The organism is Clostridium minihomine (assembly GCF_900240385.1).
In the GTDB taxonomy this organism is placed as follows: Bacteria; Bacillota; Clostridia; order Oscillospirales; family Acutalibacteraceae; genus Faecalispora; species Faecalispora minihomine.
Genome location: NZ_OEQH01000003.1, coordinates 403,700 through 461,370, shown reverse-complemented (window position 1 = coordinate 461,370; position 57,671 = coordinate 403,700). Strand labels below are relative to the sequence as shown.

General features: G+C 46.3%; 61 protein-coding genes (2 of these 61 running past the window's edge). 58 read left to right on the top strand and 3 right to left on the bottom strand.

What is annotated here, in order from left to right; genetic code table 11:
- The 3 genes from uvrB to C1A02_RS09200 form a co-directional block, all read left to right on the top strand.
- A protein-coding gene (gene uvrB, locus C1A02_RS09210; protein WP_101697908.1) for an excinuclease ABC subunit UvrB crosses the window boundary here: on the top strand, positions 1-1,462 show its 3' portion. The gene continues 500 nt to the left of window position 1, outside the view; 1,462 of the gene's 1,962 nt are visible here — the last part of the coding sequence; the start codon falls outside the window, past its left edge; the stop codon is at positions 1,460-1,462.
- Positions 1,463-1,535: 73 nt separating this feature from the next.
- A complete protein-coding gene (uvrA, locus tag C1A02_RS09205; protein ID WP_101697907.1) occupies positions 1,536-4,379 on the top strand; it encodes an excinuclease ABC subunit UvrA in 2,844 nt (947 codons plus the stop codon).
- 88 nt (positions 4,380-4,467) lie between these two features.
- Complete coding sequence (locus C1A02_RS09200) at positions 4,468-5,748, top strand: glycoside hydrolase family 18 protein (RefSeq protein ID WP_101697906.1); 1,281 nt, start codon at positions 4,468-4,470, stop codon at positions 5,746-5,748.
- 129 nt (positions 5,749-5,877) lie between these two features.
- On the opposite strand, the gene C1A02_RS09195 is transcribed toward C1A02_RS09200, so the two are convergent.
- On the bottom strand, positions 5,878-6,162 hold the full coding sequence (locus C1A02_RS09195; RefSeq protein WP_101697905.1) for a zinc-ribbon domain containing protein: 285 nt from the start codon (positions 6,160-6,162) through the stop codon (positions 5,878-5,880).
- 260 nt (positions 6,163-6,422) lie between these two features.
- Here C1A02_RS09195 and C1A02_RS09190 point away from each other — a divergent pair, with 260 nt between their 5' ends.
- From C1A02_RS09190 to C1A02_RS09040, 31 genes are all read left to right on the top strand, one after another.
- On the top strand, positions 6,423-7,313 hold the full coding sequence (locus C1A02_RS09190; protein WP_101697904.1) for a DUF5685 family protein: 891 nt from the start codon (positions 6,423-6,425) through the stop codon (positions 7,311-7,313).
- The gene (locus C1A02_RS09185; protein ID WP_101697903.1) at positions 7,306-7,968 is read left to right on the top strand and encodes a J domain-containing protein; all 663 of its coding nucleotides are present in this window, start codon (positions 7,306-7,308) and stop codon (positions 7,966-7,968) included. The genes C1A02_RS09190 and C1A02_RS09185 overlap by 8 nt, the downstream gene beginning before the upstream one ends.
- Positions 7,959-8,504, top strand: a complete 546-nt coding sequence (locus tag C1A02_RS09180) for a hypothetical protein (RefSeq protein ID WP_101697902.1) — start codon at positions 7,959-7,961, stop codon at positions 8,502-8,504. The genes C1A02_RS09185 and C1A02_RS09180 overlap by 10 nt, the downstream gene beginning before the upstream one ends.
- A gap of 210 nt (positions 8,505-8,714) precedes the next feature.
- Positions 8,715-9,599: a MurR/RpiR family transcriptional regulator gene (locus tag C1A02_RS09175; protein ID WP_101697901.1), complete on the top strand. Its 885-nt coding sequence runs from the start codon at positions 8,715-8,717 to the stop codon at positions 9,597-9,599.
- On the top strand, positions 9,583-10,836 hold the full coding sequence (locus C1A02_RS09170; RefSeq protein WP_101698024.1) for a BaiN/RdsA family NAD(P)/FAD-dependent oxidoreductase: 1,254 nt from the start codon (positions 9,583-9,585) through the stop codon (positions 10,834-10,836). The genes C1A02_RS09175 and C1A02_RS09170 overlap by 17 nt, the downstream gene beginning before the upstream one ends.
- Positions 10,833-11,501, top strand: coding sequence for a (d)CMP kinase (gene cmk, locus C1A02_RS09165; protein WP_101697900.1), 669 nt, complete (start codon positions 10,833-10,835; stop codon positions 11,499-11,501). The genes C1A02_RS09170 and cmk overlap by 4 nt, the downstream gene beginning before the upstream one ends.
- A gap of 52 nt (positions 11,502-11,553) precedes the next feature.
- Positions 11,554-12,201, top strand: coding sequence for a lysophospholipid acyltransferase family protein (locus C1A02_RS09160; protein WP_101697899.1), 648 nt, complete (start codon positions 11,554-11,556; stop codon positions 12,199-12,201).
- A complete protein-coding gene (locus C1A02_RS09155; protein WP_101697898.1) occupies positions 12,198-14,183 on the top strand; it encodes a bifunctional 4-hydroxy-3-methylbut-2-enyl diphosphate reductase/30S ribosomal protein S1 in 1,986 nt (661 codons plus the stop codon). Before C1A02_RS09160 ends, C1A02_RS09155 begins: the two co-directional genes overlap by 4 nt.
- Positions 14,184-14,313: 130 nt before the next feature.
- Entirely contained in the window at positions 14,314-14,970 is a 657-nt protein-coding gene (gene yunB, locus C1A02_RS09150) for a sporulation protein YunB (RefSeq protein WP_101697897.1), read from the top strand.
- 6 nt (positions 14,971-14,976) lie between these two features.
- A complete protein-coding gene (ligA, locus tag C1A02_RS09145) occupies positions 14,977-16,974 on the top strand; it encodes an NAD-dependent DNA ligase LigA (protein WP_101697896.1) in 1,998 nt (665 codons plus the stop codon).
- Between the two features lie 300 nt (positions 16,975-17,274).
- Complete coding sequence (locus tag C1A02_RS09140) at positions 17,275-18,051, top strand: hypothetical protein (RefSeq protein WP_101697895.1); 777 nt, start codon at positions 17,275-17,277, stop codon at positions 18,049-18,051.
- A gap of 106 nt (positions 18,052-18,157) precedes the next feature.
- Entirely contained in the window at positions 18,158-18,865 is a 708-nt protein-coding gene (locus C1A02_RS09135) for a hypothetical protein (RefSeq protein ID WP_101697894.1), read from the top strand.
- Positions 18,866-19,157: 292 nt separating this feature from the next.
- Positions 19,158-20,171 carry a stage III sporulation protein AA gene (spoIIIAA, locus tag C1A02_RS09130; RefSeq protein ID WP_101697893.1) on the top strand — a complete coding sequence of 338 codons (1,014 nt, stop codon included), beginning with the start codon at positions 19,158-19,160 and terminating at the stop codon, positions 20,169-20,171.
- The gene (locus C1A02_RS09125; protein WP_243577975.1) at positions 20,158-20,598 is read left to right on the top strand and encodes a stage III sporulation protein AB; all 441 of its coding nucleotides are present in this window, start codon (positions 20,158-20,160) and stop codon (positions 20,596-20,598) included. The genes spoIIIAA and C1A02_RS09125 overlap by 14 nt, the downstream gene beginning before the upstream one ends.
- 16 nt (positions 20,599-20,614) lie before the next feature.
- On the top strand, positions 20,615-20,809 hold the full coding sequence (gene spoIIIAC / locus C1A02_RS09120) for a stage III sporulation protein AC (RefSeq protein ID WP_101697892.1): 195 nt from the start codon (positions 20,615-20,617) through the stop codon (positions 20,807-20,809).
- Between the two features lie 5 nt (positions 20,810-20,814).
- Entirely contained in the window at positions 20,815-21,204 is a 390-nt protein-coding gene (locus tag C1A02_RS09115) for a SpoIIIAC/SpoIIIAD family protein (protein ID WP_101697891.1), read from the top strand.
- Between the two features lie 3 nt (positions 21,205-21,207).
- The gene (locus C1A02_RS09110) at positions 21,208-22,344 is read left to right on the top strand and encodes a stage III sporulation protein AE (RefSeq protein ID WP_101697890.1); all 1,137 of its coding nucleotides are present in this window, start codon (positions 21,208-21,210) and stop codon (positions 22,342-22,344) included.
- Positions 22,341-22,823, top strand: coding sequence for a stage III sporulation protein AF (locus C1A02_RS09105; protein WP_101697889.1), 483 nt, complete (start codon positions 22,341-22,343; stop codon positions 22,821-22,823). The genes C1A02_RS09110 and C1A02_RS09105 overlap by 4 nt, the downstream gene beginning before the upstream one ends.
- Complete coding sequence (locus tag C1A02_RS09100) at positions 22,810-23,406, top strand: SpoIIIAG-related protein (protein WP_101697888.1); 597 nt, start codon at positions 22,810-22,812, stop codon at positions 23,404-23,406. The genes C1A02_RS09105 and C1A02_RS09100 overlap by 14 nt, the downstream gene beginning before the upstream one ends.
- A 23-nt stretch (positions 23,407-23,429) precedes the next feature.
- Positions 23,430-24,020 (top strand): SpoIIIAH-like family protein, encoded by a 591-nt coding sequence (locus C1A02_RS09095; RefSeq protein ID WP_101697887.1) that lies wholly within the window; start codon positions 23,430-23,432, stop codon positions 24,018-24,020.
- A 428-nt stretch (positions 24,021-24,448) separates the two neighbouring features.
- Positions 24,449-24,871, top strand: a complete 423-nt coding sequence (gene nusB / locus C1A02_RS09090) for a transcription antitermination factor NusB (RefSeq protein ID WP_101697886.1) — start codon at positions 24,449-24,451, stop codon at positions 24,869-24,871.
- Positions 24,864-25,790, top strand: a complete 927-nt coding sequence (locus C1A02_RS09085) for a tRNA (adenosine(37)-N6)-threonylcarbamoyltransferase complex transferase subunit TsaD (protein WP_101697885.1) — start codon at positions 24,864-24,866, stop codon at positions 25,788-25,790. Before nusB ends, C1A02_RS09085 begins: the two co-directional genes overlap by 8 nt.
- The gene (gene xseA / locus C1A02_RS09080; protein ID WP_101697884.1) at positions 25,787-26,941 is read left to right on the top strand and encodes an exodeoxyribonuclease VII large subunit; all 1,155 of its coding nucleotides are present in this window, start codon (positions 25,787-25,789) and stop codon (positions 26,939-26,941) included. Before C1A02_RS09085 ends, xseA begins: the two co-directional genes overlap by 4 nt.
- Before the next feature lie 3 nt (positions 26,942-26,944).
- Positions 26,945-27,151 carry an exodeoxyribonuclease VII small subunit gene (gene xseB, locus C1A02_RS09075; protein WP_101697883.1) on the top strand — a complete coding sequence of 69 codons (207 nt, stop codon included), beginning with the start codon at positions 26,945-26,947 and terminating at the stop codon, positions 27,149-27,151.
- The gene (locus C1A02_RS09070; RefSeq protein ID WP_101697882.1) at positions 27,148-28,035 is read left to right on the top strand and encodes a polyprenyl synthetase family protein; all 888 of its coding nucleotides are present in this window, start codon (positions 27,148-27,150) and stop codon (positions 28,033-28,035) included. The genes xseB and C1A02_RS09070 overlap by 4 nt, the downstream gene beginning before the upstream one ends.
- Before the next feature lie 134 nt (positions 28,036-28,169).
- Positions 28,170-28,478, top strand: a complete 309-nt coding sequence (gene rplU, locus C1A02_RS09065) for a 50S ribosomal protein L21 (RefSeq protein WP_101697881.1) — start codon at positions 28,170-28,172, stop codon at positions 28,476-28,478.
- A gap of 2 nt (positions 28,479-28,480) precedes the next feature.
- Positions 28,481-28,801 (top strand): ribosomal-processing cysteine protease Prp, encoded by a 321-nt coding sequence (locus C1A02_RS09060; RefSeq protein ID WP_101697880.1) that lies wholly within the window; start codon positions 28,481-28,483, stop codon positions 28,799-28,801.
- A 4-nt stretch (positions 28,802-28,805) separates the two neighbouring features.
- Positions 28,806-29,090: a 50S ribosomal protein L27 gene (gene rpmA, locus C1A02_RS09055; protein WP_101697879.1), complete on the top strand. Its 285-nt coding sequence runs from the start codon at positions 28,806-28,808 to the stop codon at positions 29,088-29,090.
- Between the two features lie 101 nt (positions 29,091-29,191).
- Complete coding sequence (obgE, locus tag C1A02_RS09050; RefSeq protein ID WP_101697878.1) at positions 29,192-30,463, top strand: GTPase ObgE; 1,272 nt, start codon at positions 29,192-29,194, stop codon at positions 30,461-30,463.
- A gap of 15 nt (positions 30,464-30,478) precedes the next feature.
- On the top strand, positions 30,479-30,871 hold the full coding sequence (locus tag C1A02_RS09045) for a Mini-ribonuclease 3 (RefSeq protein ID WP_101697877.1): 393 nt from the start codon (positions 30,479-30,481) through the stop codon (positions 30,869-30,871).
- Positions 30,872-30,883: 12 nt separating this feature from the next.
- Positions 30,884-31,804 (top strand): YitT family protein, encoded by a 921-nt coding sequence (locus C1A02_RS09040; protein WP_101697876.1) that lies wholly within the window; start codon positions 30,884-30,886, stop codon positions 31,802-31,804.
- A gap of 95 nt (positions 31,805-31,899) precedes the next feature.
- Here C1A02_RS09040 and C1A02_RS09035 read toward each other — a convergent pair whose 3' ends face one another.
- Positions 31,900-32,109 carry a hypothetical protein gene (locus tag C1A02_RS09035; RefSeq protein WP_101697875.1) on the bottom strand — a complete coding sequence of 70 codons (210 nt, stop codon included), beginning with the start codon at positions 32,107-32,109 and terminating at the stop codon, positions 31,900-31,902.
- A gap of 76 nt (positions 32,110-32,185) precedes the next feature.
- On the opposite strand from C1A02_RS09035, the gene C1A02_RS09030 reads away from it, so the two are divergent.
- From C1A02_RS09030 to C1A02_RS09005, 6 genes are all read left to right on the top strand, one after another.
- A complete protein-coding gene (locus tag C1A02_RS09030) occupies positions 32,186-33,523 on the top strand; it encodes an RsmB/NOP family class I SAM-dependent RNA methyltransferase (RefSeq protein WP_101697874.1) in 1,338 nt (445 codons plus the stop codon).
- A gap of 103 nt (positions 33,524-33,626) precedes the next feature.
- Entirely contained in the window at positions 33,627-34,700 is a 1,074-nt protein-coding gene (locus C1A02_RS09025) for a branched-chain amino acid aminotransferase (protein ID WP_101697873.1), read from the top strand.
- 71 nt (positions 34,701-34,771) lie between these two features.
- A complete protein-coding gene (locus C1A02_RS09020) occupies positions 34,772-35,644 on the top strand; it encodes an RluA family pseudouridine synthase (protein WP_101697872.1) in 873 nt (290 codons plus the stop codon).
- Positions 35,645-35,807: 163 nt separating this feature from the next.
- Positions 35,808-36,623 carry a transporter substrate-binding domain-containing protein gene (locus C1A02_RS09015; protein ID WP_101697871.1) on the top strand — a complete coding sequence of 272 codons (816 nt, stop codon included), beginning with the start codon at positions 35,808-35,810 and terminating at the stop codon, positions 36,621-36,623.
- Positions 36,624-36,708: 85 nt separating this feature from the next.
- Positions 36,709-37,449, top strand: a complete 741-nt coding sequence (locus tag C1A02_RS09010; protein WP_101697870.1) for an amino acid ABC transporter permease — start codon at positions 36,709-36,711, stop codon at positions 37,447-37,449.
- The gene (locus C1A02_RS09005; RefSeq protein WP_101697869.1) at positions 37,436-38,170 is read left to right on the top strand and encodes an amino acid ABC transporter ATP-binding protein; all 735 of its coding nucleotides are present in this window, start codon (positions 37,436-37,438) and stop codon (positions 38,168-38,170) included. The genes C1A02_RS09010 and C1A02_RS09005 overlap by 14 nt, the downstream gene beginning before the upstream one ends.
- 134 nt (positions 38,171-38,304) lie before the next feature.
- Here C1A02_RS09005 and C1A02_RS13515 read toward each other — a convergent pair whose 3' ends face one another.
- Positions 38,305-38,472 (bottom strand): hypothetical protein, encoded by a 168-nt coding sequence (locus C1A02_RS13515; protein ID WP_164997181.1) that lies wholly within the window; start codon positions 38,470-38,472, stop codon positions 38,305-38,307.
- Between the two features lie 148 nt (positions 38,473-38,620).
- Between C1A02_RS13515 and C1A02_RS09000 the strand changes: the two genes are divergently transcribed.
- The 18 genes from C1A02_RS09000 to lon all read left to right on the top strand — a co-directional run.
- A complete protein-coding gene (locus C1A02_RS09000) occupies positions 38,621-39,037 on the top strand; it encodes a putative ABC transporter permease (RefSeq protein ID WP_101697868.1) in 417 nt (138 codons plus the stop codon).
- Between the two features lie 134 nt (positions 39,038-39,171).
- A complete protein-coding gene (locus tag C1A02_RS08995; protein WP_101697867.1) occupies positions 39,172-39,630 on the top strand; it encodes an S-ribosylhomocysteine lyase in 459 nt (152 codons plus the stop codon).
- A 151-nt stretch (positions 39,631-39,781) separates the two neighbouring features.
- Complete coding sequence (locus C1A02_RS08990) at positions 39,782-41,476, top strand: peptidoglycan DD-metalloendopeptidase family protein (protein ID WP_101697866.1); 1,695 nt, start codon at positions 39,782-39,784, stop codon at positions 41,474-41,476.
- Between the two features lie 313 nt (positions 41,477-41,789).
- Positions 41,790-43,073: a UDP-N-acetylglucosamine 1-carboxyvinyltransferase gene (gene murA, locus C1A02_RS08985; RefSeq protein ID WP_101697865.1), complete on the top strand. Its 1,284-nt coding sequence runs from the start codon at positions 41,790-41,792 to the stop codon at positions 43,071-43,073.
- Positions 43,074-43,158: 85 nt separating this feature from the next.
- Positions 43,159-43,953, top strand: coding sequence for an MBL fold metallo-hydrolase (locus C1A02_RS08980; RefSeq protein ID WP_101697864.1), 795 nt, complete (start codon positions 43,159-43,161; stop codon positions 43,951-43,953).
- Between the two features lie 57 nt (positions 43,954-44,010).
- Positions 44,011-44,487: a 23S rRNA (pseudouridine(1915)-N(3))-methyltransferase RlmH gene (gene rlmH / locus C1A02_RS08975; RefSeq protein WP_101697863.1), complete on the top strand. Its 477-nt coding sequence runs from the start codon at positions 44,011-44,013 to the stop codon at positions 44,485-44,487.
- Between the two features lie 1,092 nt (positions 44,488-45,579).
- Complete coding sequence (locus tag C1A02_RS08965; RefSeq protein WP_164997180.1) at positions 45,580-46,236, top strand: TIGR03936 family radical SAM-associated protein; 657 nt, start codon at positions 45,580-45,582, stop codon at positions 46,234-46,236.
- Positions 46,237-46,427: 191 nt separating this feature from the next.
- Positions 46,428-46,772, top strand: coding sequence for a 50S ribosomal protein L19 (gene rplS, locus C1A02_RS08960; protein ID WP_101697860.1), 345 nt, complete (start codon positions 46,428-46,430; stop codon positions 46,770-46,772).
- 141 nt (positions 46,773-46,913) lie between these two features.
- Positions 46,914-47,552, top strand: a complete 639-nt coding sequence (gene lepB / locus C1A02_RS08955; protein ID WP_243577973.1) for a signal peptidase I — start codon at positions 46,914-46,916, stop codon at positions 47,550-47,552.
- A complete protein-coding gene (ylqF, locus tag C1A02_RS08950; RefSeq protein ID WP_101697859.1) occupies positions 47,549-48,418 on the top strand; it encodes a ribosome biogenesis GTPase YlqF in 870 nt (289 codons plus the stop codon). The genes lepB and ylqF overlap by 4 nt, the downstream gene beginning before the upstream one ends.
- On the top strand, positions 48,415-49,032 hold the full coding sequence (gene rnhB / locus C1A02_RS08945) for a ribonuclease HII (RefSeq protein ID WP_101697858.1): 618 nt from the start codon (positions 48,415-48,417) through the stop codon (positions 49,030-49,032). Before ylqF ends, rnhB begins: the two co-directional genes overlap by 4 nt.
- On the top strand, positions 49,025-49,399 hold the full coding sequence (locus C1A02_RS08940) for a YraN family protein (protein WP_101697857.1): 375 nt from the start codon (positions 49,025-49,027) through the stop codon (positions 49,397-49,399). The genes rnhB and C1A02_RS08940 overlap by 8 nt, the downstream gene beginning before the upstream one ends.
- 185 nt (positions 49,400-49,584) lie before the next feature.
- A complete protein-coding gene (gene thrC / locus C1A02_RS08935) occupies positions 49,585-51,084 on the top strand; it encodes a threonine synthase (RefSeq protein WP_101697856.1) in 1,500 nt (499 codons plus the stop codon).
- Positions 51,085-51,118: 34 nt separating this feature from the next.
- A complete protein-coding gene (locus C1A02_RS08930) occupies positions 51,119-51,808 on the top strand; it encodes a metallophosphoesterase (protein WP_101697855.1) in 690 nt (229 codons plus the stop codon).
- 94 nt (positions 51,809-51,902) lie between these two features.
- Entirely contained in the window at positions 51,903-53,255 is a 1,353-nt protein-coding gene (tig, locus tag C1A02_RS08925; RefSeq protein WP_101697854.1) for a trigger factor, read from the top strand.
- Positions 53,256-53,392: 137 nt separating this feature from the next.
- A complete protein-coding gene (gene clpP / locus C1A02_RS08920; protein WP_101697853.1) occupies positions 53,393-53,974 on the top strand; it encodes an ATP-dependent Clp endopeptidase proteolytic subunit ClpP in 582 nt (193 codons plus the stop codon).
- Positions 53,975-54,001: 27 nt separating this feature from the next.
- Complete coding sequence (clpX, locus tag C1A02_RS08915; protein ID WP_101697852.1) at positions 54,002-55,315, top strand: ATP-dependent Clp protease ATP-binding subunit ClpX; 1,314 nt, start codon at positions 54,002-54,004, stop codon at positions 55,313-55,315.
- A gap of 91 nt (positions 55,316-55,406) precedes the next feature.
- Positions 55,407-57,671, top strand: partial view of an endopeptidase La gene (gene lon / locus C1A02_RS08910; protein ID WP_101697851.1) — the 5' portion only. The gene runs 180 nt beyond the window's last position; only the first 2,265 of its 2,445 coding nucleotides appear in the window; the start codon lies at positions 55,407-55,409; the stop codon falls past the right edge of the window.

Genomic DNA, 57,671 nt, shown 5'->3' with positions numbered 1-57,671 from the left:
GGACGACCTGCTGAAAAAGCTGGTGGAGTTACAATATGAGCGAAACGACATCAATTTTATCCGTAATAAGTTTCGGGTTCATGGCGATGTGGTCGAAATTTTCCCGGTACAGTCCAATGAAAATGCCATTCGGGTGGAGTTCTTCGGGGATGAAATCGAACGGATTTCTGAAATTAACGCCCTGACCGGGGAACTGAGGGCTTTCCTAAAGCATGTGGCTATTTACCCGGCCTCGCACTATATTGTTCCCCGGGAAAAGATGCAAGTGGCTGTTCAGCATTTGGAACAGGAGATGCAGGAGCGCGTCAAATTCTTCGAATCCAATGGGCAATTAATCGAAGCCCAGCGAATTCGGGAGCGCACTATGTACGACATTGAAATGCTGCAAGAGATCGGCTTCTGTAAAGGGATCGAAAACTATTCCCGAGTACTGGCCGGCCGGGAACCGGGCAGTGCGCCCTTTACACTGTTTGACTATTTTCCGGAGGATTATTTGCTGATTGTGGACGAGTCCCACGTTTCTTTGCCTCAGGTTCGCTCGATGTATGCGGGCGACCGGGCCAGAAAAGAAACACTGGTGAATTTCGGCTTCCGTCTGCCTTCGGCTTTTGATAACCGTCCTTTGAATTTTGACGAGTTTTATGAACGGGTAAATCAGGCGATTTTTGTCAGTGCTACCCCGGGCGATCTGGAACTGCAAAAGTCGGCTCAGATAGTGGAGCAGGTGATTCGCCCCACGGGTCTGGTGGATCCGGAAATCATCGTAAAGCCGGTGGAAGGGCAGATTGATGACTTAATTTCAGAAATTAATCTGCGTACCGCGAAAAATCAGCGTGTTCTGGTAACCACTTTGACCAAAAAGATGGCGGAAGATTTGACCGCTTATTTGGAAAACATGGGGATTCAGGTGCGGTATATGCACCATGATATCGATACGGTAGAACGCATGGAAATCATCCGCGACCTGCGCCTGGGTGAGTTTGATGTGCTGGTTGGAATTAACCTGTTGCGTGAAGGGATCGATTTGCCGGAGGTTTCTTTGGTTGCGATTCTGGATGCAGACAAAGAGGGCTTTCTGCGTTCTGAGCGATCTTTGATTCAGACCATCGGGCGTGCGGCTCGAAATTCAGAAGGCCAGGTTATCATGTATGCGGATTCCGTAACGCCGTCTATGGAACGGGCCTTGCGAGAAACCCAGCGCCGCCGGGAAATTCAGCAAAAGCATAATGAGGAACACAATATTACTCCCCAGACGATTATCAAGCGCGTGTCGGATGTACTGGAAATCTCGACCCATAAGGACGAGGAAAAAGGCAAGAAGGGCAAGCGCCTGAGCGCAGCAGAGCGCAAGCAGATGATTGAAAAGTTAACCCGGGAAATGAAGGCGGCGGCAAAACTGCTGGAATTTGAGCATGCCGCCTATCTGCGGGATAAGATTAAGCAATTAAGCGGCGGGAAATAGGTGGAAAAATTCGATCTTTTTTCGCTCCATTCTAAATGGATGAAATTCAAACTGGCTTCGGAGGCTTTATCCTATGACAGCAAAAAACATTCTGGTCAAAGGCGCCAGAGAGCACAATCTAAAGAATATTGACATTGAAATCCCCCGTGACGAACTGGTGGTTCTGACCGGCCTTTCGGGATCCGGAAAATCCTCCTTGGCTTTCGACACCATCTATGCGGAAGGGCAGCGCCGTTATGTGGAATCTCTGTCGTCCTATGCACGGCAGTTTTTGGGGCAGCTGGACAAACCGGATGTGGATTACATTGAGGGATTGTCCCCGGCAATTTCGATTGATCAAAAAACCACTTCTAAAAATCCGCGCTCCACAGTGGGCACGGTAACAGAAATTTATGACTATCTGCGGTTGCTGTATGCCCGAATCGGGATTCCGCATTGTCCGGTTTGCGGCAAAGAGATTCGACAGCAGACCATCGATCAAATAGTTGACAAGGTACTTGCCTTGCCAGAGGGTTCTAAGATTCAAGTTTTGGCCCCGGTGGTTCGAGCCCGCAAAGGCGAACATGTAAAAGAACTGGAAGCTGCACGCAAAGGCGGCTTTGTGCGCGTGCGTGTGGATGGCATTTTATATGATTTGTCTGAAACCATTCAGCTGGAAAAGAACAAAAAACATACCATTGATATTGTAGTGGATCGTTTGGTGATTCATTCGGACATCCGTTCCCGATTGTCCGATTCGGCAGAAACGGCGGCATCTTTAGCCGATGGGCTGATTGTGATCAGTGTGGTGGACGGCGAAGATATTTTGTTTTCTCAAAATTATGCCTGCCCGGAACACGGAGCAAGCATTGAGGAACTGACCCCCCGGATGTTCTCGTTTAATAACCCGGCTGGCGCCTGCACCAAATGTACGGGTTTGGGCGTGTTTATGAAAATTGATCCGGCACTGATTATTCCGGATAAGAAACTTTCTATCAGCAAAGGTGGTCTGAAGGCCAGCGGTTGGGCGATGGAAGGCAGCAGCATCGCCATGATGTACATGAATGGTCTTGCAAAGCATTACAAATTTTCTCTGGATACCCCGTTGGGAGAATTGCCGGAAAAGATCATTGACATTTTACTGTATGGTACCAAGGGGGAAAAAATCAAACTGGAACGTACCAGCGAGTACGGTCAGGGGCACTATAAAACCGATTTTGAAGGTGTCATCAATAATCTGGAGCGCCGTTTTCGGGATACGCAGAGCAATTGGATCAAAGAAGAAATTGAGTCTTATATGAGCGCCATTCCCTGTGATGAGTGCCACGGAAAACGCCTTTCCGCCACCAGTCTGGCGGTAACGGTGGGCGGGGTCAATATCAGCGATTTCTGTGAAAAATCGGTTTCTGAGGCGCTCCGCTTTTTGGATCAGTTGGAGCTGACTCCTCGGGAAAGCATGATTGCCAAAGCGATTTTGAAAGAAATCAAAAGCCGGCTGGGCTTTTTGCAAAGTGTAGGGCTTGAATACTTGACTTTGTCCCGCTCGGCAGGAACTCTGTCCGGTGGCGAAAGCCAGCGAATTCGGCTGGCCACGCAAATTGGTTCTTCTTTGATGGGCGTTCTGTATATTTTGGATGAACCCAGCATCGGGCTGCATCAAAGGGACAATGATAAACTGCTCAACACCCTCAAGCACCTGCGGGATTTGGGCAATACGGTGTTGGTGGTGGAGCATGACGAAGACACCATGCTGGCCGCCGATCACATTGTGGATATTGGCCCTGGTGCGGGTGTGCACGGCGGCCATGTAATTTATAACGGGCCGGCCAAGGATATTATTCAGTGCAAGGATTCCATTACCGGCCAGTATCTCAGCGGCAAAAAACGGATTGAAATTCCAGAGGTACGCCGAAAAGGAAACGGTAAGAAGTTAAAGATTGTAAAAGCCACCCAGAACAATCTAAAAAACCTGACGGTGGAAATTCCATTGGGAGAATTTGTCTGTGTAACCGGGGTGTCCGGTTCGGGAAAATCCTCTTTGATCAATGAAATTTTATATAAATCATTGGCCGGTCAGCTCAATGGCGCGAAAACCCGCCCCGGTGCCCACAAAGAAATTTTGGGAGTGGAAGAGCTGGATAAGGTAATCGAAATTAATCAGGCTCCGATCGGGCGTACGCCCCGTTCCAACCCGGCCACTTATACCGGTGTGTTTACGGATATTCGAGAGCTGTACGCGTCCACTCAGGATGCTAAGCTGCGCGGGTTTTCTTCCGGACGTTTTTCTTTTAATGTCAAGGGCGGACGCTGTGAAGCTTGCCAGGGCGACGGAATTTTAAAAATTGAGATGCATTTTCTTCCCGATGTTTATGTTCCCTGCGATATCTGCAAAGGCAAACGGTATAACCGAGAAACGTTAGAGATTCGCTATAAGGGAAAAAATATTTACGATGTGTTGGAAATGACCGTGGAGGAAGGGCTGGAGTTTTTCTCGAGCATCCCCAAAATCCAACGAAAGCTGCAAACCCTTTATGACGTGGGTCTGGGCTATATCAAAATTGGCCAGCCCGCCACCACATTGTCAGGCGGTGAAGCCCAGCGGGTTAAGCTGGCGACGGAATTGTCGAAGCGGCCGACCGGGCGCACCATTTATATTTTGGACGAGCCCACGACCGGGCTGCATGTGGCAGACGTGCACCGGCTGATTCAGGTTCTTCAAAAGCTGGTGGATGCGGGAAATTCCGTGGTAGTAATCGAACACAATCTGGATCTGATTAAAACCGCAGATTATATTATTGACTTGGGGCCAGAAGGCGGAGATAAGGGGGGCACTTTGGTGGCCACCGGAACACCGGAACAGGTCATTCAGGTGGACGCTTCTTATACCGGGAAATATCTGAAAAAAGCATTGGAACAGGCAAAAGCACGGCGGGAGTGATCCCTGCCGTGCTTTTGCACTGATTTTACGCATACTTTCCTTTTTTTCTTTCATATATTTATGAGAAGGGGAAAGGGGAGCGTTGTTTATGACAATTCATGTGGTTCAGCCGGGAGAAACCATAAATTCGATTGCGAATCAATATGGGATACCTGCCAGCGACATCATTCAGTATAATGAGTTGGGGGAGCCCAACCGTTTGGTGGTCGGGCAAACCCTTGTCATTTTATTCCCGCGCCGGGTTCATGTGGTAGAAGCAGGAGAAACGGTTTACTCTATTGCGCAGCAGTACGGAATTACCGTAAATGAGCTATATCGCAATAATACCAAATTGGGTGCCTTGAACAGGATCCATCCCGGAGAACGCCTGGTTATTTCTTTTGAACAGCCCCGTTTGGGGGATATGCGGGTAAATGGATATGCATATCCTTTTGTGGATCGAACGCTATACCGTCAAACCATGCCTTTTATGACCTATGCAACGCCTTTTACCTATGGATTTACCTTTGACGGCGATTTGATTCCACTGGATGATGAAGAACTCATTTTTATTGCACGGCAATATGGGGTTGCCCCCTTACTGCATCTGTCCACATTAACGGAAGACGGTGGATTCAGCAATGAACTGGCCCACCGTGCACTCAATGATATGCAGGTGCAAAATCGCCTTTTGGATAATGTTCTTACCACTATGCGCCAAAAAAATTATAAAGGTATGGATGTGGATTTTGAGTTTATTTATCCTACGGATCGCGATCGGTATGTGCAGTTCGTTCAAAACGCTACCACCCGTTTTAATGCGGAAGGTTTTGAGGTGATTGTGGCGCTGGCGCCGAAAACCTCCAGCGATCAGCCGGGGCTTTTATACGAAGGGCACGATTACGGCGGCTTGGGGGCTGCGGCCAATGCGGTGCTGCTCATGACATATGAGTGGGGATATACCTATGGTCCGCCCATGGCGGTGGCACCAATTCCCAATATCCGCGCGGTGTTAGATTATGCGGTGACCCAGATTGCACGGAATAAAATCTATATGGGAATGCCTAATTATGGCTATGACTGGCCTTTGCCTTTTGTTCGGGGAACCACTCGGGCACAGTCTATTTCGAATATAGAGGCAGTTCGCCTTGCCCGGGAATACCGTGCGGAAATCTTGTTTGATGAAAGAGCACAGGCTCCGCATTTTCAATACACCAACAATCAGGGAGAAGTCCACGAGGTTTGGTTTGAAGATGCCCGCAGTATTCGGAGTAAGCTGGCTTTAATTCCGGAATACGGATTCCTTGGGGTGGGGTATTGGAATTTAATGCGGCCTTTTCCGCAAAATTGGCTGGTGCTCAATGCGTTGTACCGCATCCTTGCCTTTTGACACTGAAACGCAAAAAAATGCGCTTGAACGACAGGCTTAGCCTGCGCGTTCTCAGCGCATTTTTTAATTCAGAAATGATGAAATAAACTTCGAGGGGACCTATCTATAATAGCGGTCAAACCCTTTTGGTTATCTTCTTGCCGCAAAGCAGTCGCTGCAGAAAACAGGACGCTCGTCGCGGGGCTGGAAAGGAACCTTGCAGGTGGTACCGCAAGATGCGCAGACTGCCTCAAACATTTCTCTGGGAGCTCTTTCAGAGGACTCGCCTCTGGAGCCCTTACGGTTGGAACGGCAGGGCTTGCAGCGCTGGGGTTCATTAGTGAAGCCCTTCTCCGCATAAAACTCCTGCTCGCCGGCGGTGAATTCGAATTCTGCGCCGCAGTCTTTGCAAATTAAAATTTTGTCTTCGTACATGAAATATGATACCTCGTTCTGTTTAATTATACCCTACCATGGCGGGCATTGCATTCATTATATGGGAAAGCAGAATGTTTGTCAATGCATTTTCAGCTGTTTTGGCGTAAAAATTTGTAAAAAATTTCTATAATCATACGGTCTATGCCCTAAATAATCGACGCTTTTCGACAGAAGTGAAAAAATTTACAGATTATTAATTAAATAAAGGCTTAAAATATAGTAAAATATATCGTACAAGCCAATGTGAGGAGAATTATGTGTTCGGTTACATCAAACCCCAACAATCCGAACTGCTTGTCCGGGAATTTGAGCAGTATAAAGGTGTTTATTGTTCCCTGTGCAGGCAGTTGGGTAAAAGCTATGGTGCTATGGCCAGAATGACTTTAAGCTATGACTGTACGTTTCTGGCGATGCTGATGATGTCTCGCTCTGATGAGTGCTGTGGGTTTGAAAAGGGAAGATGCGTTGTCAATCCCCTGAAAAAATGCACCTTTAACAAAGGGGAACAGCCCGAACTGGTGTTTGCCTCTGCATTGTCTGCGATTATGACATATTATAAAGTGAAGGATGACCTGAGGGATCCGGGCTGGACTTCCCGAATCAGGGCTGTTTTTTTTCTTCCTTTTGCCAGCCGGGCACATAAAAAAGCCGCGCGGGAATTTCCTGCACTGGAAGGTACGGTTGCCCAGGCTATGGAATTACAAAGGCAGACAGAACAGCAAAAAGATCCGCCGCTGGATGCCTGTGCAGAACCTACCGCTCAAATGCTTTCCGGCGTTTTTTCTCAACTGACAGAACCGGATAGTCCGGAATTTCGTATTCTGGAGCAGTTTGGATATTTTTTAGGCCGATGGGTTTATTTGATGGATGCCGCCGACGATATACCAAAGGATTTGAAAAAAAATGCGTTCAATCCCTTTGTGCGTGACTATGGACTAACCACCCAAAGCACCGATGAGCAGATGAAAGAAGCTGCCGACAGGTGCAATCAAGTGTTAAACATGACGGTTTCTCAGGCAATTGCCGCGTTTCAGCTGCTGGATCTTCGGCAGTTTGCGTCAATCCTGACGAATATTGTTTGTCTTGGCCTGCCGCAAATGCAAAAAGAATTTATGCAAAAATGGGAAAAGGAGAAAAACGATGTCTGATCCATATAAAATACTGGGGGTTTCTCCTGCGGCAACGGATGAACAGGTGAAGGCCGCTTACCGGGAGCTGGCTAAAAAATATCACCCGGATAATTATGCGGGAAGTCCGATTGCGGACTTGGCCAGCGAGAAAATGAAAGAAATCAATGAAGCTTATGATCAAATTATGAGCCTCAGAAAAAATAAAAACAGCGGTGGGGCACCTTTTAACGAGGGCTCCAGAAGCTATGGCGGTTATCAGAACAGTTATGGCGGCTATGGTTATGGCGGTGGTGCTGCACCCTCCGGCTTTGGCGATGTCCGCAATCTGATTATGGCCGGCCGCATCGCGGATGCGGAGCAAATTCTGAACGGTGTGCCGCTGGAAGGCCGCAACGGGGAATGGTATTTCCTGAAAGGAACCGTTCTTTACAAGCGGGGGTGGCTGGAAGAAGCCCATAATCACTTTGCGCGGGCTTGCCAGATGGACCCCAATAATCTGGAATTCCGGGCTGCTTTAAACCAGTCTATGAATCAGCGAAGCGGCATGTATGGCGGCTATAATACTTCTTATGGCAATGCGGGAGGATGTTCTTCCTGTGACACTTGCTGTGCGCTGTTGTGTGCGGATTCCTGTTGTGAATGTATGGGTGGGGATTTGATTCCATGCTGCTAAATAAAAGCGCTCAGGTTGCCTTTTGTGGAATGGCCGTGGCATTATCGGCTGTTTTAATGTTTTTGACAGGACTAATTCCAATTGCAACCTATGGTTTGCCTGCGTTGGCCGGGCTGCCTTGTATGGTAGTTGTGGTCGAGATGGGGATTCGCTGGGCGTGGCCGGTGTATGGTGCTGTTTCTCTTTTATCTTTGTTTTTAGCAGGGGATAAAGAGGCGGTTGTGCTTTATATCTTGTTTTTTGGGTATTATCCCATTTTAAAAGCTCTTTTGGAACGGCTCAGATTTTCTGTAGTTGCTTGGATTTTAAAATTTTGTGTCTTTAATGTAACAATGATTGCAGGATTTTTTCTGGCAGTTTCTATTTTAGGCATTCCAATGGAAAGCTTTTTGGTGTTTGGCAGTGCAACTCCATTGGTACTGCTGTTGGCCGGGAATTTTGTTTTTTTGCTTTATGATGTTACTTTGTCTGGCCTTGTGGTGAAGTATTATCAAAGACTTCATCCTTTTGCCCGCCAATGGCTTACTAAAAAATAAAAACAGGAATACAAAGCTGCCCTTCGGGCAGTTTTCTTTTTTATTGCATGAGATTTTAAGATTTCCTGCAAAAATAAATCGAAATTTCAAGAAACTTTCTAATTTTCTCTTGATTTTTGCAGGATTAAGATTTAATATGAATGAAAAGATTTTGGTTCTCTTGTGGGCTTACAGGAAATGAATGTGAAATGAGCGGAGGAATGCAGGATTATGAATAGTCAGCTGACGGCAAGAATTATCAATCATATGCCGGAGTTCTCAAAGGGACAAAAGTTGATCGCAAAATATATTTTAGAGCATTATGACAAAGTGGCTTATATGACGGCCTCTCGGCTGGGCTCTACGGTGGGGGTCAGTGAATCCACGGTGGTGCGCTTTGCCACTGAGATCGGTTACAGCGGTTACCCGGAATTGCAGCAGGCCATGCAGGAGATGATTCGCAGCCGGCTGACTTCAGTACAGAGAATTGACGTGACGATCAATAATATGGGTAACGCAGATGTGTTATCTTCCATTATGAATCAGGACATTGACATGATTCGCAGAACCTTGGAAGAAACCTCACGCAAAGATTTTTATGCGGCGGTGGATGCCATTGCGGAATCGCGGAAAATCTATATTCTGGGCGCCAGAAGTTCCTTGGCGCTGGCAACTTTTTTATCCTATTATTTTGGTCTGATTTTTGAAAATGTCCAGTTGGTGGATATTACCAGTGAAGCCGAAATTTTTGAAAAGATGATTCGCGTCAACGATTCCGATGCAGTCATTGGCATCAGCTTTCCCCGGTATTCCAAACGGGCGGTTAAAGCAATGCATTTTGCTTCAGACCGGGGTGCAAAGGTAATTGCCATTACAGACAGCGTTTTGTCGCCTTTGGCGACGCCGGCGGATTTTTTGCTTTTGGCCCGCAGCAACATGGCTTCTTTTGTGGATGCAATTGTGGCACCCCTTAGCTTGATTAATGCGCTGATTGTAATGGTTACGCTGAAGAAGAAAGAAGAAGTGACCGATGTTCTCCATCGTCTGGAAAATATCTGGGACGAGTATGGAGTTTACGAAAAGGTGGATGAAAAAGAAATTGACTCAAAAAAATGATGAAACCGATTTAATTGTAGTTGGCGGCGGTGCAGCCGGCATGATGGCAGCGGGAACCGCTGCTCAGCTGGGCAAAAAGGTGCTGCTGATTGAAAAAAATACGCGTTTGGGCCGCAAACTGGGAATCACCGGAAAAGGCCGGTGTAATCTGACCAACAACTGCTCGGTGCAAGATGTTATCGACGCAGTGCCCACAAATCCACGTTTTCTCTACAGTGCAGTTTCTCAGTTTCCCCCTCAGTCTGTCATGGGATTTTTTGAAGAACTGGGATTGCCGCTGAAAACAGAGCGGGGGCAGCGGGTATTTCCCGAATCCGATCGAGCCTCAGACGTGATAGATGCCCTAACCCGTTTTTTGCAGCAGAATCATGTGAGAATTATGCACGGTAATGTTCGTAAACTGCTTTTGGAACCCGAAGGGGTTCGCGGTGTGGTTTTACAGGATGGAACAGAATTTTTTGCCCGGCAGGTCATCGTGGCCTGTGGCGGCAAGTCCTATCCTGGTACCGGCTCGACCGGCGACGGCTACACCTTGGCAAGGCAAGCCGGGCACACCATTGTTCCCTTGCGGCCTTCTTTGGTTCCTTTGGAAACTCAGGGAAAAGAATGTGCAGAAATGCAGGGATTAGCACTGAAAAACACAGCAATTCGGGTCTATGAAAAACAAAAGCTGATTTATGAAGATTTCGGTGAGCTTTTGTTTACCCATTTTGGATTATCCGGCCCGGTTATTCTGAGTGCCAGCAGTCATATGCGCAAAATGAATCCGGGGGTATACCGAATTTCGATTGATCTAAAGCCGGCTCTTTCCCTTGAGCGTCTGGATGCTCGGCTGCAGCGGGATTTTGAAGAAAACAGCAATAAAGATTTCATTAATTCTCTGTCTGCACTTTTGCCCCGAAAAATGATTCCTGTTTTGGTGGCTCGTTCCGGAATTACCCCCGAAACCAAATGTAACGGTATTACCAGGGAACAACGCCGTGATTTTGCCGGACTGCTCAAGGATTTTTCGATCGCTGTGCAGGGATTCCGTCCCATTGAAGAAGCGATTATCACTTCTGGTGGTGTGAATGTGAAAGAAATCAGCCCCAAAACCATGGAATCCAAACTTGTAAAGGGATTGTACTTTGCAGGTGAAGTTTTGGATGTGGATGCTTATACCGGGGGCTTTAATTTGCAAATTGCCTTTGCAACAGGGCAGTTGGCAGCAGAAGCGGTGAAGGAGGCTGAATCATGAACGCAATCGCAATTGATGGCCCCGCCGGGGCAGGAAAAAGCACAATTGCCCGGTGTGTTGCGCATCAACTGGGATATTTATACGTGGATACGGGTGCTTTGTACCGAGCCATCGGCTTGTATGTACTGCGTTTGGGGAAAGATCCCGGCCGGGCTGAGGATGTGATTCCCCTGTTAAAGGAAATCCGGATTTCCCTGCAGCATAGGGAAGACGGGGATCAAAGGGTTCTGCTGGGGGATGAGGATGTTTCAGAAGCGCTGCGAACAGCAGAGGTTTCTGCAGCTTCTTCCCGAGTGTCGGCCATTCCCGAGGTTCGGGAGTTTTTGCTTTCGCTTCAGCGGGGGCTTGCTGACAGGCATAATGTGGTGATGGATGGCAGGGATATTGGCACGGTGGTGCTGCCGCAGGCACAGCTTAAAATCTTTCTGACCGCATCTTTGGAAGAACGCGCCAAAAGGCGATGGAAAGAAATGTGTCAAAAGGGGCTTTCGGCGGATCTTGCTGCGGTAACAGAAGAGGTTCGCCGCAGGGATGAACAGGATTCCACGCGCAAGATTTCCCCCTTGGTTCCGGCTGCGGACTCCATCTTGGTGGATACCACCGGAAATACACTGGAACAGTCGGTGGAACAGCTTTTGGAAGTGATTCGCACCCGGCTTTCGTAAAAAGAGCAGCCGGAAATACTCTTACCTAACCATAGGGAAAGGAAGTTTTTTGGTGAAACGTGACTCGTTATATGTGATAGGCAAATCCCTTGCCTTGACTTTTTTTAGGATTTTCATGCCCTATCGAATTTATAATCAGGAACATATGCCTCAGTCCGGGCGGGTCATTATCTGCTCGAATCACCTGAGTTTTAAGGATCCGGTGCTGTTGGCCGAAGTAGCGGGCAAACGGCAAATTCGCTTTATGGCGAAGTCTGAATTATTTCACAATAAATTGGTCAGCTTTTTTTTTAACCATGCAGGTGTTTTTGCAGTGCGCCGCGGCAAAGGGGATTCTGCTGCCATTAATTTGGCACAGGAGCTTTTGCAGAAGGAGCAGGTTGTCGGCATTTTTCTGGAAGGCACCCGCTCAAAAGACGGGGAATTTCAGCAGCCCAAAGCCGGTGCGGTAATGTTGGCTCACAGCAGTCAGGCGCCGATTTTGCCGGTGTGCATTACCGGGCGCAAGGGCATTTTCCCCAAGCTGTTTCATCGGGTAGATATTGTGTGCGGTCCGTTGATTCAGCCGGAACAGCTTGGAATCGAAAAGGGTTCCGGCAAGGAATACCGGCAGGCCAGCCGTTTGGTGATGTCTAAAATCGCAGAACTGCGCGATTGTGGGCAAACACCAAAAAAACTGGAGGGGGATGTCACTTCGTGAAAATCCAGCTAGCCAAGTCCGCAGGTTTTTGCTTTGGCGTGGACAGGGCGGTTCAATTGGTTTTTCAGCTGCTGGAGCAGGGAAAACAGGTGTATACTTTGGGGCCGATTATCCATAACCCCCAGTTAGTCAGTCGGCTGGAACAAAGGGGTGTGCAGATTGTAGACGATCCCGATCAGGTGTCGCAAGGCGGCACCCTGGTTATTCGTTCCCACGGCGTGGCTGAATCTGTGCTAAATCGAATTCGGGCCAGGGGGCTGGACTGCGCCGATGCCACTTGTCCTTTTGTGCGAAAAATTCACCGTATTGTTTCAAAAGCCAGCCAATCGGGACAAACGGTACTTATCGCGGGGGATCCGCGCCACCCTGAAATAGAGGGCGTGGTGGGGTACTGTTCGGAACCCCCATATATTTTTAAAAATGCCCCGGAATTGGCTGATTTACTGGAAAAACACCCGGAATTTTCCAGTCAGGATGTATGTATTATCGCGCAAACAACTTTTAGTCTGGAGGAATGGCGAAATTGTTTGCAAATCCTAAAAAAGGTATGTACAAATGCGACTGTTTTTGATACAATATGTAATGCAACTGTTCAAAGACAATCCGAAGCGTCAGAATTATCTCAAAAATCGGATCTGATGCTGGTAATCGGGGGCAGACACAGCTCCAATACGGCCAAGCTGCAGGATGTCTGTGCGCAGAATTGCATTACTTACTTGATTGAAAAGGCGGAGGAACTTCCTCTGCAGGCCGTAAAAGGGGCCGTTTCCATCGGTATAACTGCGGGTGCCTCTACACCCGCAAGCATAATAAAGGAGGTACTTGATACCATGACAGAAATTATTGAAGGCGCGGGTCTCACGGAGCAGGAGTCTGCCGAATCCAACTTTGAGGAGATGCTGGAAGAATCCTTAAAAAGTTTAAATACAGATGAGAAGGTACGCGGCGTTGTTGTCGGCATCGCCCCTAACGAGATCTATGTGGATGTTGGCAGAAAACAGGCTGGCTTTGTGCCGCTGTCTGAGCTTTCCGCAGATCCGAACGCAAAAGCGGAGGATCTGGTGAAAATCGGTGATGAGCTGGATTTGTTGATCATGCGCACCAACGATCAGGAAGGCACCATTATGCTGTCTAAAAAGCGTTTGGATGCTGTGAAGGGCTGGGAAATCATTGCCGAAGCAGAGGAAAATGAGACAGTTTTGACCGGCATTGTCACAGAGGTTATCAAGGGCGGCGTAATCGCTGTAACCGAGGGTGTGCGTGTGTTTATTCCCGCTTCTCAGGCTACTGCCTCCCGCAATGATCCGCTGGATGCTTTGCTGAAACAAGAAGTAAAGTTCCGCATTATTGAAGTGAACCGTCAGCGCCGCCGTGCAGTTGGCTCTATCCGTTCCGTTCTGAAGGATGAGAGAAAACTCTTGGCAGACAAGTTCTGGGAGACTGCCGAAGAAGGCAAGGAGTACACCGGTGTGGTGAAATCCCTGACCGCTTACGGTGCCTTTGTGGACTTGGGTGGAATCGACGGTATGGTTCATATTTCTGAGCTGTCTTGGAACCGCATCAAACATCCTTCTGAGGTTGTGAATGTGGGTGACACAGTTACTGTGTACATCAAGGGTCTGGATCAGGAAAAGAGCAAGATTTCTTTGGGTTACAAGCGCAGCGAAGACAACCCCTGGGAAATTCTCAAGAGAGATTATCCCGTGGGCACCACCGCAGAGGTTCAGGTTGTCGGCCTGACCACATTCGGCGCTTTTGCCAGAATTATTCCCGGCATTGACGGCCTGATTCACATTTCTCAGATTGCTGATCACAGAATTGAGAAACCCCAGGATGCGCTGAAAACCGGTGATAAGGTAACAGTTAAGATTACTGACATTGATTTTGACAAGCACCGCGTCAGCCTGTCTATCCGTGCTTATCTGGAAGAGCAGGCAGCGTCCGGTGAGGAATCCGCAGAGGCACCCGCCACTGAGGAATAATCCGCAACCCAACTGAATTGGAGGGCACAAAGAGGCTTTGCTTTCTTTGTGCCCTTTTTGCCTGAAATGATTCACCATTCGAAAAATCCCTGTATATTATAGAAAAAGGACTGGAATACAGGGGGGATTCATGATGAAACGATGGCATAGATACCGTCCCTCAAATGCACCGTATCGAGGAGAGAACAGAAAAAATTACAAAGGCCTTATTTTCTTTATGATCGGGATTTTGGCCGCCGGTATTTTTCTGGAAGTTAAGCTGGTTCCGCTGGTGGAATCTTTGACCGCGAACACCGCGCGGCAAACCGCGGTATCGGCGATGAATCAAAGTGTGATAAACGAGCTGAATAAGGAAAACATAACATACGATGATTTAATTGCGTTAGAACGGGACAGTAATGGAAAGGTTTTGACCATCACCACCAATATGGCAAAGACGAATGAGGTCAAAGCGCAAATCACCAGTTTGGTTCAGCAAAACTTGCAGCAAGGGAAAATCAAATCCGGAATTCCTTTGGGAACACTGCTGGGCAGCCACCTTTTGCATGGGCGCGGCCCAGATGTCCCTTTGATTATTACACTGAAAGGGAATGTGACATCGGATTTTAAAACCAGCTTTGAATCGGCTGGCATCAATCAGACCAGGCATCAGATTTATCTGGAGCTACATACAGAAATTTATTCATTTATTCCGGGACTTCATACGGCAACAGATGTTACAACCAGCGTGCTGATTGCGGAAACCGTAATCGTAGGGGATGTGCCGCAGTTATTTTTAGGAGGATAATCATTCATGGACGCAGCAAAAGCAAAAGAAGAAGCCGCCGGGCTGCGGCAGGAGCTTTTATACCATAATAAAAAATATTATACGGAGGATGCTCCGGAAATTGAGGATTATGAGTATGACCGCCTGTATCGGCGGCTGGAAGAGCTGGAAGAGGAGTTTCCGGAGCTGATCACTCCGGACTCCCCCACTCAAAAAGTGGGAGCCAAAGGAATGAACCTATTCACTCCGGTGGCTCATACTGTGCCGCTGGAAAGTCTTCAGGATTCTTTTTCTGAGGAAGAAATTGCGGATTTTGATCGCCGGGTGCGGTCTGTGGTGCAAAATCCCATTTATATTGTGGAGCCTAAGTTTGATGGATTGTCGGTGGCACTGGAATACCGTAACGGCGTGTATGAACGGGGTTCCACCCGGGGAGATGGCCTGGTGGGGGAAGATGTGACCGAAAACATTCGCACCATCCGTTCTGTGCCGCAAAAGCTGAAAGAGAGTCCCGACTTTTTAGAGGTGCGGGGCGAGGTTTATATGGCTCACAGCGTATTTGAAGAACTGTGCGCCCAACTGGAACTGAATCAGGAAAAGCCTTTTAAAAATCCCCGCAACGCGGCGGCCGGTTCTTTGCGGCAGAAAGATCCGCGCATTGCGGCCAAGCGAAAGCTGGACCTGTTTATTTTTAATGTGCAGCAGATTCAGGGAACAGAGCTTTCTTATCATGATGAAGCACTGGAATACCTGAAAAAGCTGGGATTTCCGGTTACGCCTTTTTACCGCAAATGCGAAACCTTGGAACAGGTTTTGCAGGCAGTGCGGGAGATTGGAGAAATGCGGGGCTCTTTGGAATATTCCATTGACGGTGCGGTGATTAAGGTTAATTCTTTTTCTCAGCGTCAGGCGCTGGGCAGTACGTCTAAGTTCCCCAAATGGGCACAGGCTTTTAAATACCCACCGGAGGAAAAGCCCACTAAACTTTTGAATATTGAAATTAACGTAGGGCGCACCGGTGTTTTAACCCCAACCGGTCTGTTTGAGCCGGTGACTTTGGCTGGCACCACCGTAAGCCGGGCGACACTGCACAATCAGGACTTTATCACAGAGAAGGATATCCGAATTGGGGATACCGTTATTCTGCGAAAGGCCGGGGACATCATTCCTGAAGTGGTTTCGGTAGTTTCTCATGAGTCGGACAGCAAGCCTTACCAGATTCCTCAGATATGCCCTTCCTGCGGCAGTCCTGCGGTGCGGGATGATAATGAAGCGGCCACCCGCTGCACCAATACAGAGTGTCCAGCGCAATTGCTGCGCCATTTAATCCACTTCACCAGCCGCGATGCCATGGATATGGACGGGCTTGGCCCGGCGGTATTGGAACAGCTGGTGAAAAATCAACTGATATCCTCTCCGGCTGATTTGTATTTTCTTTCGATGGAAAAAGTTCGGGAACTGGAACGTATGGGAGAAAAATCAGCGCAAAATATGGAAGCTGCCATAAAGCGCTCAAAACAAAATGATTTGTACCGTTTGATCTATGCGCTGGGAATTCCCCATGTAGGGCTCAAAGCGGCAAAGCTTTTGGCCGGGCACTTTCACAGTATGGTTCGGATTTTAGAAGCGGCCGAAGAAGAATTGGCTGCAATCGAAGGATTTGGCCCCATTATGGCAAAAAGTGTTCGTGCTTATTTTGATTTGGAAGGGACGGCTCATTTGCTTTCCCGGCTGCAAGAAGCCGGAGTAAACATGGCAGCCCAAAATGCAGTGGAGGATCTGCGCCTGGCCGGCAAGACTTTTGTATTAACCGGAACGTTGCCCACGCTGACCCGGCAGGAGGCAGGGGAGCTGGTGGAGCGTTTTGGCGGAAAAACCTCTTCTTCCGTATCTAAAAAGACCAGCTATGTAATTGCCGGGGAAGAAGCCGGAAGCAAGCTGGTGAAAGCCCAGCAGCTGAATGTTCCTGTTTTAAGCGAAGCGGAGTTTTTGGCTATGCTTGAGGAATCTGTTACGGAAGAGTAAGCTTCGTTTTATAGAACTTATTTTTTGTTTAAACAAATCAAGGAAATCTTAGAAAAGAACAGCGCAACCTAAAGGCTGCGCTGTTCTTTTATTCCTGTTTTTCTGGGTATCTGAGAGTTCGTCAACTCTTAAAATTGGAATGGATGCTTTCAACATAAAAATTACCTATCAAAACAGGTTTCGTAAGATTTTTGGAAGATTATTTATTTTTTGTGATTTATTCACATTATTTTTTATATTTTACAGTATATAATTATAAAAACTTTAAATTTTAGAAGGAAGGATATAAACAATGAAAAAATGATAGAGAATCCGGTTAGTAAAATCGGAATGTCTACTCTACAAATTAAAGAGAATTCTATAGGTGTGATGACTGAAGATATACTGGGACAAATTCTTTTAGAAAATACTTCTTCCGCGAAAAACACTATTAGCTACCAAATAAGCGGTAATAAAAAAAGAAATAGTGATTTTGATAGTTCTAAAGATTTTTCAAATAGCTCATCTATTACACGGAAAGCTAATAATAACAGCGATTCAAAAAAAACTTTGTTATCAACACAAACTAACACACCTCCAATTGCTGATTTAAAATATCTCATATTAAATGAAGAAAGCTTATATAATGGTAAGGTTACGAAAGAAACTCAGATAGCTTGGCTATATGCTTATGGGGAAGATGCGTTTACGTATGATCCCGATGGTGATGACATAATAAATATGACTATTGGAGGATTACCGGAAAATACAATTATTAAAGAAATCGACGGAATGGGTTTTATTACCCAATTTTCTTCTCCGGGTATATACACAATGACATTTCAAGTTGAAGATGAACATGGGGGATTATCAAACATAGTATCTTTTAATATTGAAGTAGTAGATTATAATGCAATTACTCAAGTTAAATTAAATACTTATACGCCGACAAATCCAATTCCAGATAGCGAAAATGGACGGTATATGAACTATAATGATGGTTTGAACATGGCTCAGAATGGAGAGTCTGAACCTCAATTATTTAGGACAATACTGTTTCAAGAAATTATCCTTCGGATTTACCGCATGGCTCTCTAAAATCTAATAACATACAGTTTTATTAGCAAATAATTGGATATGGACTACAGTGGGTAATGATTCTACACTGAAATGGTATAGAGTCCAATAAAATAAGGGTGATGTTATGAATAAAATGATAACAGATCAGATAAATACAACCTTTTATAATAGTATTGATAAAAAAACAGCATCGCTTCCAAGTGTCAATTTGAAAGAAGTATTCAATCAGCAAACAGATTATGTAGAGATACGAGAGAAATTAACCGCTAGTGATAAAGTGGCTCTTAATTCCCCCATCCCTAATTCTAAAATAGTGTGTGATGTGTTTGAATGGTCAGAAGAATATTTTGGCAGAACGAAATCCGACACTGGTGTAGAAGCGTATCAGAACATTATGCAAAACTATAAGCAAGATTATTTGCATATGGTTAACGCATACAGTCAGATCTTCGCAGAATGTGACAAAGATATTGAATATTGTCAAACACTTATTCAGAATAATCAAGACCCCACGCGAAATGATCTTTTAAGCCAATTCTTAGAGCAGGCAAAAAACCGCAGAAACAATATTGCAGAACAAGCAGTAAATCAACTATCAGAAAAAGCTCAGTTTATTTCTGAGATGACAGATTTGCAAACAAAGGCTATGAAAGTTTTACTGCCGAAAGCCGATATCCCCAGAATTGAGGAAATAGCAGCCCGCAGTATGGTCGGTAATATTTTTGAAAAGATCAATCAATTGAATTTTAATTGCCTATTATATGGTGCAAATGAGTCTAATGAGATATTTTCAACGTTGATTGACCTTTTAGCTCCAAGCTTGAAAAATTAAAAAGAGGAATCTAATAGTTTTCTCAGAGATTCTAAACGGAATCCTTTTACCTTGATTGCTCACTTACGTGCTGATTTGTTTGGTTGTCGATTTTTTCGGACAGCCTTGTAACCTTTGGTGAATTTAGTTGTAGTAACTTTATTTTGCCATACGGTTACAAGGTTGTCTTTTTCTTTTTTAAAGGTTCGTTGGCATCGCCTAAGCGTTTGGAAGAGAAGAGAAATCTCTTTCATTTTTTGTTCTAACTTTTGGGTGTTGTCCATATTTATGATAGCAAGGGGGGACAAGTAACATGAAACAGAATTCCACCAGTGCTTTTCATACAGCGCTTCAGCCGGTCAGCAGGCGGCTCAAGCCCGTTTTAGAAGATCTGCCGGAGCATATCAAAGAATCCGCGCAGGAGATACGGCTTCGGGTGAACCGTCCGATTTCTATTTTTAACGGGGTGCAAAGCTTTTTTGTAACCGGGAACGGAATCAGTCGGATTCCTCAGGAGGGAATCACCGTTTTTCGTGAAGATATGGATGAAACATTTCAAAATCTATGCAGCCATTCTGTTTATACCCATCAAAATGAAATCAAAAACGGTTTTATTACCATCCGGGGCGGGCACCGGGTGGGCATTTGCGGCACAGCCGTTCTGGAGCAGGGGGAAATCACCGGGCTTCGTGACATTTCTTCCTTTAATATTCGGGTTGCCAGACAGGTGGAGGGGGCAGCGGATGATATTCTGACTAAAGTGGGGGACGAAATTTTGCGGGGGATTCTTTTGGCGGGAGCCCCCTCCACCGGCAAAACAACGATTTTACGAGATATTGCTCGTCAGCTTTCTTGCGGGGATGAAGTTCCGCCCCGGAAAATTGTGGTGATAGACGAACGGGGCGAACTGGCAGGCACCTATCAGGGCGATGCCCAAAATGATTTGGGATGCTGCTGTGATGTTCTGGACGGTTACCCCAAAAGCCAGGGAATTCTACAGGCAATCCGTTCCCTTTCGCCAGAAATTATCTTGTGTGACGAGCTTGGGGGAGAAAAAGAAACGGCTGCAGTGGAAGAAGTGGTAAATGCGGGTGTTTCTATTATCGTCAGTGTGCATGCTTCTTCGGCCGGGGACCTTTTGCGCCGCAGGCAAGTCCGCCGGCTTTTGGAAACCGGAGCGTTCCGCACGGTAGTCCTTTTGGACAGTGCGGCACAGCCGGGTAAAATCAAAGGAATTTATAAGGTTGGTGAGCTTCTTGGTCAAATTAATCGGGATTCTGGCAGTGGCAGCAGCTTGTACTCTGGCGGGTTATATGGAATCGCATAAACTGGGCAGACGGGTCAAAGAACTGGAAGCGTTTTTTTCCTTTCTTTCCTCCGCCAGGGCAGAAATCCGTTATTCCGCCATGCCCGTGGAACGGATTGTTGAAAAGCATGGTAAGAACCAAAAGTTTCTGGCTTTATGCAGCCAGTATTGCCGTCAGGGAGAAACTTTTCCACAGGCATGGGAACACGGAATTCAAGATGGAATGACGGCGACGGGCCTTAAGGCGCAGGATCTGGATTACATACGGGATTTTGGCCGGGGCTTCGGAATGACCGATTTAGAGGGGCAGCTAGCCCATTGCCAGCTTTATCTTGGCTTTATCAGCAATGCCCTGACTGAGGCAAGGGAAGAAAAAGAAAAAAAGGCACGGCTTTATTGTATGTTGGGGCTGTTCGGCGGAATCGCGGCGGCACTCGTGCTGAGTTAAAACGGAGGAAGCGAAAATGGAAGTAGATTTAATTTTTAAAATTGCCGCAATCGGCATTATCGTGGCAGTATTAAACCAGTTGCTGATTCGCTCCGGGCGCGAGGAACAGGCGCTGATGACAACTCTGGCGGGTTTGATTGTGGTATTGATGATGGTCATTGAGCAGATCGATCTGCTGTTCAAAACGATTAAATCCATTTTCGGGTTGTAGCCGTTATGAATATCATTGGAATTGCCGGACTGGCCCTTGTTTCCGCCGTGATCGCCGTAATGCTGCGCCGATATAATCAGGAATATTCCATCGTTATCAGCATTACGGCGGGCGTTATCATTCTGGTGCAGATCCTTGCCAATATTGCTCCTGCAATCCGCCAGATCAACAGTCTTTTGGCAGCAACCCAGTTGCCGGGGGAATATGCGTTAATTCTTTTTAAAACCCTTGGAATTTGTTTTTTGGCCCAGTTTGCGGCGGACTCCTGTCGGGATGCAGGGGAAAGCGCTCTGGCTTCAAAAGTAGAATTGGCAGGCAAGCTGGCTATTGTGGTTCTTGCACTGCCTTTGTTTGAAAAGATTGCCTCTACGGCGCTTGCGCTGATAGGAGGGTAGAATGTGAAAAAACTGATTTGCATTTTATTTTTTATTATGGCTTTTATGGTTCCGGTTCATGCTCAATCCATTGTTCCGGAGGATTACTACCAGCAGCAATACGATGACAGCGGCGCCGCGCAGCTGCCGGAAGAACTGCCGGAAGAAACGCGCGAGATGCTGGATGGCATGGGGGTGCCTTCGCCGGACTGGCAGAGCATTCTGAACCTGACGCCGGAAATCATTCTTTCACAGATCAGTGATGCGGCTATGAATCAAAGCGCCGCACCGCTGCGGGCTTTGATGTCTGTTTTGGCAGTCATTTTGCTTTGTGCTTTAATGAATGGCATGAAGCTGACGTTTGGGGATCGTCCCTTGGGCGGCGTTATCGGTATGGTGGGAACACTGTGCATCTGCACGGTTGTCATTCAACCTATTGTTACCTGCATTGAAAACGTAGCATTTGTGATCAAAGGGGCTGCCGGATTTCTGCTGGCCAGCTTGCCTGTTCTGACCGGGATTATGATAGCGGGGGGGCAGCCTGTTTCGGCAGGCTCTTATAATCTTCTGATGGTGGGTGCAGGGAATGTAATTACTGTGATTGCTTCCACTGTTCTGGTTCCCCTTTTAAATATCTTTCTGGCGTTTTCTGTGGTATCAGCTGTTTCTCCTGCCATGAATTTAAATGGGCTTTGCGATGTGTTCAGCAAGGTCGTGAAGTGGATTCTTACTTTCTGTATGACTTTATTTTCTGGTCTTTTAACCATGCAGACCGTTGTGTCTTCGGCTGCGGACGGTGCGGGAGCCAAAACCATCCGATTTGTCGTCAGCGCATTTGTGCCGGTGGTGGGCGGCGCTTTGGGGGATGCCATCGGCAGTGTTCAAAGCTGTGTCAAGCTTTTGAAATCCGGGGTGGGGGCTTTTGGGCTTTTGGCTACGGGGGCTATTTTTCTTCCCGCAATTTTGGAATGTTTGATTTGGCTTTTTACCTTAACAATTTGTTCTGCGGTGGGGGATATTTTTGAACTGAAAGAGATGTCTTCTTTGCTTCGCTCGGCCATGAAGGTGATTCAAATTCTGCTTTCCATTATTTTGTGCTGTTTGGTTATTCTGATGATTTCAACTGTACTGATGATGGCGATAGGAGGGGGAACTGTATGAATGGAGTCAGAGAATGGTCTTCGATTATCGTCATGGCTGCTTTGGCCGCGTCCATTTTGCAGTATCTGATCCCCGGGGGTTCTATGGAAAAGGTAACCCGCTTGGTCATTGGAGCTTTTATTATTTGCAGCATTTTGGTTCCGGTGGGCCGCTTGGTTCATCATTTTGAAGTGGAAGCCTTTGCTGCACACGATGATTTGACGCCAAACATTCAATATCAGGATACGGTGAACCAGCAGACAGTCCGGGCAGCAGAAAATGCAGTGCGCACCGTAGTAATCAGCCAGCTGGCTCAAAATGGAATTCAATGTAAAAATGTTACTCTAAATATGGATACAAATGAAGACGGCAGCATATCAATTACTAAAGTGTTTGTCAGCCTTGACCAAAAGGAATTGGGGAAACTGCAGGAAACACAAAAGCTTTTAGAGCGGGAACTGGGACTGAAAACGGAGGTGACGGCCGATGTCGGCACGTGAAACGGAAAAAAAGAAAGGCGGAGCTTCTTGGCTTCAGCAGCTGGCGGAAAATGATACTTACCGCAAAATTATTCTGGTATTGGGATTTTTGGGAATTGCCCTTATTTTTCTTTCGGGACTGTTCCAGAACCGAGATGCCAAGGCCACAAATGCGGTGGTGGAAGAACCCCAGAAAACCTCTGCTCAGGAATACACGCAGCAGGTGGAGCAAAGCCTGACTGAGCTCATCGGCACCATTAACGGGGCGGGGTCGGTAAAGGTACTTGTCACGCTGGAACGGAACACCCAGTATGTTTACGCCACAGAAGAAAAACAGGTGACCCAAAGCACACAGGATCAGGCAGCAAACGCAACCATTAAAAATCAGGCGAACGACAGCCGCGAAACCAAGTATATTCTGGTAAAGGGTTCCGACGGCTCGCAGCAGGCGCTGGCCGTAACAGAGGTCGAGCCGATCGTGAAGGGGGTAGTCGTTGTATGTGAGGGCGGAAATCAGCCGGCAGTGCAGAAAGATATCATTGATGCGGTCACAACCGCGCTAAACCTTTCCTCTGCGCGGGTGTGCGTGATAAAAGCAAAATAAGAAGAAACAGGAGGAATTGTCTTATGGGTATTGGAAAACGTCAGCTGGTGCTTGCGTCTTTGGTGGTCGCGCTGGGAGCCGCTGTCTATTTAAATTGGGTGTTCCAGGGGGAAGAACCCCTGATAGCCACAGATACATTGACGTCGGGCGGTGAGCTAGGGGCTGCGCAGCTGGTAAACGGAAAAGGCAGCAGCGCGGTATCCTCATCGGCTTCTTCGTCCGCTGCGTCCTCTTCCTCACAAGCGGTGGAAACCGCAGCAAAAGTGGATGAGTACTTTACTGAGGCAAAGCTTTCCCGCCAAAAATCAAGGGATGCTTCTGTAGAAATGCTGCAAAAGGTATTGCAGGATGCTTCTGCAAATGATGCAGCCAAAAAGGAATCCATTGAAAAGGCTGCTGACATTGCCCAAAATATCATTCAGGAAAGCAATGCCGAAAGTTTGATTAAAGCCAAGGGCTTTGCAGACTGTATGGTGTTTATCCAGAATGAGGAATGCCGTGTGGTAGTGCGTACCGAAGGATTGCTGCCCAACGAAGCGATTGCGATTAAAGATATTGTCGGCGGTCAGGCCGGAATCGCCTATGATAAGATTAACATTGTTGAAAAAAAGTAGCATAGGGCAAAAGTGATTTTTTAAAAACATAAACTTTTATTATTCAAACAGCGGCGAATGTTATGGGTCAAACATAACATTCGCCGCTGTTCTTTTAAAAAGTCGTCCAATTGGACGACTTTTTAAAATCTTTTGCAATTCGATGGAATCCGCTTTGTGATTTCTTGCGTAATCCAATGTATTAATTGTTTGCAAGTGTCCAAAAATATGGTATACTTACAACATTATATCTCATTTGCGATATGAAGCGGGTTGATTTGATTTCATTGGATTTTGCAAAGATGGCTTGAAGCCGGAATTGTGAGTTCGAAGCTTGAAAAGGGAATGAAAAGCGGATCGAATAAAACCCTCCACATCCTGTTGGAGGGCTATTTTTTTGGGATAGAATAACCGCAGCAGGAAGAAGAAATATGTTTGGAGGACAAACTATGAGTCACGGCAAAATGACAAGGCGTGGGGAAAGAGAACAGGCTTTTGTTCTGATATTTCAGCAACTAATCAATCAGAACACTATTGAGGAAATTATCGATGCGGCAGAAGAATCCGCTGAGGTTCGGGTTGCTGAATTCGCGGCCAAGCTGGCCAGCGGGGTGGAAGAAAACAATGCAGTATTGGACGATAAGATCAGCAAAAATACCCGGGGATGGTCTATGACGCGCCTTTCCAAGGTTTCTTTTGCACTTTTGCGCCTGGCAATTTACGAAATCCTGTTTGAAGACAGCATCCCGGTGAGCGTTTCGATTAATGAAGCTGTGGATTTAGCCAAGAAGTATGGTGGAAGTGAGGATGCTCCTTTTATCAACGGCGTTTTAGGCTCGATTGCCAAAGAATTGGAAGAATCCCATGAGTAACTATTTGGGAATCGACACCAGCAATTATACGACTTCTGCTGCATTGTATTCGCTAGAACACTCTGTCCGCCATTCCAAGCGGCTGCTGCCGGTGAAGGAAGGTCAGTTGGGGCTGCGCCAGAGCGATGCGGTATTTCATCATGTGCAGCAGCTTCCGGAAATTTTAGAGCCGCTTTTGGGCGGGCCGCTCAAAGCGATTGGGGTTTCGACGCGCCCTCGTTCGGTAGAAGGATCGTACATGCCTTGTTTTACGGTGGGATTCGGTACGGCAAAGGTTTTATCAAATGCATTTGGAATCCCCTTGCATCCTTGCTCCCATCAAGAAAATCATATTGCGGCGGCTTTGTATTCCGCCGATCGGCTGGAATTTCTGCAAAAGGATTTTCTGGCCTTTCATGTATCGGGGGGAACCACCGAGGCAGTTTTGGTGCAGCCCGATAAAGAGCATTTGATTCGGACACGTTTGGTGGCATCTTCTTTGGATTTAAAAGGGGGACAAGCGGTAGACCGGGTAGGCGTCATGTTAGGGCTGCCTTTTCCGGCAGGTCCGCAGTTAGAGCAGCTGGCGCTGAAAAGCAACGCACAGTTTCGCATTCGTCCGGTGCTTCGCGGCTGTGATTGTTCTCTTTCAGGGATTGAAAACCAGTGTAAATCTATGCTGGAAAAAGGGCATTCAAAAGAAGATATTGCCCGGTTCTGTCTGATGTCGCTGCTTATGGCACTGGATGCAATGTGTGGATGTCTGCAACAGGAATATCAGGGGCTCCCGGTTTTATTTGCGGGAGGGGTGATGTCCAACTCCATCATTCGTCAGGCACTGACGGAAAAGTATGGTGCGGCATTTGCTTCCCCAGAGTTTTCTGCCGATAATGCGGCCGGTGCCGCCATTTTGGCATCCATTAAGGAGGGAAACAGATGAGTGCTCCCGTAGTTCTGACGGTATCTCAGCTGAACCGGTATTTAAAAGCCCTGATGGATGGGGATCAAAATCTTTCTTCGGTGTTTCTTTCCGGGGAAATTTCTAATTTTACCAACCATTATAAATCCGGGCATCTGTATTTTTCGTTAAAAGACAGCCAATGCGTGGTGCGCGCGGTGATGTTCGCGCCTCAGGCACGGCGGCTGCGCTTTGTTCCACAAGATGGAATGAAGGTGATTGTTCGGGGACGAGTGACTATTTACGAGCAAAGCGGGCAATATCAACTTTATGTGGACGATATGCAGCCGGATGGTTTGGGTGCTTTGAATCTGGCCTATGAGCAGCTGAAGACCAAACTGGCTGCCGAGGGATTATTTGATGCTTCCCGTAAAAAGCCGCTTCCGCAGTTCCCTAAGGCGGTGGGGGTTGTCACATCGCCCACCGGCGCGGCGGTGCAGGATATTAAGCAGATTTTGGGGCGCAGGTATCCTTTGGCAGAAGTGGTTCTTTGTCCGGTTCAGGTGCAGGGAGCCGGGGCGGCGGAACAAATTGCCGAAGCAGTAGCACGTTTTAACCGACTTGACTGCGCCGATGTTTTGATTGTGGGGCGCGGCGGCGGTTCTATTGAGGATCTGTGGGCCTTTAATGAAGAGATTGTGGCAAGAGCCGTGGCGAGTTCCCAAATTCCGGTGATTTCTGCTGTGGGGCATGAAACAGACTTTACCATTTGCGATTTTGGGGCGGATTTGCGGGCTCCCACACCGTCCGCAGCGGCAGAGCTGGCAGTACCGGATGTTCGCGAACTGGCCGCATCCATTGCCGGTGCGCGGCAACGAATGTGCCAGTCCTTGGGGCTGGAGATGCACCGGATGCGTGTGGATCAGATGGTGGATCGGCTGACGCGCAAAATGGGCAGAGAATTGGAAACCGGCAAAATGCAGCTGGCTGAAAAATCCGCAGCCTTGCAGGCGCTCAGTCCGCTGAAAGTGCTGTCAAGGGGATACACCGTGGCGCTGGATGCTCAGGGAAGAACGGTTAAAACCACAGAAAAGATAACGCAAGGGGATTCGCTGTCTTTGATTTTGCAGGATGGAACCATTTCTTGCACCGTAACGAAAGTGGAAACGAACCGCACAGCAGGGGAGGACTAATCTATGAAAAAGAATATGACGTTTGAAGCAGCAATGACGGAACTTTCCCAGGTTGTTGCCCGGCTGGAAAGCGGAGAGGCTTCTTTGGATGAATCTTTGAAGTTGTTTGAAACAGGAACAAAGCTTTCTGCATTTTGCTATGAAAAACTGCAAACGGCAGAACAAAAAATAAAAGATATTTCGCAATTTGAAGAAAGGCACGGAGAGTGAGCATGAATCGTCAGGAACAATATATTGATATGCTGGAAGAGGCGCTAACCCGGTTTTTGCCCGGGGGCGATGATCTGCAGAAAGAATTGTTTTTGTCTATGGAATACAGCCTGTTGTCCGGCGGCAAGCGGATTCGTCCCATTTTGACGCTGGAATTTTGCCGCTTATGCGGTGGAAAAATACAAGCGGCGCTTCCTTTCGCCTGTGCGGTGGAGATGATTCATACCTATTCTTTGATTCATGATGATTTGCCTTGTATGGACGATGATGAAATGCGGCGGGGCAGACCCACCAATCACCGTGTCTATGGGGAATCCACTGCTCTTTTGGCAGGGGACGCTTTGCTGACTCTGGCTTTTGAAACCATGCTTTCCCCCCAGTCGATCCGCATGGCGGGTGCATCGAAAGCAGCTTCTGCCGCGGGTGCTTTGGCCCGGGCGGCGGGTGCACGGGGCATGGTGGGGGGACAGGTGATCGATTTGGCTTCGGAAGGCAAACAAATTTCTCTTGCCATACTTCGCACCATGGACGAACGCAAAACCGGAGCATTGATTTTAGCTGGAGCGCAGATGGGGTGCATCATCGGGGGAGCCGGTGTTCGGCAGCAAAGAGCCGCCGAGGAATATGCAAAGTGTCTTGGTCTGGCGTTTCAGATTATGGATGATATTCTGGATGTAACCGGTGACAGCACCCTTTTAGGCAAAAACGTGGGCATGGACAATTTGAATCAAAAAAGCACTTATGTATCTCTGATGGGGTTGGAAGGCGCAAAAAAAGCAGTTCGGGAACTGACCGAAGAAGCGGTGGCGGCATTAGAGCCGTTTGACGGGGATACCGGTTATTTAAAAGAGCTGGCAAGAAAGCTGTCGGTAAGACAAAATTAATCAAAATTGTCCTCATAAATCTTGACAATTTTGACACAGTATGATAATATTGGTAGGCCGCATATTACGGGCTTTTTAAGTGACTTTGGTCCGCCCGGGATAGCGAGACTTAAAAAAAGGCAGGATTACTCTATATGTATGCAGTGATTGAGACCGGCGGCAAGCAGTATAAGGTAGAGCACGGCGACGTTGTTTATATCGAAAAGCTTGCAGCTGCGGAAGACACCACCGTTGACTTTAAGGTTGTGGCTTTGGGCGGTGAAGAAGGTCTGAAAATTGGCAGCCCCTTTGTGGATGGCGCCAGTGTGACCGGCAAGGTTTTGAAAACCGGAAAAGCTAAGAAAATTACCGTTTTCACTTACAAGCCCAAAAAGGGTTCCAAGCGTAAGTTGGGCCACAGACAGCCCTATACCAAGGTTCAAATCGAAGCCATTAACGCTTAATTATGATTCAGGTTTGTTTTTTGCAGCAGCCAAACGGTGAACTCTTAGGGTTCCAAATCACGGGACATTCCGGACAAGACGAAAGCGGTTCCGATATTCTGTGCGCAGCGGTTTCTTCCGCGGCTTATCTGACGGCGAATGCCATTACCGATGTGGTGCAGGTGGACGCACAGGTTTCTGTTTCTGAAGGCGAAATGTCTTTGCAGACAGAAGAAAAATCGGTGTTTTTGTGCCGTAGTTTGCTGCAAGGGTTAAAGCTTCACTTGTTGGGGCTGGAAGAGCAATATCCCGAAAATATTACGGTAAGTTATACGGAGGTGTAAAGTTATGTTAAAGATAAATATTCAGCTTTTTGCACATAAAAAGGGAATGGGTTCCACCAAGAACGGACGTGATTCTGAGTCCAAGCGTCTTGGTGTGAAACGTGCAGACGGTCAGTTCGTGTTAGCCGGCAACATTCTGGTGAAACAGCGCGGCACTCACATCCACCCCGGAAACAATGTGGGCAGAGGTTCTGATGACTCTCTTTTCGCATTGGTTGACGGCAAAGTGAAGTTTGAGCGTTTGGGACGCGATCGCAAAAAGGTCAGCGTTTACGCTGTTGAGCAGTAATTCGTTTTACAGCTAAAACCAAAATCCCGGGATTTTCCCGGGATTTTTTGATATCATCAGGTCTATACTAAGCTGGAACAATTAAGGAGCTGTAACGCATTATGTTTATAGATGTTGCGAAAATTAAAGTAAAAGCAGGTGACGGCGGAGACGGAGCTGTCAGCTTTTATCGGGAAAAATATGTGGCGGCCGGCGGGCCTGATGGCGGAGACGGCGGCCGCGGCGGAAATATTGTATTTCAGGTGGATACGAATTTATCCACTTTGGCAGATTTCCGGTACAAACGAAAATATGCTGCCTCTAACGGAGAAAACGGAAGCGGAAAACGGTGTTCTGGAAGAGGTGCGCAAGATTTAATCATTCGAGTTCCTCAAGGTACTTTGGTTCGTGATTTGGAAAGCGGACGATTGCTGGCGGATCTTTCTACAGATGAGCCGCAAATTATTGCCAGAGGCGGAAAGGGCGGATGGGGAAACTCTCATTTTGCCACACCCACCCGGCAGACACCCCGTTTTTCAAAACCGGGGCACCCGGGCGAAGCTTTTGAATTGCAATTGGAATTAAAGCTTTTGGCAGATGTAGGTCTGGTGGGGTTCCCAAACGTGGGGAAATCCACTTTGATTTCGGTCGTCAGCGAAGCCAAGCCCAATATTGCAAATTATCATTTTACAACCCTGACCCCGGTGTTGGGTGTTGTATTTATGGGAGAAGGACAATCCTTTGTCATGGCGGATATCCCCGGCCTGATTGAGGGCGCCGGAGAAGGCGCCGGATTGGGGCATCAGTTCCTGCGCCATGTGGAACGCTGCCGCTTGCTGGTGCATATGGTAGATATCTCGGGAAGTGAAGGCCGCGATCCCAAAGAAGATTTTGAAACCATTAACCGGGAACTGAAAAAGTTTAATGATGAACTTTCCCAGCGCCCCATGTTGGTGGTCGGCAACAAATGCGATTTGGCGACCGATGAGCAAATCGAGGATTTTCAAAAATTTGTGGAAGAGCAGGGCTATGACTTTTTCCCCATTATGGCTGCGATTCGTCACGATGTGGATCCGCTGCTCAAACGCATTCAGGAAAAGCTTTCTCAGCTGCCGCCTGTAGTGCGGTTTGAACCGGATCCGGTTCCTGTGGTGGAAATGGATCCCGCTCAGGCCGGTGCAGTCACCATTCATAATGAAGACGGCATTTTTGTGGTGGAAGGCGAATGGTTGTTACAGCTTTTGCGCTCCATCAATTTTGACGACTATGAATCCCTGCAATATTTCCAGCGTGTATTGATCAACAGCGGTGTGATTGATGCATTGCGAGAGGCGGGCGCGTCGGAAGGCGATACCGTCAGCATGTATGATCTGGAATTTGATTTTGTAGAATAGGGAGGGACTGGCTGTTTGGAACGTTTTTTAGAGACGGATTGTGATCCGCGCCAGATGAGTCCTTTAACCCTTGCATTTGTGGGGGACGGTGTATTTGAACTGTTTGTTCGGGAACGTTTGGTCTGCAAGGCCAATTGTCCGGTCAACACGCTTCATAAAAACGCGGTAGCGCAGGTTTGCAGCAGCGCTCAGGCGCAGGCGGCACAAAAGCTGCTGCCAATACTTACAGAAGAGGAAGAGGCAGTATACCGACGCGGAAGAAATGCGAAGGTGTCTCATGTCCCTAAAAATTCCAGCCCAGCCGATTATCATGCGGCTACTGCGCTGGAATCTCTGTTTGGCTATCTGTATCTGAAAGGAGAATTGGCGCGTCTGCGTCAATTTTTTACCTTGATCTGCGAAGAGTGAGGGTGTTCGAATATGGGCGATATAAAAAAGCATCGCAAGGTTCTAGCAATTGATATGATTTATTTTGTGCTCGGCAGCGTTCTTTTTGCGCTATCGATCAACTGTTTTACCGCACCGAATCGAATTGCGCCCGGTGGAATTACGGGTTTGGCCACCGTGCTTAACTATCTGTTGGGCACTCCCATTGGAACCATGTTGTTTTTAATTAACATACCGGTGTTCCTTTGGGCGATTTGGGAACTGGGTTATAAAATGGTGGCAAAAACGATTGTGGCTACTTTTGTTTGCTCTGTGACCATTGACTTGCTTTCGCCTATGCTTCCGGTGTATTCCGGCGATCATATGCTGGCAGCGCTGTTTGGCGGTGTTTTAGAGGGCGTCGGTCTTTCATTAATTTTGCTGCGCGGTGCTACCACCGGCGGAACGGACATGATTGCACGATTGCTGGAGCGCAGGCTGCGGCACCTTTCCATTGGGCAGTTGATGATGGCTGTGGATGCATTGGTGATTTTGTTTGCCGGCTGCGTCTATCGCAGTCTGGAAAGTGCATTGTATGCATTTATCGTTATTTTTGTTTCTACCAGACTGATAGACAGCATTTTGTATGGTGCGGATGTCGGCACCGGAAAAATGCTGCTGATTATTTCGGAAAAAAATCCCGAAATTGCTACTGAAATTATGTCTCGGCTGGATCGCGGTGTAACTGCACTAAAATCCCGCGGTGGTTACAGCAATCGGGAGGGAGAAGCCCTTCTTTGTGCTGTTCGGCGGGATGAAGTCAGCAAGGTGACAGACATTGTGTGGATGATCGACCGAAGTGCCTTTATGATTATCAGTGATGCGGGAGAGATTACCGGAGAGGGATTCCGAGAAATCAGAAGAGAAGAAAAGACCGTTCGGGATTTACTGCGCAAAAAAAAGAAAGAAGAATAGCAGAGCTGTTTTCGAATGGAATTCTTCGGGCATAAAAGTAGAGCAGACGGTTTTGATGAAGGGCAAAACCGTCTGCTCTGAAAGTGTTTTTGTACTTAGCGGCAATTGCTACTGGAGTCTACATTGCTGTAGTTGTCGTTCTTATGGGAATTGCTGTAAGAAGAATCTTTCTTCTGCTGAGTGGAGTTGTTTGCTTTGTTGCTGCTGTTGGAATTCTGAATAGCATTGCTACTGTTAGAATTCTGGATGGCGTTGCTGCTGTTGGAATTCTGGACTTTATTTGTTTTCTCATATTTCTTATCCAAAAAATTCACCCCCTTCCTGACATATTGTTATCCATTCTTTTTTAAATATACAGAGTTATTTGGGAGCTGACCTTGCATGAAATTTTATCCTTTGGCGTTTTTAAACCGGATGAATCTGCTTTTGGGCGACGAATATTCTACATTTTTAGAGTATCTTCAACAGCCTTCTGTCAGAGGAATTCGTTTAAACCCATTAAAATGTGATGAAAAAACATTAAGAAACACCTTAAGTTTTTCATTGACGGCAAGCAAATTTTCAAAATTTTCCTTTCAAATTCCAGAAGATGCAGACAAGCCCGGTGCGATTCCCCTGCACCATGCAGGGGCGTTTTATTCTCAAGAGCCTTCTGCCTCTTCTGCCGTAACGGTTTTAGACCCGCATCCTGGGGAAACCATTTTGGATTTGTGTGCTGCTCCCGGAGGAAAATCCACTCAAATCGCCGGGATGATGCAAGGCGAAGGTTTTCTTTGGTCCAACGAAGTTGTTCGCTCCAGGGCTTCGATTCTGTTGTCCAATTTCGAGCGTCTGGGGATTTCGAATGCAGTGATCTCCTCCTGTTATCCGGAAGTGCTTTGTGAGAAGCTTTCCGGATTTTTTGACCGTGTTTTGGTGGATGCTCCCTGTTCCGGAGAAGGCATGTTTCGCCGGGAACCTCAGGCGGTGCAAGACTGGAGCGAAGAGCATGTAAAAACCTGTGCTGTTCGGCAAAAACTGATTTTAGAGAGCGCTGCACTGGCGGTAAAAGAAAATGGAGTTTTGGTTTATTCCACCTGTACCTTCTCGAAAGAAGAAAATGAAGAGGTAGTTTGTGGGTTCCTTTCAGAACATCCGGATTTTGTTCTGGAGGATGCCGGTGTGTCTTTTGGGCGTCCCGGAATGGGTATGCCCCAAGCGCGGCGGATTTTCCCCATGGACGGGGGTGACGGCCACTTTGTTGCCAAAATGCGGCGGCTTTCCCCCAATGTGTGCCGGATTCCGGAGTATCCCTTTCAAAAGATTTCTGCAGAAGCCGATGCCAGAGATTTATATGATCAGATTTTCCAGCAGCCCAGTCCGCTTTTGTTGGTTCAAACTGGCTCTGCACTGCTTTTGGCTCCCAAAGGCCTGCCTCAGCTTTCTAATTTGGGAGTCATACGAGCCGGAGTTCTTTTGGGCGAAATTCAAAAGGGGAGAATTGAACCGGCTCATGCCCTGATGATGAGTGCCCGACCGCAGGAATTGCGCCAAACCGTTCCTTTTTCATCTTCATCACCAGAGATTCGGGCATATCTGCATGGGGAAGAGTTGTCGGTCGATTCTTCTTTGAAGGGTTATGCCGGGGTTGCTGTAGACGGAGTGATTACCGGTTTTGGAAAATGCTCTTCAGGAAGGATGAAAAATCGGTATCCAAAAGGTTTGCGCAATCACAACTGATTTTTTGTGTATTATTCTGTCGTTTGTTAAACTTACTCTCTCTTGAATTTAAAAATAAATGATGTTACAATAAAAAAGTATTATAATTCAGGGAGGGCTAACTATGCAAATCAAAGTAGAACACACGCAGCACCCGAAAAATAAACCTGTGGATCAGAATAAGCTAGGGTTTGGACGAATTTTTACTGATCACATGTTTATTATGGATTACACCAGCGGGCTAGGCTGGCATGATCCCAGAATCGTTCCTTATGCTCCCCTGAACCTAGAGCCGTCTGCAATGTGTCTGCATTATGGACAATCTGTATTTGAGGGAATGAAGGCTTATCGCACCGAGGATGATCGAATTCTGCTGTTCCGGCCGGATAAAAATATGGCACGTTTGAATGTATCAAACGAGCGTTTATGTATTCCGCCAATTGATGAGGAATTTGCGGTAGAAGCTGTGAAAAAGCTGGTTTCAGTTGACAGTGACTGGGTGCCTTCTGCACCGGGAACCTCTTTGTACATCCGTCCGTTCATCATCGGAGTAGATCCGGTGGTCGGCGTGCATCCGGCTCATCACCTGATGTTCCTTATTATTTGCTCCCCGGTGGGGGCATATTATCCGGAGGGCCTGAATCCGGTGAAAATCTATGTGGAAGACGGTTATGTTCGCGCGGTAAAAGGCGGCATGGGTTTTGCGAAAACGGCCGGCAACTATGCGGCATCTTTAAAAGCTCAGGATGAGGCAGAAAAACAACAATATACTCAGGTTTTATGGCTGGACGGCGTAGAACGCAAATATATTGAAGAAGTCGGCACGATGAATGTGTTTTTCCAAATCGGTGATGAAGTGATTACGCCTGCCCTGCAAGGTTCGATTTTGTCCGGCGTTACCCGAATGTCTGTGATTGAGATTTTAAAATCATGGGGAATTAAGGTGACCGAACGCCGCCTTTCTATTCAGGAAGTGGCGGATGCGGCGAAAGACGGCCGCCTGAAAGAAGCATTCGGCACCGGTACAGCCGCGGTTATTTCCCCGATTGGTCATTTAAAATGGGGCGATACCATTATGAATTTTAATGACGGAAAAATCGGAGAGTTATCTCAGCGCCTGTATGACACTGTGACCGGGATTCAGTGGGGCAAGCTGGAGGATACCTTTGGCTGGACTGTGGAAGTCAAGCATCGTTAGAATTTTTTTCGCTGGTTTTATAGGCGGCGGCTTCGGCTGCCGCTTTTTTCGTCAGAAAGGATGGGACAAATTTGCGACAGCTGAATTTTACGGTTCCGCCGGAATATGAAGGGTGCCGATTAAAAGGTTTTTTGCGCAGCTACTGCCAGGTTTCTGCCCGAATGCTGGTTCGTCTGAAACACTTTTCAGGCGGAATAAAAGTGAACGGTGCTCCGGCTACTGCCGTTACGGTGCTGCATCAGGCAGATACGGTTGGTCTGACTCTGCCTCCGGATGGCAGCCTGCCTGTTCCATCCAATATTCCCTTAAAAGTGATTTATGAGGACGAAGATTTGCTGGTGGTCAATAAACCGGCTGGAATGACAATGTATCCCGTTCCGGGATCTGACAGCCACACGCTGGCAAATGCTGTTGCCTTTCATTGGATGTCTCAGGGGAAAATTCACCGCTTTCGCCCCATCTATCGGTTGGATAAAAATACATCGGGAGTGGTTGTTATTGCAAAAAATGCCTATATTGCGGCAGCTTTGTCCCATAATATGCAAAAAGAATACACCGCTGTATGTGAGGGGATTTTAACGGGCAGCGATACCATTTGCACGCCGATTTCTTTGGAACCGGGCAGCCGAATTAAACGCACAACGGGCCAAGATGGAGAAACTGCCGTAACCCATTGGCAGAGCATTCGGCAGTTTAATAGCCACACATTGCTGAAAATTCAGCTGGAAACTGGCCGTACCCATCAAATTCGGGTGCATATGGCCAGTATGGAATGCCCTTTAGCGGGGGATGATTTGTATGGGGGGCGCAAAGAACGAATCAACAGGCAAGCGTTGCATTGTCTGTCGGTTGGGCTTATTCATCCTGTCACTCAAAAAAGCCTGACTTTTCTGGCTCCGCCGCCTGAGGACTTTGTTCTTTTAATACACAGCAAGGATGTATAACTTGCATAAATTGCAGATGTATTTCCTGTTTTATCGCATAAACTTTCATGAAATTGATTTTTATGAAATTTAATCCTTGAACTATGCATAATTATGCGATATAATACATTCATATTTTAAATTCCGGTAGGAAATGATATTGAATAAAAAGAGGGATGGAAGCATGAAAAAATCTTTTAAATTAATGGCGGTCTGTCTGGCTGCGGCAACCATGCTGTCTATGTCCGCATGCGGCGGGAAAAATTCGGATGAGTCCGGTGTTTCGGAAGGCAGCAGTTCCTTAGATAATATTAAACGCAACGGATACATTACCATGTCCACCAACGCAGAGTTTGAACCTTTTGAATATAACGAAGGCTCTGAGATTGTGGGAATCGACGTTGAAATTTCCAAAAAAATAGCTGAAAAGCTGGGCGTGAAACTTCGGATGAACGATGTGGCGTTTGGCGCTTTGATTCAGGAAATCACTTCAGGCAAAGCTGATTTTGTGGCCGCAGGTATGACGGCTGACGATGACAGAAGAAAGAACGTGGATTTTTCTGACAACTACTTTGATGCGCGGCAGGCTGTGATTGTTCGCCTTGACAGCGACATTAAAGAACCCAAAGATCTGGATGGCAAAAAAGTTGGTGTTCAAGAGGGAACCACCGGTGATATTTACTGCACCAACGAAGACGGTTCCAGTGAGATTAAAGTCGCTTCGGTAGAACGCTACAACAAAGGAATGGATGCGGTATCTGATTTGATTTCCGGAAGAATTGACGCGGTGGTCATTGATGATTTCCCGGCAGACAAATTTGTGGATAAAAACAGTTCCAAGATTAAAAAGCTGGAATCCATGCTGACGGAAGAAAAGTATGCGATTGCTGTGAAAAAAGGCAACACTGAACTGATGGAACTCATTAATGAGGTTTTGAAGGAAATGAACGAAAGCGGAGAAATGGATCAAATCCTGAATCAATATCTGGTGAAGGAATAAAGCGAAAATTCTGTGATTTTGAAGGATGGGTAGCGGCTATGCCCGCTGCCCCCTTTGCATTTGGGATGCTGAAAAGGAGGCTGTTATGGGTAATTTAAGTATTGACCCGCAATATTTGTCGGTTTTTAATGATTTGTATTTAACAGTTGGACAGCACCTTTACGATGCCTTTATTGAGAAAAACCGGTATAAATATTTGGTAACCGGTTTGGGAAACACGCTGCTGATGACGGTTATGGCAGTAATTATTGGTATTGTTTTAGGTACTGTGGTTGCGCTGATACGCGTAACACATAATAATGATAAGAAAAAATTTCGCTTCCTCAATTGGATCTGCGGGGTGTACTTGACTGTTATTCGCGGAACTCCAGTTGTGGTTCAGCTGATGATTACTTATTATGTGATTTATCAATCTGCCGATAAGTTGGTAGCGGCAGTTATTGCTTTTGGTATTAACTCCGGCGCCTATGTGGCAGAGGTAATCCGAAGCGGAATCCAGTCGGTGGATAAGGGCCAAATTGAAGCGGGGCGCTCTTTGGGCCTGACGCAAAGAACAACCATGGTAAAAATTGTGTTTCCGCAGGCGTTGAAAAATGTGGCTCCGGCTATTTTTAATGAATTTATCGTATTGCTGAAAGAAACCTCTGTTGCCGGTTATATTGGCGTACAGGATCTGACAAAGGCGGGGGACGTTATCCGCAGTATTACCTATGATCCTTATACACCGTTGCTGACTACGGCCTTTATTTATTTGTTGATTGTTGTTGTGCTGACAAAATACCTTACCAAATTGGAAAGGAGGTTGATGGCAAGTGATAACCGTTAAGAATCTGGAAAAAAACTTTCAGACCTCAAATGGAACGCTCCATGTTCTAAAAGGGATCGATCAAACCATTCAAAAAGGGGAAAAGGTTGTTATCGTTGGGCCTTCCGGTTCGGGAAAGAGCACCTTTTTGCGCTGTTTGAATCTGTTGGAAAAGCCTACCTCTGGTGAAATTTGGTTTGAAGAACAAAACATTACCGATCCCAAATGTGACATTAACTTTCTGCGTCAAAAAATGGGGATGGTGTTTCAACACTTTAATTTATTCCCTCACTTGACTATTTTGCAGAATATTACTTTGGCGCCTGTTTCGCTGAAACTGAAGACAGAAGAGCAGGCCGTGCAGAGTGCTATGCAGCTGTTGGAACGTGTGGGGCTGGCAGACAAGGCCGACGCTTATCCGGTTCAGCTTTCGGGCGGGCAAAAACAGCGAATTGCCATTGTGCGTGCTTTGGCAATGGAACCCAAAGTGATGTTGTTTGACGAACCGACCTCTGCTTTGGATCCCGAAATGGTGGGCGAGGTTCTTCAGGTTATGAAACAACTGGCAGAAGAAGGCATGACCATGATTGTGGTCACTCATGAAATGGGGTTTGCCAGAGAGGTGGCTACCCGTATTCTATTTATGGATCAGGGGCAGGTATTAGAAGAGGCTGCGCCCCAAGAGTTTTTCTCTCAGCCCAAGCATCCCAGATTACAGGATTTTCTGTCTAGAGTGTTGTAAGATATAAATTAATACTTTCTTTCTAAAACAGAGAGCCGGACGATAAAAGATATCGTCCGGCTCTCTGTTTTTTATCTGCTTATTGGATGCAGTGTGACAAAGGCTGTTTCCATGTGGTGTTTGCCGTTTTTGTTTTAGTGCCAGGGTTGATCCTGTTTGGACTGTGCCTGCAAATTTTCAGCCACACTTTTCAATTGCTCCACAGAAGTAATTTCAATGCTGGACTGCTGAATCGCTTCCTGCAGAAAGTGGGGAAGAGAAGAAAAATAGCTTTTCATTTCGGGGTTATTCGATTGAATCATTTTGTCGCCTCCTAAAAAGATAATCTCTTATTCAGTAGGCTGTCCCAACCGATTATTCGGTATACATCTCTCCTGTTAAAATCCGCCAAAAATGGGCTTCTCATATTAGAGCCTGGGTTGGAATATATGTGACAGGGAGGGATTTGTCATGAAAGAAGCTGGCAAGTGTTTTTTTCTGATTTTTGTTGGGGGATTCATTTATTACTGCTTAGAAATTCTTTGGCGGGGGTATTCTCATTGGACGATGTTTCTGTTAGGGGGAATTTGCTTTTTCCTCTGCGGCCTGATCAATGAGGTGATTCCCTGGGAAATGCCTTTGCCTGTCCAAATGCTTTTGGGCGCTTTTTTGATCACGCTGTTGGAATTTAATGTGGGCCTTTGGATCAATGTGTATTTGGGGTGGCAGGTTTGGGACTATTCGGATAAATCTTTTCAAGTCATGGGACAAATCTGTTTAAAATCCAGTTTAATTTGGTTTGGTCTATCCGGTGTGGGAATTATTTTGGATGATTGGCTTCGGTATCGATTTTTTCAAGAAGAAAAACCCTATTATCGCCTTCGGTAAAGAAAAGACAAACCAATGCTTGCCAAATAAGAGCCAAAACGGTACAATAAAAGAAAATAACAGCATATTTTGTAATGAAAAGAAAAACAGCCTAAGAGATAGATTCACAATGAATTGTTAAAGAGGTGCCAACAATGGATAAAATCGCAAGTTTTCAGGTAAACCATAATATTTTGACTCCCGGGATTTATCTGTCCCGCATTGACGGTGATATTACCACCTATGATATCCGTATGAGAAAACCCAATGTTTCTCCCTTTTTGTCTAACCCTGCCATGCATACCATCGAGCATCTGTTTGCCACTATGGCCCGTAATTCCAAATATCAAAGTCAAATCATTTATTTTGGCCCCATGGGCTGCCGAACCGGTTTTTATTTTTTGGTTCGTGATATGCAGCAGGCAGACGCAATTGCCTTGATTCAAGAGATTTTTTCTGGAATCGCCGGATTCACAGGAGAGATTCCCGGAAACACCGCCATTGAATGCGGGAATTATCTGGAGCATGACTTGGCACAGGCGAAGAAAGAAGTGAAGGACTTTTTGCCGGTGATTCAGAACTGGACTGTCGCAAATTTGACATATCCTGCCTAAATCCATTTCCCTTCCCCCGGAAGGGAAATTTTTCTTTAAGAAATTGTAAATTCCTTCCAAATAGTTGCAATCGTTTGATTTTTATATTATGATATAGGATATCATTACAATTTTGTAACTAATTCCGGAATGGAAGGGAAGGACTGGTGAGATGCAGCTTGACCCCAAGTATGAACGGGTAATTCGTTATTATGGCACAATAAGCTGCCGAACTTTATATATTACCGGGATACAGTCTACCCGTATTTTAAAAAGACTGCGCAGAAAACTGATTCAATTTTTTGCACCTATTGTTGAATTAGGCAAACTGGTTTATGCAAAAACCATCGGAAAACAATTGGCGAAATTAAGAACTGAAATTAAAATTTTCCAAGAGAATTTTCGTCGAGATGGGGAACATTTAAAAGAGCTTTCAAAAGGATTGACTTTAAAAGGCGCCATTGGGCGTTTGCAGCATGCAGGCCTTCATCTTGTCATCCGTAAAAAATTTGTTATTTCCGTTTTAAATATCGCTGCCCCCGTATTGTCGGCGGCTCTGTTAATTGGCACGATCAGTTATTGGAACCAGCAGGAGTATGGCCTGGTTTTAAGGTATGACGGAAAAGAGATCGCAACCATTAAAGATGAATCGGTTTTTGAAAAAGCAACCGAGATGGTAAACCAGCGTATGGTTTATGACACGGTTACTGTTACAAATTTAAAAATCACTCCTCTTTTTGTGTTGACAGCAATGGACAGCGGCCGATTTTATGCAGCCAGCACTTTGTGCGACCGGCTGATTCAGCAATCCAATGGAATTATTGAAGAGGGCAGCGGCCTTTATGTGGACGGGCAGTTGATTGGTGCGGTGAAAAGCAGTGCAGATATGACCTATATCCTGCAAAATATTTTGAACACTGCCCCAGGCGCAGATGCACAGGCCAAAGCTTCTTTTGCAGAAGATGTGGAAACGATTAACGGCTTATTCCCCACTGCAAGTATTATCAATGCAGAGCAGATGTCAGAAAAATTGTCGGGGACGGAGCAGGCAGCCGCGATTCATACCGTACAAGGCGGTGATACGGCTACCTCGATTGCCCGCAAATATAATTTAACATTGTCAGAACTCAATCGGCTGAATAATGATCAAGTGGGCGACCGTCTGCAAATTGGTATGAAAATTAATGTGCAAATGCCGCAGACGCTTCTTCATGTGAAAGTGGTAAAGAAGCAAGTTCGTCAAACAGAGCTTCCTTTTAAAACAGTAACCGAAAAAGATGACAGCCAGTACACCGATTACTCTAAGGTGGTTACCGAAGGAAAAAATGGTGTGCAGGAAATTACCGAAGAGGTTACTTATGTGAATGGCATAGAATCCGCCAGAACCACTTTGAGCAAGCGAGTGGTTACAGAAGCCATCGATAAGAAAATTGTTACAGGAACCAAAAAGCGTCCGCAATACAGCGGCTCTGGCGAAAGCAGCGGCTCTTTAATGTGGCCGGTTCCGTCTATTCGCAATATCAGCAGCTATTTTGCTTACCGTTGGGGCAGAATGCATAGCGGTATTGATATTTCCGGCGGAAATTCTTACGGCAAAACAATTGTTGCCGCAGACGGCGGAGTGGTATCTTATGTGAAATACAGTTCTTCCGGTTATGGAAACCATTTGCAGATTAATCACGGAAACGGCGTTTCCACTTTGTATGCCCATTCCAGCAAAATTTTAGTAACTCCTGGTCAACGGGTATCAAAAGGACAGGCTGTTGCATTAATTGGCAGCACCGGTGACTCGACAGGGGCACATTTGCACTTTGAAGTCATCAAAAATGGTAAAAAAGTAAATCCTTTGTTATATGTAAGTAGATAAATGGAGCAAAAAAGCGTTCCGCCAACACCGGAACGCTTTTTTTGTAATGGCTTGTAACCTTATAAATTTTGGGATTTTATTGACTTTTTTTCCTTGGTGTATTATCATCTTAGAAGTACAAAATAGGTTTTGAAGATCTTCTTTGTACTTCTTTTTTTGTTTTAGAAAGTTTTCTGAAAATGCAGAATTCAGCTACTAAATAATGATTTTTAAATGATGATTGTAGAAACAACATTTTTCAAATATTTCTTTGATTTGTATTTTGAATTTGTGACAATACTACTTGTTATTATAATGATTGGAGCGTGCCGCGTTGGATAAATTTGTGATTACTGGTGGCAATCGGCTTACCGGTGAAGTGACGATCAGTGGTGCCAAAAACGCTGCTATTGCCATAATTCCTGCCGCGATTTTGGCGGGTGACATTTGCAGAATTGAAAATGTTCCGAATATAACGGATGTTACAGCGATTACCAGAATTTTATATGATATGGGTGCAAAAGTCCGAAAAATAAATTCGACGACCATTGAAATTGATCCCAGACCAATTCATACTTATGTGGCTTCTTACGAGTTGGCACGGCATATCCGCGGCTCTTATTATCTTTTGGGTGCTTTGCTGGGGCGGTTTGGCCATGCAGTTGTCAGTATGCCGGGAGGATGCGATTTCGGTGTGCGTCCCATTGATCAGCATTTAAAAGGATTTGCGGCGTTAGGCGCGGCCAATACTTTAGACGGCGGTATGGTAGACGTTTCTGCAGAACAACTGACCGGGAATAATATTTATATGGACGTGGTTTCGGTCGGAGCGACTGTCAATATTATGCTGGCAGCCGTGCGGGCCAAGGGCATGACCGTGATTGAAAACGCTGCGAAAGAGCCTCATATTGTGGATTTGGCAAACTTTTTAAATTCTATGGGTGCAGATGTGCGCGGAGCCGGCACCGATGTGATTAAGATTTATGGTGTGCAGCAGCTTGGGGGGACAACTTATTCGATTATTCCCGACCAAATTGAAGCAGGCACTTATATGGCCGCGGCGGCAGCTACCGGTGGAAATGTACTCATTAAAAACGTGATCCCAAAACATTTGGAATCTATTTCTGCCAAATTGGAAGAAATGGGTGTAAAAATCGAAGAATTTGATGATTCCATTCGAGTCAGCCGCGGTGAGCCGCTGAACCGGTGCAATATTAAAACAATGCCGCATCCCGGTTTCCCCACCGATATGCAGCCCCAGATTGCTGTTCTTTTATCCATTGCCCGAGGAACCAGCATCATCAACGAGAGTGTCTGGGATAACCGTTTCCGCTATGTAGAGGAATTAAAGCGTATGGGCGCTCAGATTTCTGTGGACGGAAAACTGGCGGTCGTGGAAGGGGTAGAGCACCTGACTGCCGCTCCGGTTAGAGCAACCGATCTTCGTGCCGGAGCAGCTATGCTGATAGCGGCACTGTGCGCGCAGGGTGTAACTCAGGTGGAAGATATCCAGCACATTGAACGGGGCTATGAAGGTGTGGAGGAAAAACTTTTGGCGTTAGGAGCCGATATCAAACGGGTTCATGTGCCCGATCCGGCTGTGGCGCACGCTGTCTGACAGTATATTTGAGAAAAGGTTCAGGTCCCGGTTCCGGTGAACGACGGGTGACCTGAACTCTTTTTATGAGTGAAGGAAGAATGCTATGGCAAGATTTTGTCCGCTGTTCAGTGGAAGCAGCGGAAACAGTTTTTATATTGGAAGCGGGGAGTCCGGCATTTTAATTGATGTGGGACGAAGCGCACGACAGACGGTAAAAATGCTGGAAAGCTGCAATATTTCTCCCGGCGCAATTCAGGGAATCTTTGTTACCCATGAACATACGGATCATGTAAAGGGATTGCGTGTTTTTGCAGAAAAACATTGTATTCCGGTTTATTCTTCTGCCGGTACCTTGCAGGCTTTGGAGGATAACGGGACGGTAAGTGCAAAGATGACATGCCGGGTTCTGGAGGCAGAAGGAATCGAATGTGGGGGAATGTTGATTCGGCCTTTTCCCATTTCTCATGACTGTGCCGAAGGTTTTGGATTTAAAATTAATACGAGCGACGACAGAAAAGTCGCCTTTGCCACAGATTTAGGTTACATATCAGAGCAGGTGCAAAAGGAATTGGAGACCAGTGATTTGGTGGTGCTGGAATCCAATCATGATGTTGGGATGCTGCAAAATGGCCCATACCCTTATTATTTGAAAAGAAGGATTCTGTCTGATGTTGGGCATTTATCCAATGAGGTCTGCTCTCAGATGCTCCCGCATTTGGCGGCAACTGGGGTAACCCGTTTTGTGCTGGCTCATTTAAGCGGGGAAAACAATACGCCGGATTTGGCTTATCAGACTTCTCTTTGCTCACTAAAGATGGCCGGCCTCAGCCAGCAGATGGATTTTGAATTGGAAGTTGCTCGAAAAGAGAATTTGACCGGAAAAATTTTGCTGTTTTAAACGGGATAAAAAATCCGATGATGATTGGAATGAAATGGTTTCCGCTGGGGGATTTTAATGTTAACAGTTCAAATTGTTTGCGTGGGCAAACTGAAAGAAAAATATCTGCAGGCTGCTTGTGAAGAGTACGCCAAACGGTTGGGGGCTTTTTGCCGCTTTTCCATTCTGGAAATTTCGGAGGAGCGTCTTCCGGAATCCCCATCTCAGGCGCAGATTGATGCCGCTTTGCGGGAGGAAGGGAAAAAACTGCTTTCTGCCGCACAGGGCTGTATCATTCCTTTGTGCATTGAAGGGAAGCTTTTTTCTTCTCCGCAGTTAGCGGCGGAATTGGAGCACAGGGCAGTATCCGGCGTTAGCTCTATTACCTTTGTGATCGGAAGCTCTTTTGGATTGTCTCAAGAGCTCAAAGAAAAGAGTGATCTTCGCCTTTCGATGTCTCCTATGACATTTCCACATCAACTGGCTCGCGTGATGCTGTGCGAGCAGATTTACCGTTCTTTTCAAATCAACCATCATGGAAAATACCATAAATAGTACGTTTCTTGCATTTTTTTGTAGGGAACGTTATAATAACCTCACGACATAAGCGAAAGCAAAGCTTTCGATGTCTGAGAGAACATTGAACCATAGCTTGGCTTTGGTTTTCGGCTCGGTGGTTTTATCACAGGGCGACATGGGATTCTGGTTTAAATAACCTCACGACATAAGCGAAAGCAAAACTTTCGATGTCTGAGAGAACATTGAACCATAGTTTAGCTTTGGATTTTAGCTCGGTGGTTTTATCACCGGGTGATATGGAGATTCTGGTTTAAATAACCTCACGACATTAGCGAAAGCAAAGCTTTCGATGTTTGAGAGAACATTGAACCATAGCTTGGCTTTGGATTTCAGCTCGGTGGTTTTATCGCAGGGTGACATGGGATTCTGGTTTAAATAACCTCACACCGTAAACAGATAGTGGCTACCTGATTGAGGTTGCTTTCTGCCGATTTGTAGGGATACTCCGCACAAAAACTTTGCGGTTATTGTAAATTCCACAGAAAAAGCCCAAGGGAATTGCCAAACACAAAAGCTTATTTTGAAAAGGGAACCTATTTTAAAGAGAACGAGCAGGAAAATTTTTTAAAAATAGCGGCTCTGTGTTACAATACACGAGTTGTTGCACTGCAACAATAATATGGTAGAATAACCATAATTGTTTACGCCCGCAATTTTTGCGGGCGTAAACACACTGTTTGATTCAGAGAAAGTCAAAGCCACTGAATCAAGAGCCTGAATGCTTGCTGATATGAAAGCGCTTTATATTGAAACAAAAGAATCCGCTTCATTTTGTAGCGGATGTTGTAAGAAGCCTGAAATAAGGGCTTCCACTGTGATGGTTGGGCAAACTGTTTTTCTTTGCCCAAGGGAATGAAAATTTCAGGGGATTGTAACATTAATCCGTGTTTTACGCCAATTGCCGCAGAAGCTTTATAAAAGTCTTGCCCCGGGACCATATCGACTACGGGGTATCCAAAGCGTTTTTAAAACGGGAATGTGAAACGATAGATCAGTCCGTTGTCACATCAAACTGCCGTGAAAAGTGTTCCGCCTGCGGTGCGGCCAGCTTTAAGGGAGGGATCTGCGTTGAGAACCGTTAGGATTTGGTTTCACAAAAAAGGAACCGCAAAATATATTTCTCATTTGGATTTAAACCGATGTATTTCCCAGGCGTTCCATAAGGCGAAAGTTCCTTTGTGGTACACCCAGGGCTTTCATCCCTATGCGTTTTTAACATTTGCGTTGCCGCTTTCTTTGGGGATTACGGGTTTGCGGGAATCTGTGGACATCAAAATGGAAGGCGAAATTTCAAATCAAGAGCTGATGGAACGGCTGAATGATGCTTTGCCGGATGATATTGTGATTTATGATATTACCGAGCCGGTCATGAAGCCGGGTAAAATCGCGTTTGCTTCTTTTGAAATTCTGTTGGAGCCCGAAGATGTGACCCCTGATGAATTAGCACGTATTATTACTGTGTTGTTCCAGTCACCGGAGATTATTGTTTCGAAACGTTCCAAGGCCGGTGCAAGGGAAATTAATTTAAAACCTTATCTTTCCCGGGTGAAGGTTCAGGTGGAAGGCGATAAGGTGCGTCTTTCTGCCATTTTGCCTGCAGGCAGCACCGAAAATATCAATCCCAGCCTTTTGCTGACTGCCATGGAAACGTATTTATCCTGTCGTTTTTATACGGATATCACACGCACCAACTTATATGATGCGGACATGCAGGCTTTTGCATGATTTCAGCAGAAATTTTGTTAGCGAAACATAAAATTTATCTTGCAGTTTTTTATCGGTTATGGTATGATATATGGGCATTTGGATACCGTTGGCCTTTCCGGCGGGGTTCAATGCCCGGGAAACCGTGACATTGAAGCGGACAGTCCTCTGCTAGAGCATGAATGTCTGATATATTAGGAGGAAAAAGAAGAATGGATGCTTTGAAATTGATTTCTCAGGATTCTGCAAAGGCAGAGCTGCCTAAGTTCGGAATTGGCGATACCGTTAAGGTAAGCGTAAATATCCGTGAAGGCGAAAGAGAAAGAGTGCAGATTTTTGAAGGCACTGTAATTGCACGCAAAGGCAGCGGTATTGCTGAAACCTTTACTGTGAGACGCTTGTCCTATGGTGTAGGTGTGGAGAGGGTTTTCCCCATCCATTCCCCCAATGTAAAGGATGTTGTTATTGTGCGTAAAGGCCGTGTGCGCCGTGCCAAGCTGTATTACCTGCGTGATAGAGTGGGTAAAGCTGCTAAGGTTAAGGAACAGCTTCGGTAAGAAATAGGGATAGGGTTTGTCCCTGGATATTGATTTAAATTCGGAAGGCTGTGGGAGCTTGTCTCACACAGCCTTTACCGGTTTTTAAAGGGACAATGATTTGTCCCTTTTTTGCTATCATGAAAAGGAGGCGCTTGTCTATTGCAAGAGGAAGAGAAAATGACCGTGGATCAAACAGAAACGGAATCTCACGAACAGGCCCCGGCTTTTCAGGACCCCCTTACGCCAGAACCCAGCCAGTTTGTGATTAGCTGTTTTGAATGGGTGGAGTCTTTGGTAACGGCGCTGATTGTTGTGGTGATTATGTTTACCTTTTTGTTCCGCGTGGTCACAGTGGATGGCACCTCGATGCTGCCGAATCTTTACAGCGGGGACAGACTGGTCGTTTCCAGTTATTTTTATCAGCCCAAGCAGGGCGACGTAGTGGTTTTAAAACGAACTGTCGGACTGACCAAGCCCATCGTCAAGCGCGTGATTGCTTTGCCCGGACAAACAATTGATATCGATTACAGCAGCGGAACTGTTTATGTGGACGGGGAAGCGGTAGATGAATCGAATTACATTGAAAATGGAATTACCAATGAACCGATGACCTCTGAACCCTTGCTCACGTTTCCCCAAACTGTTCCGGAAGGGCATATTTTTGTTTTAGGGGATAACCGAAAGGTTTCGGAAGACAGTCGCTTTGAAGCGGTTGGCATGGTGGACGAACGATATATTTTGGGAAAAGCGGAATTAATTTTATTCCCGGTTTCCCGGTTTGGAAGGGTTGGAATATGAGCGAACCACAATCCGTACAATGGTTTCCGGGTCATATGACCAAAACCAAACGACAAATTGAAAAAAGTTTAAAGCTGGTGGATATTGCGGCAGAAATGATTGATGCCCGTATTCCCGAAAGCAGCCGAAACCCCGTTTTAGACAGCCTGATTCAAAACAAGCCTCGTGTTATTTTAATGAATAAGGCTGATTTGGCGGATCCTGCGCAAACAGAGCGTTGGATCCGCTTCTACCAGTCACAGGGGATTTCTGCCATTGCACTGGACAGCAAATCCGGAAAAAATATGAAAGCCTTTTTCCCGCTGGTGAAAGATGTGCTGCAAGAGCGCATTGCCGCCTGGCGTGCAAAGGGGATGATAGGCCGCCCTGTTCGAATTATGGTTGTGGGTGTGCCCAATGTGGGGAAATCCTCCTTTATCAATAAGCTTTCCAAAGGCGGAAAAGCCAATGTAGAGGACAGGCCGGGTGTTACCCGCAACAACCAGTGGTTCACCTTGGGCGGCGGATTTGAGCTTCTCGATACCCCCGGTGTTTTATGGCCCAAATTCGAAGATCCTTTGGTGGGGGAACGGCTGGCTTTTACCGGCGCGGTAAAAGACGACGTGGTGGATATGGAGCGTTTGGCGGCACGCCTTTTAGAGGTGCTCAGTGCAACCTATCCGGCAGATTTAAAAATACGCTATAAAATGCAGGACACCGACCTGACCGGAATGAAAGGTCACGAAATTCTGGAACTGGTGGGGAAAAAGCGCGGAATGCTTATTTCCGGCGGAGAGATTGATACCGAACGGGCAGCGATTACTGTGCTGGATGAATTCAGGGGCTCTAAGTTGGGGCGCGTAACTTTGGAGCAGGTGTCGCTATGACAGATTGGTACGCATGGGAAAAACAGGCGTGGCAGCAGGGGTTTCAGGCGGTTTGCGGCATTGATGAAGCGGGAAGAGGTCCCTTGGCCGGCCCCGTATTTGCCGCGGCTGTTATTCTTCCCAAAGACTGTGAGATTGAAGGGCTGAATGATTCTAAAAAGCTCAGCGAAAAAAAACGGGAGTTTTTGTTTGATCAGATCAAAGAATGTGCTCTTAGTTACTCCATCGCTTTTTCTACCGAACAGGAAATTGATGAAATCAACATTTTGCAGGCAACCTTTCTGGCCATGAATCGGGCAGCGGCCGGCCTTTCAATTCCGGCGGACTGCGCGTTGGTGGATGGCAACCGGGATCCGCTCTTGCCGATTCCCACTACTTTAGTGGTAAAAGGGGACTCGCAAAGCGCCAATATTGCTGCGGCCTCTATTTTAGCAAAAGTCAGCCGTGACCGCTTGATGCTGGAACTGGATGAGTTGTATCCCCAGTATCAGTTCCGAAAACATAAGGGATATGGCACGGCGTTACACAGGGAATTGCTTTTGCAGCATGGTCCTTGTCCGATTCACCGCAAGAGTTTCCTGAAAAAAATTCTGGGGGAGAAAAGCGTTGGATAATCGTTCGGGGAAAATGGGGGAGGAATATACAGCCCGGATCCTGATGGGGAAAGGCTATCAGATTCTTCACCGCAACTACCACAGTCGTTTTGGGGAAATTGACATCATTGCCCAAAACGAACAATTTATTGTATTTGTGGAAGTGAAGACCCGTGCCGAACATTTTTTGGTTCATCCGTTTGAAGCGATTACGGTTTCAAAACAAAATAAGATTCTAAAGACGGCTGCTGCTTATTTGGCCGAGCACCCGACTGCGCTTCAGCCACGATTTGACGCGGCTGCGCTTTTGACGGATTCTTCGGGCAAACAGGTGGTGTCTGTGGAGTATTTAGAAAGTGCTTTTGAAGCGGCAGGAACCTTTCTTTGATCAATTTTTCGATCTAATTTTTTTGATTTTTGCGCTTTATTGCTTTTTGGTGGGAAACTAGCCTGAATTTCTTGAGGTTATTCCGTTTTTTCTCACGGAATTCTCTAATTTTTGCAGAATGTTTTGACACACCAAATAATTTATTATAAAATAGGGCAAGGAATGCATAAAGAGGGGGAATCACCTTGCAGTATAAATGTACCAGAAACCGGACGGAAGCTATTTCTGCCGCCCAGGCGATTGTACAGGGCATCTCTGCAGACGGGGGACTTTTTGTCCCGGAATGCTTGCCTTCGTACAGTATGGAGCAGCTAAAAGAACTGGGTAACAGCAGTTACACTGGTCGTGCAATGCGGATCCTAAAGGATTTTCTTCCGGAATTTTCGGAGGAAGAAATTCGCGAGTGCGTGGAAAGTGCCTATTCTCAAAAGAAATTCCCCGGCGGGGCGGCGCCTTTGGTTCGTCTGCCTGACACCAATATGGCTTTTTTAGAGCTTTGGCATGGCCCGACCTGTGCGTTTAAGGATATGGCTTTGCAGCTTTTGCCGCATCTTTTGACCAAGTCGCTGAAAAAGACCAATTGCGATAAAACCGCGGTGATTTTGGTCGCTACTTCCGGTGATACCGGGAAAGCCGCTTTGGAAGGATTCCGGGATGTGCCCGACACCAAAATTCTGGTTTTTTATCCGGAAAAAGGTGTCAGTGCCATGCAGCAGCGTCAGATGAATACCCAAGAAGGCAATAACGTGAGTGTTTGCGCCATTGAGGGGAATTTTGACGATGCCCAAACCGGTGTAAAGAAGATTTTCACAAACCCTGAAATTAAAAAGGCTTTGGATGAAAACGGCATGCTGTTTTCCAGCGCCAATTCCATCAACTGGGGCAGACTTCTGCCGCAAATCGTCTATTATTTTTCTGCTTACTGCGATGCCGCAGAGCAGGGAATGATTACACTGGGTCAGCCGCTGAACGTGGTGGTGCCCACCGGCAATTTCGGCAATATTCTTGCGGCATATTACGCGAAAAAAATGGGTCTGCCGATTAAAAAGCTGATTTGTGCGTCAAACTCCAATAATGTGCTGACTGAATTTTTAAGTACCGGAGTTTACGATCGCAACCGCACTTTTTATACAACGATTTCCCCTTCTATGGACATTCTGGTGTCCAGCAATCTGGAGCGTTTGCTGTTTGATTTAACCGGCGGCAATTCCGATTTGGTTTCCGGCTGGATGAAAGAACTGAACACCGAAGGACGTTATCAGGTAGGGGAAGAGCTGACGGCTGTTTTAAAAGATCTGTTCTATTCCGGCTCTTGTGATGATGGGAAAACCCGGGAAACCATCGGGAAAATTCTTACAGAAAAGAAGTATCTTTGTGATACTCACACCGCGGTGGCTGCCGATGTATATGCTCAGTATGCAAAGGATACCGGCGATACCGAAACCCCGGCTGTGATTGTGTCCACCGCCAGTCCGTATAAATTTGCAGACAGTGTTTTGGAAGCGGTTGCACCGGGAAACAAGCAGGATGCTGATGACTTTTTGAAAATAGAACAGCTTTCTTCATTAACGGGAACAAAGGCTCCGGCACCGATTGAAGAGCTGAAAGAAAAACAAGTCCGTTTCCAGAACCGCTGCCAGGTGGAAGAAATGCCTAAGGTTGTACTGCGGATGGCTGGTCTATAAGATATCTGGTCAACCAATAGAAACGAGGTAACAAATGGCATTGTATGCAATTGCCGATTTGCATCTGTCCCTTGGCGCAAATAAGCCCATGGATGTTTTTGAAGGCTGGCAGGGCTATGTGGCCAAGCTGGAGCAGCATTGGCACCGCATTGTCAAAGAAGAAGACACGGTGGTGATTGCCGGGGATATTTCTTGGGCGATGAAGCTGGAAGAAACCCAAAAGGATTTTCAGTTTCTCAATTCTTTGCCGGGCAAAAAATTGCTGTTAAAAGGCAATCATGATTATTGGTGGAGCACAAAAAGCAAAATAGACACTTACTTTGCCGCCAATGGTTTTGATTCTTTGCAGATCGTGCATAACAATTCCTATGCCGTTGGCGAATTCGGCGTTTGCGGCACGCGCGGCTGGCTGTATAATGCGGCCAGTGATGAAGATATTAAAATTGTCAAGCGTGAGGTGGGCAGACTAAACGCCTCTATCGATCACGCCTTGGCGCAGGGGCTTGAGCCCATTGTGTTTTTGCATTACCCCCCAGTTTATGACGGGATGGTTTGCAAAGAAATTCTAGAGGTACTCTTAAGCCGGGGAATCCGGAAATGTTATTTTGGACATATTCATGGCACACAAGCGTCTAAGCGGGCAGTTACAGGCGAATATCAGGGCATAGAGCTGCACCTGATTTCGTGTGATTATCTGGGTTTTGCGCCGCTTTGCGTATGTTAAATAAATTATGAACATTTCCCTTTCAATATAGAATATTGGGCCCCGGTATGCTATAATAAATAAGATAATTTGCAATTTGCAGGAGGAAGACAAAATGAGTTTAAAATCGTCCAATCAAGTAGAAACAAACCGCTATCAGCTGGAAGTTGAGGTTGACGCGGATATTTTTGAAAAAGCGGTTAACCAGGCTTTTCATAAACAAGGCAAAAGAATCTCTATCCCGGGCTTCCGTAAGGGAAAAGCCCCGCGCGCTTTTATTGAAAAATATTATGGAGAGCAGTTTTTCTACGAGGACGCTGTAAACGCTGTTTATCCTGCTGCTTTGGATGAAGCTGTGAAAGAAGCGCAGCTGCGGCTGGTAGATGAAAAAATTGATTTTGACGTGGTAAGCATCGGCAAAGAGGGCCTTGTGTTTAAGGCAACTGTTACCACTTGGCCTCAGATTACCATTGAAGATTACAAGGGTCTGGCAGTAACAAAGCAGCCTGTTGTTGTTGCTGACGAAGATGTAGATGCCGAAGTTCAAAAGGTGCAGGAGCGCAACTCCAGAATGATTACAGTCGATGGTCGTCCCGCACAGATGGGTGATGCCGCTGTGATCGATTTTGAAGGCTTTGTGGACGGCGTTGCTTTTGAAGGCGGAAAAGCGGAAAACCACACTTTGGATTTGGGTTCCGGCCAGTTCATCCCGGGCTTTGAAGAGCAGGTCGTTGGTCACAACACCGGTGAAAAATTTGATATTACCGTTACTTTCCCTGAGGATTATCAGGCTTCTACTTTACAGGGAAAAGAAGCAATTTTCAAAATCGAACTGCATGAAATTAAGATGAAAGAGCTGCCGGCAGTGGACGATGATTTCGCCAAAGACGTCAGCGAGTTTGATACACTGGACGCTTACAAAGAGGATATCCGCAGCAAACTGACGGAAGCTCGTGAAAAAGAGTCTCAGGATCTGTTAGAAAGCCAACTCATCGACCTTTTGGTGGAAAGAGTGCAGGGCGAGATTCCGGACGCAATGTATCAGAACAAGATCAACGATGATCTGCGTGATTTTGCCTATCGTTTGCAGTCTCAGGGACTGGATTTCAACACTTACCTGAAGTACACCGGCATGAATGAGAACACCATTCGCGATCATTTCAAACCTCAGGCAGAAAAGCAGGTAAAGGTTCGTTTGGCTCTTGAAAAGATTGCAGAGCTGGAGAAGCTGACTGCTACAGAAAAAGAAGTTGAGGCTGAGTTTGAAAAGTTGGCCAAGAACTACAGCATGGAAGTGGAAAAAGTGAAGAGCTTTATTCCCGCAGCTGACCTTGCACAGGATCTGGCAGTTGAAAAAGCCATTCAGCTGGTTCGCGACAGTGCCAAAGTAGCCGAAGAAAAACCGGCAAAAGAAAAAGCAACCAAGGAAAAGGCAAAAAAAGAGAAGACAGCAGAGGACAAGGAATAATTCGGAGCATTTCTTCTGTTAACAATAGAAGTTCGATGTCCGGTTATTGATAAAACAGCTAATTCCGCCGCCAATTGCCGTGCGAAAAGGCGGCGGAAATCAATCAAAAACACGCATGGAGAAAAGGTGGTTAAGATATGAGTTTAGTCCCTTATGTTATTGAACAAACAAATCGCGGTGAGCGCTCGTACGACATTTTTTCCCGTTTGCTAAATGATAGAATTGTTATGCTGAACGAAGAAGTCAACAATACGACCGCCAGTTTGGTTGTGGCCCAACTTTTATATTTAGAAGGACAGGATCCGTCTAAGGATATCAGCCTTTATATCAACAGTCCGGGCGGTTCGGTAACGGCCGGCCTTGCGATTTATGATACGATGCAATATATCAAATGTGATGTTTCCACAATTTGTATGGGTATGGCCGCCTCCATGGGTGCGTTTTTGCTGGCAGCGGGTGCAAAGGGAAAACGTTTGGCGCTTCCTAACAGCGAGATTATGATTCATCAGCCCAGCGGCGGTGCTCAAGGGCAGGCAACTGATATTATGATCCATGCCGATCATATTATTGCTACAAAAAAGAAACTAAATGAGATTTTAGCCGAGAAAACCGGGCAGCCTATTGAAGTGATTGCGAAGGATACCGAACGCGACAACTTTATGACTGCTGAGCAGGCGGTTGCTTATGGTTTGGTAGATAAAGTGATCGTTAGGAAATAACTTCAATGTTAAGCAGGTGATAATAGAATGCCGAATAACGACGAAACCAAGGAAAGAGAATTGAGCTGCTCCTTTTGCGGAAAACCGCAAAGTCAGGCGCGGCGCCTAATTGCCGGTCCGGGTGTGTATATTTGTGATGAATGCGTGCAGCTTTGCAACTCTATTTTAGAGGACGAATCTCATTTATCCAACCGCAAAAAAACCTATACCGGGGATACAGGCACTGTCCTTTTGAAACCGCAGGAAATTAAAAATCAGCTGGATGAATATGTGATCGGGCAGGAAAACGCGAAAATGGCTCTTTCAGTTGCGGTCTATAATCATTACAAGCGCGTTTATTACGGCAGCGATGAGGTGGAAATTAGCAAAAGCAACGTGCTTCTGCTGGGGCCAACCGGGGTAGGTAAAACTTTGCTTGCCCAGACGCTGGCTAAACTGCTGGATGTACCTTTTGCGATTGCCGATGCCACAACTTTGACAGAGGCCGGCTATGTGGGCGAGGATGTGGAGAATATCCTGCTTCGTCTGATTCAGGCCGCCGATTTTGACATTGAACGTGCCGAAAACGGCATCATCTATATTGATGAGATTGATAAAATTGCCAGAAAGTCCGAGAATCCTTCGATTACCCGCGATGTAAGCGGCGAGGGTGTTCAGCAGGCTTTGCTGAAAATTTTGGAAGGCTCTGTCTGCAATGTTCCGCCTCAGGGCGGCAGAAAACATCCCCAGCAGGAGTTTTTGCAGATCGATACTTCTAATATTTTGTTTATCTGCGGCGGTGCCTTTGATGGGTTGGAAAAAGTGATCGAAAAGAGAACAGCTTCCTCCACTATGGGCTTTGGTGCGGATGTAAAGAGCAAAAAGGAATTGGACACCACGGCATGGATGTCCAGCGTGATTCCTCATGATCTGGTAAAATACGGATTGATTCCAGAGCTGGTGGGCCGTCTGCCGGTCATCACTGCTTTGAATGGACTGGATGAAAGTGCTTTGGTTCGTATTTTGACAGAGCCCAAAAATTCGATTGTCAAGCAATATAAGCATTTGTTCCAGCTGGATAAAGTGGATTTGGAATATCAGCCGGAAGCTCTGAATGAAATCGCAAAGAAAACCATTGAGCGTCAAACCGGCGCTCGTGGACTTCGTTCGATTATGGAAGAGATTCTGACTCCGCTGATGTATAATATTCCTACGGATTATACGGTGGAAAAGGTTGTTATCACACCGGAAACCGTAAGGGACGGCACACCGCCGGAGCTGGTTTACAATGAAAACCGGAAACCGGTTAAAATTAAAATTTCAAATCCAAAAAAGCGCGGGCGCAAGGATACCGCGTCTTAATCCACAGCATAGCTGTTGTTGACAAGGACCATCATATTATCCTTGTTAGCAACAGCTTTTTTCTTCCACATGATTACAACAGGAGTGAAATATGAGCAAAAAAATCGAGCAACAAACAGAACTACAAACCTTGCCGGTTTTGGCATTGCGCGGGCTGGTTTTGTTTCCCGGTATGATACTGCAATTTGATGCGGGAAGAAAAAAATCCATTTTAGCTTTACATGAAGCAATGGAAAAGGATCAGACCATCTTGCTGGTTGCCCAAAAGGATTTGGAAGACAATAATCCAGATTCTGAGCAGATCTTTCAAACCGGTGTTGTAGCAAAAATAAAACAAATCCTGCATCATACGGAGGATGGAGTACGCCTTTTGGCGGAAGGAATGCATCGTGCACGAATTCACCAGGTCATTAGTGAATCTCCATTTTTAATGGTAGAGGCGTCTGCACTGCAAACTACGCCGTACCGCTCTTCTCATAAAACAGAGGCGCTGATTCGTTATACGCAAAATCTGTTTGAAAGATATCTGCAAAACTATAAGCGTATTTCGCCTGACATCGTCATTGGTGTTGTGAAAAATAAAAGCTGCGGTGCGCTGGCGGATTATATTGCCTCCAACGTAATGCTGGATTTTGAGCAAAAACAAGAAATTTTAGAAGAACTGCACCCCGTCAAACGGCTGGAAAAGCTGATTCAGATTCTCGAGCATGAGATTAAGGTTCTGGAAATCGAAAACGAAATCACGGACAAAGCCCGGGATCAGATGAACCAGAACCAGCGCGATTACTTTTTGCGGGAACAGATTAAGGTGATCAATTACGAATTGGGGGAAGATGATAATCCCCAAGAAGAAGCGGAAGAACTGCGGGAAAAAATTCTGAAGCTGGATATTCCGGACAAACAGCGGGAAAAACTGCTGAAGGAATGTGATCGCTTCGCAAAAATGCCTTTTGGTTCTCATGAAGCCAGTGTGGTTCGCAATTATTTAGAAACCTGCATTGAGCTTCCCTGGAACGTTTCTTCTAAAGAAGTGATTGATTTGGCAAAGGCTCAAAAAGTGCTGGATAAGGATCATTATGGCCTGAAAAAAGTCAAAGAACGGATTCTGGAAACGTTGGCAGTTCGCAAGCTGGCCCCGGATATTAACGGCCAGATTGTCTGCCTGGTGGGGCCGCCCGGTGTGGGAAAAACCTCTATTGCCCGATCCATTGCCAAAGCCATTGGACGAAAATATGTGCGTGTTTCTTTGGGCGGTGTTCATGATGAATCTGATATTATGGGGCATCGGCGCACTTATATCGGCTCTATGCCCGGCAGAATTATGGCGGCAGTCAAGCAGGCCGGTACCAATAATCCACTGATTTTATTGGACGAAATTGATAAGCTGGGCAAAAGCTTCCGCGGGGATCCTGCTGCGGCATTGCTGGAAGTTTTAGATGCGGAACAGAACTCTGCTTTCTATGATCATTATATTGATATGCCTTTTGATCTGAGCAAAGTTCTCTTTTTAACCACAGCCAATGATGCCAGTACCATTCCCGGCCCTTTATTGGATCGGATGGACACCATTTTTCTTTCCAGCTATACTCATGAAGAAAAATTCCAAATTGCAGTCAAGCATTTGATTCCCAAGCAGCTAAAGAAACACGGCATCAGTTCACAGAATCTGCGGATAACACCCGCGGCGGTACACGATCTGATTGAAAGCTATACCCGGGAAGCGGGCGTTCGCAGTCTGGAACGCAACATTGCCGCTATCTGCCGAAAAATTGCAAAAAAAATCGTAGCGGAAGAAGTGACAAAAATCACGGTGAAACCCGCCGATTTGGAAGACTTGCTGGGGCCCCGCCGCTTTAAGCCGGAAAACAAAAACAAGTCCGATGAAGTGGGGCTTGTCAATGGATTGGCTTGGACCAGTGTGGGCGGACAGACCATGCCCATTGAAGTCGCAATTATGGACGGCACCGGAAAGCTTCAGCTGACAGGCTCTTTAGGGAATGTAATGAAGGAATCTGCTCAAACGGCCATCAGCTGCATCCGTTCCAAAGCAACACAGCTGGGAATTGATGTTCAGTTTTACAATAAGATGGATATTCACATTCACGTTCCGGAAGGTGCAATCCCGAAAGATGGCCCTTCTGCCGGTATTGCAATGGCCACTGCGATTACTTCTGCTTTAAGCAAAATTCCCATCCGTCACGATGTAGCCATGACCGGTGAAATCACATTGCGGGGCAGGGTGTTGGCGATTGGCGGGCTAAAGGAAAAATCCATGGCCGCATATCGCAATGGAATTCAGACAGTGATCATTCCGGAGGATAACTATTCCGATATTTCGGAGTTTGATGATGTTGTC

Coding starts and splice junctions, on each gene's coding strand:
- C1A02_RS09180 (WP_101697902.1), top strand. CDS start 7,959: ATGCTGCTAAATAAAAGCGCTCAGGTTGCCTTTTGTGGAATGGCCGTG.
- C1A02_RS09100 (WP_101697888.1), top strand. CDS start 22,810: ATGTCGGCACGTGAAACGGAAAAAAAGAAAGGCGGAGCTTCTTGGCTT.
- C1A02_RS09000 (WP_101697868.1), top strand. CDS start 38,621: ATGAAAGAAGCTGGCAAGTGTTTTTTTCTGATTTTTGTTGGGGGATTC.
- ligA (WP_101697896.1), top strand. CDS start 14,977: ATGGACGCAGCAAAAGCAAAAGAAGAAGCCGCCGGGCTGCGGCAGGAG.
- ylqF (WP_101697859.1), top strand. CDS start 47,549: ATGAGCGAACCACAATCCGTACAATGGTTTCCGGGTCATATGACCAAA.
- xseB (WP_101697883.1), top strand. CDS start 26,945: ATGAAAAAGAATATGACGTTTGAAGCAGCAATGACGGAACTTTCCCAG.
- C1A02_RS09125 (WP_243577975.1), top strand. CDS start 20,158: ATGGAATCGCATAAACTGGGCAGACGGGTCAAAGAACTGGAAGCGTTT.
- spoIIIAC (WP_101697892.1), top strand. CDS start 20,615: ATGGAAGTAGATTTAATTTTTAAAATTGCCGCAATCGGCATTATCGTG.
- C1A02_RS09010 (WP_101697870.1), top strand. CDS start 36,709: ATGGGTAATTTAAGTATTGACCCGCAATATTTGTCGGTTTTTAATGAT.
- nusB (WP_101697886.1), top strand. CDS start 24,449: ATGAGTCACGGCAAAATGACAAGGCGTGGGGAAAGAGAACAGGCTTTT.
- C1A02_RS09025 (WP_101697873.1), top strand. CDS start 33,627: ATGCAAATCAAAGTAGAACACACGCAGCACCCGAAAAATAAACCTGTG.
- C1A02_RS09185 (WP_101697903.1), top strand. CDS start 7,306: ATGTCTGATCCATATAAAATACTGGGGGTTTCTCCTGCGGCAACGGAT.
- C1A02_RS09135 (WP_101697894.1), top strand. CDS start 18,158: ATGAATAAAATGATAACAGATCAGATAAATACAACCTTTTATAATAGT.
- rlmH (WP_101697863.1), top strand. CDS start 44,011: ATGTTAACAGTTCAAATTGTTTGCGTGGGCAAACTGAAAGAAAAATAT.
- C1A02_RS13515 (WP_164997181.1), bottom strand. CDS start 38,472: ATGATTCAATCGAATAACCCCGAAATGAAAAGCTATTTTTCTTCTCTT.
- C1A02_RS09175 (WP_101697901.1), top strand. CDS start 8,715: ATGAATAGTCAGCTGACGGCAAGAATTATCAATCATATGCCGGAGTTC.
- clpP (WP_101697853.1), top strand. CDS start 53,393: ATGAGTTTAGTCCCTTATGTTATTGAACAAACAAATCGCGGTGAGCGC.
- C1A02_RS09200 (WP_101697906.1), top strand. CDS start 4,468: ATGACAATTCATGTGGTTCAGCCGGGAGAAACCATAAATTCGATTGCG.
- cmk (WP_101697900.1), top strand. CDS start 10,833: ATGAACGCAATCGCAATTGATGGCCCCGCCGGGGCAGGAAAAAGCACA.
- rpmA (WP_101697879.1), top strand. CDS start 28,806: ATGTTAAAGATAAATATTCAGCTTTTTGCACATAAAAAGGGAATGGGT.
- clpX (WP_101697852.1), top strand. CDS start 54,002: ATGCCGAATAACGACGAAACCAAGGAAAGAGAATTGAGCTGCTCCTTT.
- uvrA (WP_101697907.1), top strand. CDS start 1,536: ATGACAGCAAAAAACATTCTGGTCAAAGGCGCCAGAGAGCACAATCTA.
- C1A02_RS09030 (WP_101697874.1), top strand. CDS start 32,186: ATGAAATTTTATCCTTTGGCGTTTTTAAACCGGATGAATCTGCTTTTG.
- C1A02_RS08990 (WP_101697866.1), top strand. CDS start 39,782: ATGCAGCTTGACCCCAAGTATGAACGGGTAATTCGTTATTATGGCACA.
- C1A02_RS09140 (WP_101697895.1), top strand. CDS start 17,275: ATGATAGAGAATCCGGTTAGTAAAATCGGAATGTCTACTCTACAAATT.
- spoIIIAA (WP_101697893.1), top strand. CDS start 19,158: ATGAAACAGAATTCCACCAGTGCTTTTCATACAGCGCTTCAGCCGGTC.
- C1A02_RS09060 (WP_101697880.1), top strand. CDS start 28,481: ATGATTCAGGTTTGTTTTTTGCAGCAGCCAAACGGTGAACTCTTAGGG.
- C1A02_RS08980 (WP_101697864.1), top strand. CDS start 43,159: ATGGCAAGATTTTGTCCGCTGTTCAGTGGAAGCAGCGGAAACAGTTTT.
- xseA (WP_101697884.1), top strand. CDS start 25,787: ATGAGTGCTCCCGTAGTTCTGACGGTATCTCAGCTGAACCGGTATTTA.
- C1A02_RS09115 (WP_101697891.1), top strand. CDS start 20,815: ATGAATATCATTGGAATTGCCGGACTGGCCCTTGTTTCCGCCGTGATC.
- C1A02_RS08995 (WP_101697867.1), top strand. CDS start 39,172: ATGGATAAAATCGCAAGTTTTCAGGTAAACCATAATATTTTGACTCCC.
- rplU (WP_101697881.1), top strand. CDS start 28,170: ATGTATGCAGTGATTGAGACCGGCGGCAAGCAGTATAAGGTAGAGCAC.
- C1A02_RS09015 (WP_101697871.1), top strand. CDS start 35,808: ATGAAAAAATCTTTTAAATTAATGGCGGTCTGTCTGGCTGCGGCAACC.
- C1A02_RS09105 (WP_101697889.1), top strand. CDS start 22,341: ATGAATGGAGTCAGAGAATGGTCTTCGATTATCGTCATGGCTGCTTTG.
- C1A02_RS08930 (WP_101697855.1), top strand. CDS start 51,119: ATGGCATTGTATGCAATTGCCGATTTGCATCTGTCCCTTGGCGCAAAT.
- rplS (WP_101697860.1), top strand. CDS start 46,428: ATGGATGCTTTGAAATTGATTTCTCAGGATTCTGCAAAGGCAGAGCTG.
- rnhB (WP_101697858.1), top strand. CDS start 48,415: ATGACAGATTGGTACGCATGGGAAAAACAGGCGTGGCAGCAGGGGTTT.
- tig (WP_101697854.1), top strand. CDS start 51,903: ATGAGTTTAAAATCGTCCAATCAAGTAGAAACAAACCGCTATCAGCTG.
- obgE (WP_101697878.1), top strand. CDS start 29,192: ATGTTTATAGATGTTGCGAAAATTAAAGTAAAAGCAGGTGACGGCGGA.
- C1A02_RS09085 (WP_101697885.1), top strand. CDS start 24,864: ATGAGTAACTATTTGGGAATCGACACCAGCAATTATACGACTTCTGCT.
- C1A02_RS09095 (WP_101697887.1), top strand. CDS start 23,430: ATGGGTATTGGAAAACGTCAGCTGGTGCTTGCGTCTTTGGTGGTCGCG.
- C1A02_RS09195 (WP_101697905.1), bottom strand. CDS start 6,162: ATGTACGAAGACAAAATTTTAATTTGCAAAGACTGCGGCGCAGAATTC.
- yunB (WP_101697897.1), top strand. CDS start 14,314: ATGATGAAACGATGGCATAGATACCGTCCCTCAAATGCACCGTATCGA.
- C1A02_RS09040 (WP_101697876.1), top strand. CDS start 30,884: ATGGGCGATATAAAAAAGCATCGCAAGGTTCTAGCAATTGATATGATT.